The organism is Pantoea sp. DY-17 (genome assembly GCF_019795975.1).
Classification (GTDB): domain Bacteria; phylum Pseudomonadota; class Gammaproteobacteria; order Enterobacterales; family Enterobacteriaceae; genus Pantoea; species Pantoea leporis.
In genome coordinates this window covers 345377-402431 of the sequence record NZ_JAIMIG010000004.1, presented here as the reverse complement: position 1 = coordinate 402431, position 57055 = coordinate 345377, and the positions used below count along the sequence as shown (strand labels likewise).

At 56.0% G+C, this 57055-nt stretch carries 56 protein-coding genes (2 of these 56 cut by a window edge); 29 read left to right on the top strand and 27 right to left on the bottom strand.

The window, feature by feature from the left end; translation table 11 throughout:
- Positions 1 to 2249: the 3' portion of an Ig-like domain-containing protein gene (locus tag K5Y33_RS18700; protein ID WP_222234877.1), read on the top strand. 883 nt of this gene lie to the left of the window's left edge; the window shows 2249 of its 3132 coding nt (coding positions 884-3132); the start codon falls outside the window, past its left edge; the stop codon is at positions 2247 to 2249.
- 85 nt (positions 2250 to 2334) lie between these two features.
- Here K5Y33_RS18700 and K5Y33_RS18695 read toward each other — a convergent pair whose 3' ends face one another.
- Positions 2335 to 2643 carry a putative quinol monooxygenase gene (locus tag K5Y33_RS18695; RefSeq protein ID WP_008103384.1) on the bottom strand — a complete coding sequence of 103 codons (309 nt, stop codon included), beginning with the start codon at positions 2641 to 2643 and terminating at the stop codon, positions 2335 to 2337.
- 31 nt (positions 2644 to 2674) lie between these two features.
- A complete protein-coding gene (locus tag K5Y33_RS18690; RefSeq protein ID WP_008103382.1) occupies positions 2675 to 3253 on the bottom strand; it encodes an NAD(P)H-dependent oxidoreductase in 579 nt (192 codons plus the stop codon).
- Between the two features lie 163 nt (positions 3254 to 3416).
- Here K5Y33_RS18690 and K5Y33_RS18685 point away from each other — a divergent pair, with 163 nt between their 5' ends.
- Entirely contained in the window at positions 3417 to 4181 is a 765-nt protein-coding gene (locus tag K5Y33_RS18685; RefSeq protein WP_222234875.1) for a transporter substrate-binding domain-containing protein, read from the top strand.
- Between the two features lie 138 nt (positions 4182 to 4319).
- Here K5Y33_RS18685 and K5Y33_RS18680 read toward each other — a convergent pair whose 3' ends face one another.
- The 6 genes from K5Y33_RS18680 to K5Y33_RS18655 form a co-directional block, all read right to left on the bottom strand.
- Positions 4320 to 5183 (bottom strand): ketose-bisphosphate aldolase, encoded by an 864-nt coding sequence (locus K5Y33_RS18680; RefSeq protein ID WP_101763006.1) that lies wholly within the window; start codon positions 5181 to 5183, stop codon positions 4320 to 4322.
- A gap of 128 nt (positions 5184 to 5311) precedes the next feature.
- A complete protein-coding gene (locus K5Y33_RS18675; protein ID WP_101763007.1) occupies positions 5312 to 6163 on the bottom strand; it encodes a class II fructose-bisphosphate aldolase in 852 nt (283 codons plus the stop codon).
- 9 nt (positions 6164 to 6172) lie between these two features.
- A complete protein-coding gene (locus K5Y33_RS18670; protein WP_222234873.1) occupies positions 6173 to 7264 on the bottom strand; it encodes a PTS fructose transporter subunit IIC in 1092 nt (363 codons plus the stop codon).
- 11 nt (positions 7265 to 7275) lie between these two features.
- Positions 7276 to 7590 carry a PTS fructose transporter subunit IIB gene (locus tag K5Y33_RS18665; RefSeq protein ID WP_101763009.1) on the bottom strand — a complete coding sequence of 105 codons (315 nt, stop codon included), beginning with the start codon at positions 7588 to 7590 and terminating at the stop codon, positions 7276 to 7278.
- Positions 7591 to 7614: 24 nt separating this feature from the next.
- Positions 7615 to 8085, bottom strand: coding sequence for a PTS sugar transporter subunit IIA (locus K5Y33_RS18660; protein WP_061720482.1), 471 nt, complete (start codon positions 8083 to 8085; stop codon positions 7615 to 7617).
- A 17-nt stretch (positions 8086 to 8102) separates the two neighbouring features.
- Entirely contained in the window at positions 8103 to 9665 is a 1563-nt protein-coding gene (locus K5Y33_RS18655) for a transcription antiterminator (RefSeq protein ID WP_222234871.1), read from the bottom strand.
- Between the two features lie 407 nt (positions 9666 to 10072).
- Between K5Y33_RS18655 and parC the strand changes: the two genes are divergently transcribed.
- The 3 genes from parC (at position 10073) to ftsP (ending at position 14669) form a co-directional block, all read left to right on the top strand.
- The gene (gene parC, locus K5Y33_RS18650) at positions 10073 to 12343 is read left to right on the top strand and encodes a DNA topoisomerase IV subunit A (RefSeq protein ID WP_192236289.1); all 2271 of its coding nucleotides are present in this window, start codon (positions 10073 to 10075) and stop codon (positions 12341 to 12343) included.
- A 41-nt stretch (positions 12344 to 12384) separates the two neighbouring features.
- Positions 12385 to 13122, top strand: coding sequence for a 1-acylglycerol-3-phosphate O-acyltransferase (locus tag K5Y33_RS18645; protein ID WP_101763012.1), 738 nt, complete (start codon positions 12385 to 12387; stop codon positions 13120 to 13122).
- A 119-nt stretch (positions 13123 to 13241) separates the two neighbouring features.
- Complete coding sequence (gene ftsP / locus K5Y33_RS18640) at positions 13242 to 14669, top strand: cell division protein FtsP (RefSeq protein ID WP_101763013.1); 1428 nt, start codon at positions 13242 to 13244, stop codon at positions 14667 to 14669.
- A gap of 227 nt (positions 14670 to 14896) precedes the next feature.
- On the opposite strand, the gene dkgA is transcribed toward ftsP, so the two are convergent.
- The gene (gene dkgA, locus K5Y33_RS18635) at positions 14897 to 15724 is read right to left on the bottom strand and encodes a 2,5-didehydrogluconate reductase DkgA (RefSeq protein WP_222234869.1); all 828 of its coding nucleotides are present in this window, start codon (positions 15722 to 15724) and stop codon (positions 14897 to 14899) included.
- A gap of 205 nt (positions 15725 to 15929) precedes the next feature.
- Here dkgA and K5Y33_RS18630 point away from each other — a divergent pair, with 205 nt between their 5' ends.
- Positions 15930 to 16841 (top strand): AraC family transcriptional regulator, encoded by a 912-nt coding sequence (locus tag K5Y33_RS18630; RefSeq protein ID WP_101761795.1) that lies wholly within the window; start codon positions 15930 to 15932, stop codon positions 16839 to 16841.
- Here the strand turns inward: K5Y33_RS18630 and K5Y33_RS18625 are convergent, their stop codons facing one another.
- The gene (locus tag K5Y33_RS18625) at positions 16842 to 17504 is read right to left on the bottom strand and encodes a DedA family protein (protein ID WP_101761796.1); all 663 of its coding nucleotides are present in this window, start codon (positions 17502 to 17504) and stop codon (positions 16842 to 16844) included.
- Between the two features lie 98 nt (positions 17505 to 17602).
- On the bottom strand, positions 17603 to 18793 hold the full coding sequence (gene metC, locus K5Y33_RS18620) for a cystathionine beta-lyase (RefSeq protein WP_110867294.1): 1191 nt from the start codon (positions 18791 to 18793) through the stop codon (positions 17603 to 17605).
- A 260-nt stretch (positions 18794 to 19053) separates the two neighbouring features.
- Between metC and exbB the strand changes: the two genes are divergently transcribed.
- The 3 genes from exbB (at position 19054) to K5Y33_RS18605 (ending at position 21738) form a co-directional block, all read left to right on the top strand.
- A complete protein-coding gene (exbB, locus tag K5Y33_RS18615) occupies positions 19054 to 19782 on the top strand; it encodes a tol-pal system-associated acyl-CoA thioesterase (RefSeq protein WP_192236537.1) in 729 nt (242 codons plus the stop codon).
- A gap of 5 nt (positions 19783 to 19787) precedes the next feature.
- Positions 19788 to 20210: a TonB system transport protein ExbD gene (gene exbD / locus K5Y33_RS18610; RefSeq protein ID WP_008103349.1), complete on the top strand. Its 423-nt coding sequence runs from the start codon at positions 19788 to 19790 to the stop codon at positions 20208 to 20210.
- 181 nt (positions 20211 to 20391) lie between these two features.
- Positions 20392 to 21738, top strand: a complete 1347-nt coding sequence (locus tag K5Y33_RS18605; protein ID WP_110867293.1) for an MFS transporter — start codon at positions 20392 to 20394, stop codon at positions 21736 to 21738.
- Between the two features lie 65 nt (positions 21739 to 21803).
- Here K5Y33_RS18605 and K5Y33_RS18600 read toward each other — a convergent pair whose 3' ends face one another.
- The 5 genes from K5Y33_RS18600 to K5Y33_RS18580 are packed head-to-tail and all read right to left on the bottom strand — an operon-like array spanning position 21804 to position 27026.
- Positions 21804 to 22769, bottom strand: coding sequence for a spore coat U domain-containing protein (locus K5Y33_RS18600; protein WP_222234867.1), 966 nt, complete (start codon positions 22767 to 22769; stop codon positions 21804 to 21806).
- Positions 22766 to 25201: a fimbria/pilus outer membrane usher protein gene (locus K5Y33_RS18595; RefSeq protein ID WP_255610367.1), complete on the bottom strand. Its 2436-nt coding sequence runs from the start codon at positions 25199 to 25201 to the stop codon at positions 22766 to 22768. The genes K5Y33_RS18600 and K5Y33_RS18595 overlap by 4 nt, the downstream gene beginning before the upstream one ends.
- A complete protein-coding gene (locus K5Y33_RS18590; RefSeq protein ID WP_222234944.1) occupies positions 25201 to 25899 on the bottom strand; it encodes a molecular chaperone in 699 nt (232 codons plus the stop codon). The genes K5Y33_RS18595 and K5Y33_RS18590 overlap by 1 nt, the downstream gene beginning before the upstream one ends.
- A 24-nt stretch (positions 25900 to 25923) precedes the next feature.
- The gene (locus K5Y33_RS18585) at positions 25924 to 26433 is read right to left on the bottom strand and encodes a spore coat U domain-containing protein (protein WP_222234862.1); all 510 of its coding nucleotides are present in this window, start codon (positions 26431 to 26433) and stop codon (positions 25924 to 25926) included.
- Between the two features lie 23 nt (positions 26434 to 26456).
- Positions 26457 to 27026: a spore coat protein U domain-containing protein gene (locus K5Y33_RS18580; protein WP_101761803.1), complete on the bottom strand. Its 570-nt coding sequence runs from the start codon at positions 27024 to 27026 to the stop codon at positions 26457 to 26459.
- A 548-nt stretch (positions 27027 to 27574) separates the two neighbouring features.
- Here K5Y33_RS18580 and K5Y33_RS18575 point away from each other — a divergent pair.
- The 3 genes from K5Y33_RS18575 (at position 27575) to K5Y33_RS18565 (ending at position 33420) form a co-directional block, all read left to right on the top strand.
- Complete coding sequence (locus tag K5Y33_RS18575) at positions 27575 to 29677, top strand: bifunctional diguanylate cyclase/phosphodiesterase (protein ID WP_137386532.1); 2103 nt, start codon at positions 27575 to 27577, stop codon at positions 29675 to 29677.
- Positions 29678 to 29835: 158 nt separating this feature from the next.
- The gene (locus K5Y33_RS18570) at positions 29836 to 31926 is read left to right on the top strand and encodes a bifunctional diguanylate cyclase/phosphodiesterase (protein WP_222234860.1); all 2091 of its coding nucleotides are present in this window, start codon (positions 29836 to 29838) and stop codon (positions 31924 to 31926) included.
- An 81-nt stretch (positions 31927 to 32007) separates the two neighbouring features.
- Positions 32008 to 33420: a PLP-dependent aminotransferase family protein gene (locus K5Y33_RS18565; RefSeq protein ID WP_222234943.1), complete on the top strand. Its 1413-nt coding sequence runs from the start codon at positions 32008 to 32010 to the stop codon at positions 33418 to 33420.
- Here K5Y33_RS18565 and K5Y33_RS18560 read toward each other — a convergent pair.
- From K5Y33_RS18560 to K5Y33_RS18525, 8 genes are all read right to left on the bottom strand, one after another.
- Positions 33417 to 33899 (bottom strand): YlaC family protein, encoded by a 483-nt coding sequence (locus K5Y33_RS18560; protein WP_101761807.1) that lies wholly within the window; start codon positions 33897 to 33899, stop codon positions 33417 to 33419. The two genes, K5Y33_RS18565 and K5Y33_RS18560, sit on opposite strands and share 4 nt — an antisense overlap.
- A gap of 224 nt (positions 33900 to 34123) precedes the next feature.
- Positions 34124 to 36226, bottom strand: coding sequence for a flagellar biosynthesis protein FlhA (locus K5Y33_RS18555; RefSeq protein ID WP_222234858.1), 2103 nt, complete (start codon positions 36224 to 36226; stop codon positions 34124 to 34126).
- Positions 36213 to 37349, bottom strand: a complete 1137-nt coding sequence (gene flhB, locus K5Y33_RS18550; protein WP_222234856.1) for a flagellar biosynthesis protein FlhB — start codon at positions 37347 to 37349, stop codon at positions 36213 to 36215. The genes K5Y33_RS18555 and flhB overlap by 14 nt, the downstream gene beginning before the upstream one ends.
- Entirely contained in the window at positions 37349 to 38122 is a 774-nt protein-coding gene (fliR, locus tag K5Y33_RS18545) for a flagellar biosynthetic protein FliR (RefSeq protein WP_222234854.1), read from the bottom strand. The genes flhB and fliR overlap by 1 nt, the downstream gene beginning before the upstream one ends.
- Before the next feature lie 2 nt (positions 38123 to 38124).
- A complete protein-coding gene (fliQ, locus tag K5Y33_RS18540) occupies positions 38125 to 38397 on the bottom strand; it encodes a flagellar biosynthesis protein FliQ (RefSeq protein ID WP_168197468.1) in 273 nt (90 codons plus the stop codon).
- Entirely contained in the window at positions 38394 to 39161 is a 768-nt protein-coding gene (gene fliP / locus K5Y33_RS18535) for a flagellar type III secretion system pore protein FliP (protein ID WP_222234852.1), read from the bottom strand. Before fliP ends, fliQ begins: the two co-directional genes overlap by 4 nt.
- Positions 39161 to 39526 (bottom strand): flagellar motor switch protein FliN, encoded by a 366-nt coding sequence (gene fliN / locus K5Y33_RS18530; protein ID WP_137386526.1) that lies wholly within the window; start codon positions 39524 to 39526, stop codon positions 39161 to 39163. The genes fliP and fliN overlap by 1 nt, the downstream gene beginning before the upstream one ends.
- Position 39527: 1 nt before the next feature.
- Positions 39528 to 40361: a FliM/FliN family flagellar motor C-terminal domain-containing protein gene (locus K5Y33_RS18525; RefSeq protein WP_255610366.1), complete on the bottom strand. Its 834-nt coding sequence runs from the start codon at positions 40359 to 40361 to the stop codon at positions 39528 to 39530.
- Positions 40362 to 40901: 540 nt separating this feature from the next.
- Here K5Y33_RS18525 and K5Y33_RS18520 point away from each other — a divergent pair.
- From K5Y33_RS18520 to K5Y33_RS18480, 9 genes are all read left to right on the top strand, one after another.
- Positions 40902 to 41897: a sigma-54-dependent Fis family transcriptional regulator gene (locus tag K5Y33_RS18520; protein ID WP_246862537.1), complete on the top strand. Its 996-nt coding sequence runs from the start codon at positions 40902 to 40904 to the stop codon at positions 41895 to 41897.
- A gap of 17 nt (positions 41898 to 41914) precedes the next feature.
- Positions 41915 to 42256, top strand: a complete 342-nt coding sequence (locus tag K5Y33_RS18515) for a flagellar hook-basal body complex protein FliE (RefSeq protein ID WP_137386523.1) — start codon at positions 41915 to 41917, stop codon at positions 42254 to 42256.
- A gap of 13 nt (positions 42257 to 42269) precedes the next feature.
- On the top strand, positions 42270 to 43874 hold the full coding sequence (gene fliF, locus K5Y33_RS18510) for a flagellar basal-body MS-ring/collar protein FliF (RefSeq protein ID WP_222234848.1): 1605 nt from the start codon (positions 42270 to 42272) through the stop codon (positions 43872 to 43874).
- Complete coding sequence (locus tag K5Y33_RS18505) at positions 43852 to 44892, top strand: flagellar motor switch protein FliG (RefSeq protein ID WP_137386521.1); 1041 nt, start codon at positions 43852 to 43854, stop codon at positions 44890 to 44892. Before fliF ends, K5Y33_RS18505 begins: the two co-directional genes overlap by 23 nt.
- 3 nt (positions 44893 to 44895) lie before the next feature.
- Positions 44896 to 45564: a flagellar assembly protein FliH gene (fliH, locus tag K5Y33_RS18500; RefSeq protein ID WP_222234846.1), complete on the top strand. Its 669-nt coding sequence runs from the start codon at positions 44896 to 44898 to the stop codon at positions 45562 to 45564.
- A gap of 128 nt (positions 45565 to 45692) precedes the next feature.
- Positions 45693 to 47006, top strand: a complete 1314-nt coding sequence (gene fliI, locus K5Y33_RS18495; RefSeq protein ID WP_222234844.1) for a flagellar protein export ATPase FliI — start codon at positions 45693 to 45695, stop codon at positions 47004 to 47006.
- An 8-nt stretch (positions 47007 to 47014) separates the two neighbouring features.
- Entirely contained in the window at positions 47015 to 47458 is a 444-nt protein-coding gene (fliJ, locus tag K5Y33_RS18490) for a flagellar export protein FliJ (RefSeq protein ID WP_222234842.1), read from the top strand.
- Positions 47455 to 48840, top strand: a complete 1386-nt coding sequence (locus tag K5Y33_RS18485; protein WP_222234840.1) for a glycosyltransferase family 2 protein — start codon at positions 47455 to 47457, stop codon at positions 48838 to 48840. Before fliJ ends, K5Y33_RS18485 begins: the two co-directional genes overlap by 4 nt.
- The gene (locus tag K5Y33_RS18480; RefSeq protein ID WP_222234839.1) at positions 48837 to 49739 is read left to right on the top strand and encodes a hypothetical protein; all 903 of its coding nucleotides are present in this window, start codon (positions 48837 to 48839) and stop codon (positions 49737 to 49739) included. The genes K5Y33_RS18485 and K5Y33_RS18480 overlap by 4 nt, the downstream gene beginning before the upstream one ends.
- 245 nt (positions 49740 to 49984) lie before the next feature.
- Here K5Y33_RS18480 and flgN read toward each other — a convergent pair whose 3' ends face one another.
- The 3 genes from flgN to flgA all read right to left on the bottom strand — a co-directional run bounded on the left by flgN (position 49985) and on the right by flgA (position 51530).
- A complete protein-coding gene (flgN, locus tag K5Y33_RS18475; protein ID WP_137386516.1) occupies positions 49985 to 50416 on the bottom strand; it encodes a flagellar protein FlgN in 432 nt (143 codons plus the stop codon).
- Positions 50413 to 50691, bottom strand: a complete 279-nt coding sequence (flgM, locus tag K5Y33_RS18470) for a flagellar biosynthesis anti-sigma factor FlgM (protein ID WP_137386515.1) — start codon at positions 50689 to 50691, stop codon at positions 50413 to 50415. Before flgM ends, flgN begins: the two co-directional genes overlap by 4 nt.
- Before the next feature lie 74 nt (positions 50692 to 50765).
- Positions 50766 to 51530, bottom strand: a complete 765-nt coding sequence (gene flgA, locus K5Y33_RS18465; RefSeq protein ID WP_137386514.1) for a flagellar basal body P-ring formation chaperone FlgA — start codon at positions 51528 to 51530, stop codon at positions 50766 to 50768.
- Positions 51531 to 51614: 84 nt separating this feature from the next.
- Here flgA and K5Y33_RS18460 point away from each other — a divergent pair, with 84 nt between their 5' ends.
- The 8 genes from K5Y33_RS18460 to K5Y33_RS18425 all read left to right on the top strand — a co-directional run.
- Entirely contained in the window at positions 51615 to 51965 is a 351-nt protein-coding gene (locus tag K5Y33_RS18460) for a flagellar basal body protein (RefSeq protein ID WP_222234837.1), read from the top strand.
- Positions 51966 to 51967: 2 nt separating this feature from the next.
- Positions 51968 to 52393 carry a flagellar basal body rod protein FlgC gene (flgC, locus tag K5Y33_RS18455; protein ID WP_137386512.1) on the top strand — a complete coding sequence of 142 codons (426 nt, stop codon included), beginning with the start codon at positions 51968 to 51970 and terminating at the stop codon, positions 52391 to 52393.
- A gap of 2 nt (positions 52394 to 52395) precedes the next feature.
- Entirely contained in the window at positions 52396 to 53106 is a 711-nt protein-coding gene (locus tag K5Y33_RS18450; RefSeq protein WP_222234835.1) for a flagellar hook capping FlgD N-terminal domain-containing protein, read from the top strand.
- Between the two features lie 11 nt (positions 53107 to 53117).
- On the top strand, positions 53118 to 54308 hold the full coding sequence (gene flgE, locus K5Y33_RS18445) for a flagellar hook protein FlgE (RefSeq protein ID WP_222234833.1): 1191 nt from the start codon (positions 53118 to 53120) through the stop codon (positions 54306 to 54308).
- A gap of 2 nt (positions 54309 to 54310) precedes the next feature.
- Positions 54311 to 55042, top strand: coding sequence for a flagellar basal body rod protein FlgF (locus K5Y33_RS18440; protein ID WP_137386509.1), 732 nt, complete (start codon positions 54311 to 54313; stop codon positions 55040 to 55042).
- 14 nt (positions 55043 to 55056) lie between these two features.
- Positions 55057 to 55842, top strand: coding sequence for a flagellar basal-body rod protein FlgG (gene flgG, locus K5Y33_RS18435; RefSeq protein WP_222234831.1), 786 nt, complete (start codon positions 55057 to 55059; stop codon positions 55840 to 55842).
- Between the two features lie 53 nt (positions 55843 to 55895).
- Positions 55896 to 56576: a flagellar basal body L-ring protein FlgH gene (gene flgH, locus K5Y33_RS18430; RefSeq protein ID WP_222234830.1), complete on the top strand. Its 681-nt coding sequence runs from the start codon at positions 55896 to 55898 to the stop codon at positions 56574 to 56576.
- Between the two features lie 61 nt (positions 56577 to 56637).
- Positions 56638 to 57055: the 5' end (the start) of a flagellar basal body P-ring protein FlgI gene (locus K5Y33_RS18425; RefSeq protein WP_246862565.1), read on the top strand. The gene runs 647 nt beyond the window's last position; the window shows 418 of its 1065 coding nt (coding positions 1-418); it begins with the start codon at positions 56638 to 56640; its stop codon lies off the right edge, out of view.

The window sequence follows — 57055 nt, the reverse complement described above, 5'->3', positions numbered from 1 at the left end:
CTAATAACTGGGGACCAGCTACCACATTTATTATACATATTGAAGCTGAAACACCCGAAGCGCCGCAAATCCTGCGCGTGATTGACGATGTAGGGAATGTTGACCACTTAACTTCGGGTCAATACACCGACGATAAAAACCCAACGCTGTCTGGCGTGGCTAAACCAGGCTCGCTGGTCTTCATTTACGGTGCGGATTCAGCACCGATCGGCAGCGTGACAGCAGGTGGCGATGGTCGTTGGACCTTCACACCGGAACTGACCACGGATGACACCTATATCTTCAACGTGGCGTATCAGGATCGCTACGGTCGTATGAGTCCGAAATCAGACAACTTCATCCTGAAACTGGATGCTACTGCACCTGAAGCGCCTTCACTGGAAGGTGTTTACGATGACGTAGGCCGCGTAACCGGTGAGCTGAAATCAGGCGACACCACTGACGACACCACCCTGTCGCTGTCGGGTAAAGCGGATGCCGGTTCCATTGTACGTATCTGGGATGGTGAAAAAGTAGTTGCAACCGTTATTGCCAACTCACGTGGTGAATGGTCTTACGAACTGGATGTCGCCGAGGGCAAACATGCACTGCGCGTAGATTCCGTCTCCAAAGGTGGTGCTGCTTCTGCTCCATCAGAAGAGTTCATTGTGATTGTTGATACCCAAACGCTGCCTCCGGCACAGATCGAAGAGATCGTTGCCAACAACGGTGCAGAAGAGCGTCCGCTGGTGAGCGGTGATGCTACCAACGATGATACCCCAGTGCTGCGCGGTTCAGGTGAAGAGGGTGAAATTGTTTATGTTTACGATAAAGATAAAGTCATTGGTTCTGCTACCGTAGGCAAAGATGGCAAATGGGAAATCGAGCTTGATCCTCTGGAAGAAGGTTCGCATGAGCTGAAGATCAAAATCGAAGATCCAAAAACCGGCAAAAGTTCAGACTTCTCAGATCCGGTCACCATCGTGGTGGATTTGACTGCACCTGAAAAACCGGTTGCTCCGGGCATTGTCGATAACACCGGTGATGAGCAGGGCGTTATCCAGCCAGGCACGCCAACCGACGAAACCCAGCCGGAGTTCACCGGTGGCGGTGCTACGCCGGGCGACGTTGTGGAAATCATCATCATTGATGAAGACGGAAAAGAGCAGGTCATTGGTAGCGGCGTAGTCGACGAGAAAGGTGATTGGACCGTCACCCCAACCGATCCAATCGGTGATGGTGAGTACGACGTGGTGGTTGAAATTACCGATCCGGCGGGCAACACCTCCGATCGTTCCGATCCAATTGAACTGATTATCGATACCAAAATGCCGGGCGAAATCAAGGACTTCGAATTGTGGGATGACGTAGGTGCAATTACCGGTCAGATCCTCGATGGCGGCGTAACTGATGATAAATCGCCAACCGTGCGCGGTACCGGTGAAAACGGGTCTAAAGTCATTATCTATGATGGCGATAAGCAGATCGGTTCAGCAACCGTGGTTGATGGGAAATGGAGTTTTGATCTGCCTGCTCTGACGGAAGGTGCGCACAATATCCGCGTTCAACCTGTCAGCGCTTCAGGTGTGAAAGGCCCGATCAATGACGGCATCAACTTTGATGTGGATCTGACCGCGCCTCAGGCTGGTACATACACCGGTGGTACGTTCATTGACGTTGATGGCTATCCTCGTCCAATTGTTCCTGATATCAACGGTCAGGTCATGAAGCTGAACGGTACCGGTAAAGAAGATGGCACCGTGGTAGTGGTCTATGGCGATGCGGCGCGTACCGAAATCATCGGCAGCGCGGTGGTGACCAACGGCAAATGGACACTGGATACCAAAGAACTGGCTGAAGGTAGCTACCATATCTCCTTCGGTTACCGTGACGCGGCGGGTAATGAAGTGGCCGGTGAAGAATCGTTCGATGTGAACGTCGACGTTACACCACCAGAGCCTATCGATCCAGGCGACCTGTTCCCAGACTCATTCAACGAAGCGCTGATGAGCATGTCACTGTCGGATATTCTGTCCATGAGCGATGACTCGTTGTTCATTGACAATGGTAAAACGCAGTTGATGATTTCGGATTCTGCGCAGGAAGTGACCTTGCAAGACATCCTGCCGGAAGGTGAAGACGTGAATAACTGGAGCCAGGCAAATGGCACCGTAACCGTGGCAGGCGTTGAATATAACGTTTACCAGAACAACGGTGGCGATGCTGAAGTGATGGTTCCACAGCACCTGCTGCAGGAACAACAGCACTAATTTCTGATTAGCTGCGAAACAAAAGCCCCGATCAAAAGACCGGGGCTTTTTTTATGCACGATATGTAACAACACAGTAAATTGACTTACTTAGCCGCTTCCAGCACCAGGATCTTCACATCGACCACTTCATCTTTAATCAACGCGCGATGCGCATCCATGTGTGGCATCTGCTGATGCTGCTCCAGATGACGCAGTGATTCCCACAGCTCCAGCATGAAAATGGAATCGGGTGAATTCTGTTTCCACGGCACTTGCGCCTGATGATCAACTAATGCGTCATATTGATGGCAGCCATCTTCTTCCAGCACGGTAGGAATCAGCTGATTAATCGCATCCAAAACCACCTGGCGACGGCCCGGTTTGACACAAATCTCTGCAACGACGGTTAACATAGTGCTTCCTCTTTTCCCTGGGTGCTTACAGTTAAGCAAAGATCTGGCTGAGATGAGTCCGATAACGTTCGATATCGCGCGGTACGTCCGGCATTTTAATCACGTCGTTACAGATAAAGGTCGGCAAACCTTCCATACCGAGGAACTGGTTGGCCTTGTGGAAGTGCAGATACAAACCGTCCACGCCCACGCCTTCAAAAAACTGCTCGGGATCGTTAAAGGCTTCCAGCGGAGCGTTCCAGGTCAATGACAGCATGTATTTCTTACCCTGAATCAGGCCGCCGGAGCCGTATTTTTTACCGGCATCGCTGCGTGTGCGGCCATCGCTGGCATACAGTGAACCGTGACCTTCGGTGAAGACATCATCGATATACTTTTTTACTGTCCACGGCTCGCCCATCCACCAGCCGGGCATTTGATAAATCACCACATCGCTGTCGAGGTACTTCTGCACTTCTTCTGCCACGTTGTAATCGCTGTCGGCAATCGTTACCTGTACCTGATGACCAAGATCGCGCAACTGGCTGGCTGCGACGTCAGTTAAGGTATGGTTCAGTTCGCCTTTCGAATGGGCGAAGGTTTTGCCACCATCGATAATTAAAAAGTTCATGTAATCCGCTCCGTTTCTCGTTGATGCCGCACACTCTACGCGCGCGCAGCAGCGAGAAAAATGCGTGATCGATCACAACACTTTTGCTAATAAAGCAATAATACGCAGGGTTATGAAACAATCCGTGAGCAAACCAACATCAACTCCCATAAAAGAAGAAAACATGAAAACCGCGATACTGAGTGTATTATTTCTGGTGACGGGCGCTGCTCAGGCGCAATCCCACCTCGATGACATCCGCGCAAGCAAAACCTTAAAAGTCTGTACCACCGGTGATTACAAGCCATATAGCTATTTGCGCAGCGATGGCCAATATGAAGGATTGGATATCAGCATGGCGCAATCGCTGGCGGCAAGCCTGGGCGCAAAAGTGCAGTGGGTGCCAACCACATGGAAAACCCTGAGCGATGATTTTGTGGCCAGGCAGTGTGATATCGCATTGGGCGGCGTATCGGTCACCCTCAAGCGTCAGCAGATCGCCTGGTTTGCCCAGCCGCTTGGCATCGATGGAAAAATTCCACTAGTGCGCTGTGCTGATAAAGCGAAATATCAGACGGTTGAACAGATTAACAAGGCGAGCGTGCGCGTGATCGAACCGGCGGGCGGCACCAACGAAGCCTTCGTGCACAGCCATCTGCCGCAGGCAACGCTGCAACTGGCTGACAATGTGGGGATTTTCCAGCAGTTAGTGGATAACAAAGCGGACGTAATGATCACCGATGCGTCTGAAGCGCTGTTCCAGCAGCAGCATTATCCCGCGCTGTGCGCCATTAATCCGGACAAACCGATGCAGTACGGCGAGAAGGCCTACATGATCCCGCGCGATGATATGAGCTGGAAGTTGTATGTCGATCAATGGCTGCATCTCAGCACCGCCACCGGCGAATACGCGCAGATTGCTAAACAATGGTTGGGTGCGACTAAATAACAAAAGAGCGCGACAAATCGCGCCGCTACAAATATGTGCGCGTGGCTGATTACCATACTTAATATCTGCACATATCGTAGCGGCGCAATTTATTGCGCATTGCCGAGCACGTTGAAGATGCCAGGCTTACTACTTAACTCAGCGATACAAACTCGCCTTACCCAACCCGCCAAACAGATTCATTTTGTAGCGAATGACTTCCTTCGCCGCCGCAATGGCATCGGGATAAATCACATTCGGATCCCACCAGGTTTCGCGTGCCAGAATCTCGCGCAGCTTAGCGAAATAGGCGAACTTCATGTCGCTGGAAATATTGATTTTGCCCACGCCCAGCGTCACCGCTTCCGCGATCTCGGCATCCGGATTTGCTGAACCGCCGTGCAGCACCAGCGGAATAGTGGTGCGCTGCGCAATGTCTCTGAGGATATGCATCTGCAACTCAGGCTTCATATCTTTCGGGTAGATGCCGTGCGCGGTGCCAATCGCTACCGCCAGCGTATCTACACCGGTGCGCTGCACGAAATCCTCTGCCTGCGCCGGTTCGGTGTAGATCACTTTACTCACGCCGCCTTCCACTGAAGTGCCGGTATCGCCGATGGTGCCGAGTTCACCTTCCACCGAAACGCCCACCGCATGCGCCAGTTTCACCACTTCTTTGGTCAGCGCCACGTTCTCTTCATAAGGCAGCAATGAACCATCGATCATCACTGAGGTAAAGCCGCATTGAATAGCGCGCAGCACCTGAGCAATGGACGCACCGTGATCGAGGTGGATGGTGAACGGCACTTTGCTTTTCAGCGTGCGCTCGCGCACATAGCCAAAGAACTCATCAGTGACAAACTCCAGCTCGCTTGGATGGATGGAAATGATCGCCGGCGTATGGGTAGCTTCAGCTTCTTCAACTACCGCGCGGATAAAGCAGCTGTCGGCCACGTTAAAAGCGCCAATCGCGTAGCGGTGCTCACGAGTCGGTGCCAACATCTCTTTCATTGAAATCAACATGTTAATATTTCCTCAGCGTGATGTTTACCGGAGCCGACGCATGCGCCGACCCGATAGTGGATATGAATGTGAAATTGATAATGCGACCTTGTGTCGCCATTCATGGCGAACACTAACCAACCTGATGGCTAAACCTTGCCCGCCGATCCCGACCAGCTTAGGTACTCCGCCACCACTTCGCGGCAGGCGGACTCCATCAGCCCAAGCACATCGGCTAACTCAGCGTGAGGATGCTGCTTCAAGGCCTGTTCCACCGCCATTTTTCCGGCATCAAACACCGCCGCGCCGACGTTGATCTTGGCAACGCCAAACTCACTAACGCGGCGAATATCCTCAGCGGGCGTGCCCGATCCGCCGTGCAGCGCCAGCGGTCGCGAAGAAACCGCCTGCAACTCCTGCAAGCGCTGAAAGTCGATCTTTGGCTTCACACCCGCCGGATAAAGCCCGTGCGCGGTGCCAACCGAGATCGCCAGCAGGTCGATATCGGTCTGTTCGATAAACGGCAGCACATCGGCCACCTGCGTCATCTTCACTGAGGCATCAGCCAGTTCGTAGGTTGGCGCATCGGCGATATGTCCTAGCTCGCCCTCGACGCACACGCCGGCGGTATGCGCCATCTTCACCACGGCGGCGGTCTGGCGAATGTTCTCGGCGAGCGGTTCAGAAGAGGCATCGATCATCAAGCCGGTAAAACCAGCGCGAAACGCCTGACCAATCAGCGGGAACGCTTTGCCGTGATCGAGTGCCAGCGCCACCGGCACGCTGGCGGTCTCGGCCAGCGCACGCACTAACGGCACCGCGACAGCAGGCGGGAAGTGCGCGCTGTGTCCCTGATAAACGTTGAGGATCAGCGGAGCGCGCTGCTGCTCGGCGGCCTGAATGGCGGCGCGCGCGGTTTCAAGGTTGAAGCAGTTGATCGCTAACACCGCATAGCGCTGTTGGGCGGCGGCCTGAATCAGGTCGTTCATCATGGCAAACATGGTGGCTCCTTATTCCAGAGTGAATTTGATCTCTTCATCGCGGACGCCGGGGGCTTCCACGTCATCGAACTCTTCATCCGCCTGCGTCACCGGCTTTTTCAGTACCGACAGCATCACGCCGCACACCGTGGTGCCGATACCGAGTGCCAAACAGAACATCCAGGGTTTGGTGAACAGCGGCACCACAAACATGCCGCCGTGCGGCACCGGTGCGCCGACGCCCCACACCATAATCAGCCCACCGGCGATGGCGGAGGCCACCACGCAGCTGCCGACCACGCGGAACAGGTCGCGCGCTGCAATCGGAATCACGCCTTCGGTAATCATGCAGATGCCCATCGGGAAGGCGGCTTTTAGCGCCTCTTTTTCCGCTTTGGTATATTTGTTGCGGCTCAGCAGATAAGAGAGCGTGATGCCGAACGGCGGAATCATTGAGCCGACAAACTTCACCGCTTCCGGTCCGTAAATGCCATCAACCAGCATACCGTCGGCGAACAGCGACATGGTTTTATTCACCGGACCGCCGAAGTCGAAGGTGGCCATCGCGCCGAGGATCGCGCCCATCACAAATTTCGAACCGCCTTGCATCGACTCCAGTAGGGCAATCAGCGCCTTCTGCAGCCAGACAATCGGCTGGCCGATGAAGGTCATCATCAGCAGCCCGGCGATGATGGTGCTCAGCACCGGCAGCACCATAATCGGCATCAAGCCCTGCATCGATTTCGGCAACTTAATAGTGCGGCGCAGCAGCAGCACGGTGTAACCGACCAGGAAGCCACCGAAGATGCCGCCGATAAAGCCTGTGCCGATCTGCCCGCAGATAAAACCGACGATCAGGCCAGGCGCGAAGCCGGGACGATCGGCAATCGAGTAAGCAATCGCCGCGCTGATCAGCGGCACAATCAGCCCCATGCCCCAACCGCCGATCTGATTCAGCATCCACGCGAGGGTGCCGGTCTGTTTGCCGACATCTGGCCCGCCGATCACCTGGCCGAGCGCGATGCAGATCCCGGCGGCGACGATCAGCGGGATCATCCACGAGATCCCGGTAAGCAAATGCCCTTTGATCTCCTGGCCGTACTGACGTTTGTTGTCACTCATGATGGATCTCCTCAGGCGCGCGCCAGTGAATCCGCCACTTTTTCGAGGAATTTCACCGGTGATTTGATCACTACTTCGGTTTTCACTCGCACAATGGGTTTGCCCTGAAAGCGCTCCTCGCCTTTGATCTTCACGTCAACGGCGAGGATCACCACGTCCGCAGCGGCGATATCTTGCTGCGTCAGCGCCGTTTCGGTGCCGATGGTGCCCTGAGTTTCAACGTGGATGGTGTGGCCCAGCGCGTGGGCCCCTTTAATCAGTTTTTCGCGCGCAATATAGGTATGCGCGATGCCTGCCGTGCAGGCCGCTACACAGACGATATTCATGTGTCACCTCAGAGAGTTAGGGTGTTAACAGAGGTCGGTTTCGGCGTACTGACTAAACAGCCGGATGATATTGCTGGCATCGTTTTCCACCAGCAGTTGGGCTATCACCTCATCATCGGCCAGCGCACTGGCCACCTGCGACAACAGGCGAATATGGGTGGTGTTCTGATCTTCCAGTCGCACCGCGAACAGGATGATGCAGCGCACCTGGCTGCCATCGAGCGTTTCCCACGGAATGTCGTGTTGGGTGCGGCCGATGGCGAGCGTGGTTTGTTTCACCGCGGCGGATTTACCGTGCGGGATGGCGATATGATTTTCGAAGCCGGTGGAACCTTCAGCTTCCCGCAGCCAGACGTCTTCAATAAAGGCAGCGCGGTCGCTGATGGCGCCGTCGTGGTAGAGCAAATCGGTGAGCTCATGAATCGCTTGCTCTTTGGTGGTGGCGGTCAGCGCCAGGTTAACGCGGCGTGGCGTCAGAATGCGCGAAATATCCATGATCAATCCTCATTCAATTAATGTTCAGCCAAAGCGCAGGAGGCGCCGTCGGGCAGCTGGCTGCCAATCATGGCGTCAGTCACCCGCCGAATATCGTCATCGTTAAAAAAGGCGCTGACATACACCGCCGGAACCGCTCCGGCGTTGAGGTGAATAGTAGTAATCACCAAATCCACCGTTTCTCGCTGGCAAAACTCCGCGTGATTACTGGCGGAAACCACGCCGACAATCTCCCAATCCGGGAAGGCGCGCAGAATGCGACTCTTCAAAAGGTGCGAGGTTCCCACGCCGCTGGAGCACACCACCAGAATGCGTTTGTGGGCGATTTGTCGCTCCAGCGCTGCCTGGAAATGCACGCACAGATAACCTATTTCGTCATCCGCCACCGATGAAAGTCCCTGGCTGCGCGCGGTTAATTGCATCGCCTGTTGCGTTAATGAAAATATTTCCTTCATCTCCTGCTGAATATCCTCCAGCAGCGGATTACGAATATGAATATGATATTTGAGTCGATTTAATAACGGCTTTATATGAACTAATAACCCTTCAAATAATAATCGGTCCTGCGCTAAGTCCTGCTGAATAAATGACGCGAATCGATCGATTAATTCACAGGTTATTTTTACTGATTCAGCGGTGGAAAATTGATTATGCAGCGGCGCGTTATCGCCACGCTCTTCTACCACAATGCCGGACGAGACAATATATTGATAAATAAAACCCACTTCATCGGCTGGCAATGCGCAGCACATGCGCTGTTCAATCTGCACCACCATGTTTTGGGCAATCTTCAGAATGCGCTGATCGAGATCCTGCGCGCTGGTCAGGGTTTCCAGCGCCAGCGAGTTACCTTGCGCCATGCGATGCATCATGATCAGAATATGGGTGCAGAGATTGAGGTACCACGCGTCGCCCAACGGATAACTCAGTTGCTGCTCCATCTGCTGCAGCAGCGCCTGCACAAAAGCCACATCCTCGTCGCCAAAATAGTGCACCAGCGCTTGCTGGCTGCCGGGATCGAGGCGTGGTAGCAGCGGCGTGCCGGCGACGTTCTGCTGCATCACATCATTGATCAGCGAGACCATCGCCTGGCGCAGCGTCTGCTCATTGCCTTCTATGTGGGTGCCGCCGGGGCCGCGCTGCAGCACCAAACCCAGCGGCTGCAGCCACTCCTCGATCACCTTCAGGTCATTCACGATTGACGCATGACTGATAAAGTAGCGTTCCGACAATTTACTGATTGAAGTCGCGCGTGGCGCATCACTCAGCAGCTGCGAGGCAATCTTCACCCGTCGGCTGTTGTGGCTCAGCGCATCCGAACTGCTTTCGTCGCCGTTAAGCTGCTGCTCCAGTTGCAGACGCTGCTGCAGATCGTCTACCCGCAGACGTATGCCGCGTCCCGGCATTTTTTCCAGCTGCAGCGACCAGTCGCGAAGCCAACTCTCCAGCCACTGCAAATCGCGCTGGATGGTTTTCTCCGACACGCCAAGCTGTAAAGCTAATTCTTTTGTCGGCTGCGGTGCGGCATGATGCAGCAGCAATTTTACTAATCGGTGTTGTCGCGAAGTCAGTATTTGCATTCGTTCACCCTTATTTTGGCAAAACGTTTATGGCTAATTGGTGATTATATTTATTCCATGCCAGAAATCAGACGCGCAAAAATGTGGGGCTTGTGGAGTATGAATTTAGGAGAGTAATCACTAAGCAACAATACTAAATGTTGTCCCGGCTTGCGGACACCATTAATACGCTAAATGCCTCGCGATATTAATTGCGAAGTTGCTCACAGATTATTGCCGATATTCACTGTGACATGGCTCCCATTCCGTTTTAATTTTCCAACCAATATCACGCTATTTAATGCAAGACGATTCTGTTTGCTGAACGGGCTTCTCTGTGACTAAACCGCACGAATAAGGTAATATCCTCGCCAAATGACCGCCGGATGTCCCGCCGTTGCGGGCCACGAAGTGAGGATGCGAGCTGAATGAGCGAATTGACGCAGGATGGTGCAGAGCGTCTTGCCCTGCACACGTTTACCGAAAACGCGTACCTGAACTACTCCATGTACGTGATCATGGACCGCGCGCTGCCGTACATCGGCGATGGCCTTAAGCCAGTGCAGCGCCGTATTGTGTATGCCATGTCGGAATTGGGTCTCAATTCCAATGCTAAATTCAAAAAATCGGCGCGTACCGTTGGTGACGTGCTGGGTAAATACCATCCGCACGGCGACAGCGCCTGTTATGAAGCGATGGTGTTGATGGCGCAGCCGTTCTCCTACCGTTATCCGCTGGTGGATGGCCAGGGAAACTGGGGGGCGCCGGATGATCCAAAATCCTTCGCCGCGATGCGTTACACCGAATCGCGCCTGTCTAAATACGCTGAAATCCTGCTGGGTGAACTCGGTCAGGGCACGTCCGATTACATCCCGAACTTCGACGGCACCCTGCAGGAGCCGAAGATGTTGCCGGCGCGTCTGCCCAACATTCTGCTCAACGGCACCACCGGCATCGCCGTGGGGATGGCGACCGACATTCCGCCGCATAACCTGCGCGAAGTAGCGGAAGCAGCGGTCAAGCTGATCGACAACCCGAAAACCACGCTGAATGAGCTGCTGGATATTGTGCAAGGTCCGGATTACCCGACCGAAGCGGAGATCATCACGCCACGCAGCGAAATCCGTAAGATTTATCAGAGCGGTCGCGGTTCGATTCGCCAGCGTGCGGTGTGGAAAAAAGAAGATGGCGATGTGGTGATCACCGCGTTGCCGCATCAGGTGTCGGGCGCACGCGTGCTGGAGCAGATCGCTAACCAGATGCGCAATAAAAAGCTGCCGATGGTGGAAGATCTGCGTGATGAGTCCAACCACGAAAACCCGACGCGTTTAGTGATTGTGCCGCGCTCCAATCGCGTGGATCTCGAGCAGGTGATGAATCACCTGTTTGCCACCACCGATCTGGAAAAAAGCTACCGCGTTAACCTGAATATGATCGGACTGGATAACCGTCCGGCGGTGAAAAACCTGCTGGAAATCCTCTCTGAATGGCTGGTGTATCGCCGTGATACCGTGACGCGACGCCTCAACTATCGTTTAGATCGCGTGCTGCGTCGCCTGCATATCCTTGAAGGTATGCTGGTGGCGTTCCTCAATATTGATGAAGTGATCCACATCATCCGTACCGAGGATGAGCCGAAGCCGGTGCTGATGTCGCGTTTTGACATCAGTGAAACCCAGGCCGAAGCGATTCTCGAACTGAAACTGCGCCATCTCGCCAAACTGGAAGAGATGAAGATTCGCGGCGAGCAGGCGGAGCTGGAAAAAGAGCGCGATCAGCTGCAGGCGATTCTGGCGTCCGAGCGCAAGATGAGCAATTTGCTGAAGAAAGAGCTGCTGGCCGATAGCCAAACCTACGGCGACGATCGCCGTTCGCCGCTGCACGAGCGCGAAGAAGCCAAAGCGCTGAGCGAAACCGAGCTGGTGAGCGCTGAGCCGGTAACCATCGTGCTGTCGCAGATGGGCTGGGTGCGCAGCGCCAAAGGCCACGATATCGATCCGGCGGGCTTAAGCTACAAAGCGGGCGACAGCTATCTGGCCGCCGCACGCGGCAAGAGCAATCAGCCGGTGGCCTTTATCGACTCCACCGGACGCAGCTACACGCTGGATCCGACCTCATTGCCGTCCGCGCGCGGACAGGGCGAGCCGCTCACCGGCAAACTGACGCCACCGCCGGGCGCGGTGATTGAGCAGGTGCTGATGGAGCCCGACGATCAGAAGCTGTTGATGGCCTCTGACGCCGGTTACGGTTTCATCTGTACCTTTGCCGATCTGGTGTCGCGCAACCGTGCCGGTAAAGCGCTGCTGACGCTGCCGGAAAACGCCAAAGTGATGACGCCAATGGCGGTACATTCGGGCGATGATATGCTGCTGGCAATTACCCAGGCCGGACGCATGTTGATGTTCCCGGTTGGCGATCTGCCGCAGATGTCGAAAGGCAAAGGCAACAAGATCATTTCGATTCCTGCAGCGGAAGCCGCGGCGGGCACCGACAAACTACAATGGTTGCTGATTCTGCCGCCGGGCGCGTCAATCACCGTATATGTCGGTAAACGTAAGCTGATCATGCGTGATGAAGATCTGCAGAAAGTGCGTGCCGAGCGCGGTCGTCGCGGCAGCGTGGCGCGTGGCCTGCAACGCATCGATAGCGTAGAAGTGAATGCACCAGCGCGTCCGAAAGCCGACGCGAGTGAAGAGTAACGCTGTAATTCAGGCGATGGAATGCCCCATTTGAGGAATCTATGTTACTAATTTTACGAGCAATTATTGTTATTGTTTATTCGATTCTGGTCAGTATTGTTGGCTGTATCTGGTGTCTGTTTTCACCGCGTAATCCGCGTCACGTCGCAACCTTCGGCCATCTGCTCGGTCGTCTGTCGACGGTGTTTGGTCTCAAAGTGGAACTGCGTAAACCGGCGGAAGCCGCGCATTACGGTAACGCGATCTATATCGCTAACCACCAGAACAACTACGACATGATCACGGCGGCCAAAATCGTGCAGCCGACCACCGTGACCGTGGGCAAGAAAAGCCTGCTGTGGATTCCGTTCTTTGGCCAGCTCTACTGGCTGACCGGTAACCTGCTGATTGACCGTGATAACCGCTCCAAAGCGCACGGCACCATCGGTGAGTTGGTGGAACAGTTCAACAAAAAGCGCATTTCGTTCTGGATGTTCCCGGAAGGGACGCGCAGCCGCGGTCGTGGTTTGCTGCCGTTCAAAACCGGTGCGTTTCATGCAGCGGTAGCCGCCGGTGTGCCGATCATCCCGATTGTGGTTTCCAACACCCACGACAAGATCAAGCTGAACCGCTGGAACAACGGTTTGGTGATTGTGGAGATGTTGCCGCCGGTCGATACCTCGCAGTTTGCCACCACCTCGGTGCGTAAGCTCGCCACGCACTGCCGTGAATTAATGTCGACTAAACTGGAAGAATTGAACGCCGAAGTCGCCGAACGCGAAAAAAACGGTAAACTCTGAGCAGCCAAAATGGGGCAGGTGATCATCTGCCCCGTTCTCAAGCCACACAGCAACTCATCATTAATTAGAACAACATGGACACGGCGTCCTCACGCCACGCTCAAAAGGTCTGAAGTTTTATGTCTTGCAGCAGACGTCAGTTTATTCAGCTTTCTGCCGGTGTCGCACTGGCTTCCGGTGCTATGCCTTTCGCCGCCCGCGCCGCCGCGCCATTGGGCGATACGCCACTTCCTATTCCACCGCTGATTGAATCCCGTCGCGGTCAGCCGCTGTTTCTCACCTTGCAGCGCAGCCATTGGTCGTTCAGCGGCAACAGCAACAAAGTGCCGGTGTGGGGCTTTAACGGCATGTATCTCGGCCCAACGGTGCGTGTGTATAGCGGCGACGATGTGAAGCTGATTTACAGCAACCGCCTCAACGAACCGGTATCGATGACCGTCAGCGGTTTGCAGGTGCCGGGCGCGTTAATGGGCGGTGCGCCGCGCATGATGTCGGCCGGAGCCGACTGGGCGCCGGTGCTGCCGATTCGTCAGGGCGCGGGCACATTGTGGTATCACGCCAATACGCCAAACCGCATGGCGCCGCACGTCTACAACGGACTCGCCGGCATGTGGCTGGTGGAAGATGACGTCAGTAAATCGCTGCCGCTACCGAAGCATTATGGCGTCGATGATTTCCCGCTGATTATTCAGGACAAGCGCCTCGATAACTTCGCCACGCCGGTTTATAACCCGCCCTCCAGCGGCGGTTTTATGGGCGACGTGCTGCTGGTGAACGGCGTGCAAAATCCCTATGTCGAAGTCTCACGCGGCTGGGTGCGTTTGCGTTTGCTGAACGGCTCGAACGCGCGCCGCTTCGATCTCACCTTCTCCGATAATCGTCCCTTTACGGTGATCGCCAGCGATCAGGGCTTCCTGCCTGCGCCGGTGGCGGTGCAGCTGCTGACGTTGGCTCCCGGCGAACGTCGCGAAGTGCTGGTGGATATGTCGCAGGGCGATGAAGTCTCGATCATGGCCGGAACGGCGGCGGGTTTGATGGATCGCCTGCGCGGATTGTTTGAGCCGTCATCGATTCTGACCAATACGCTGGTGCTGAGCTTACGCCCAACCGGTTTATTGCCGCTGGTAACCGACAATCTGCCGATGCGTTTGCTGGCGGATCAGATTCTTGATGGTGTGGCGGTGCGCACGCGCGAATTCCGCATTGGCGATAGCGAGCCGGGCATTAACGGCGTGTTGTGGGACATGAACCGCATTGATACCACCGTGCAGCAGGGCACCTTTGAGCGCTGGATTATCCACGCCGATCGTCCGCAATCGCTGCATATTCAGGGCGTGATGTTCCTGATTAAGAACGTCAATGGCGCGCAGCCGATGGGCGAAGATCGCGGCTGGAAAGATACCGTTTGGGTGGATGGCAGCGTGGAACTGCTGGTGAGCTTCCCGCAGAGTTCGTCGGATCACTTCCCGTTTGTCTATTACAGCCAGACGTTAGAGATGGCGGATCGCGGGACGGCGGGGCAGTTATTGGTGAATTCAGCGTCTTAATGCCCTCACCCCAGCCCTCTCCCGCAAGCGGGCGAGGGAGCAGATCGAGCAAAACGCACCTTATGGTTCCCTCTCCCGCAAGCGCGCGAGGGAGCAGATCGAGCAAAACGCACCTTACGATTCCCTCTGCCGCCTGCGGGAGAGGGAGCAGATCGAGCAAAACGCACCTTACGGTTCCCTCTCCCGCTAGCGGGAGAGGGTTAGGGTGAGGGGAAACGCGCGCCATTCTACCCGTTAAACGCCTCCGGATCCGGTCCCAAACGGTTACCGCTATCCAGCCTACTGATCTCACTCACTTCAGTTTTATCCAACCTAAAATCAAACACCTGGAAATTCTCACGAATGCGTTCCGGGGTAATCGACTTCGGAATCACCACCAGGCCGCTATCCAGATGCCAGCGAATCACGATTTGTGCCGGCGTCTTGCTATATTTTTTCGCCAACTCGCGGATAATCTCCTGATCAAACACGCCTTTACCGCCTTGCGCCAGCGGGCTCCAGGATTCGGTTTGAATCTGGTGCAGCGCATTCCACGCATGCAGCGTGCGCTGTTGCAGCATCGGGTGCAGCTCGATCTGGTTCACCACCGGCGATACGCCGGTTTCATCGATCAAACGCTTCAGATGCGCCTCGTGGAAGTTACATACGCCGATGCTTTTGGTTAAGCCCTGTTGCTGCAGCTCAATCAAGCCTTTCCAGGCTTCAACGTAGTTATCTTTTTCCGGGCACGGCCAGTGCATGAGATACAAATCCACCTGCTCTAACTGCAACTTCTTCAGGCTGGTTTCCATTGCCTGTTGCCAGTTGGTCTGGTCATCGTTCCACAGCTTGGTGGTGATAAAAATGTCATCGCGCGCCACGTCGGTCTCTTGCAGCGCTTGCCCAACCGCTTCCTCATTTTTGTAGATAGCGGCGGTATCGATGGAGCGATAGCCGACTTTCAGGGCTTCCAGGATGGCGTTGCGCGCATCCTCAATGCTCGCTTGCCACACGCCGAGGCCAAGCTGCGGCATCATGTTGCCGTCGCGCAATTTAATAATGGGTTGATCTGCCATAATTGCTCCTTATCTGTTGCAGGGACTTACCGTAGAAAAGATGTGCTTAAGTCTAGTCAACAAACCTCACCTCAGGATCATTGTGGCAAGCGTGCGGCACTTTTGCCTGATAGATTTCTGCAAGAATCTTGCCTGATTCTCCAGAATAGTGGAGCTTTGCACAGCCTTACGGCAAACTGACTTTTTAGCTGCCCAAGAGAGATGCATGCCAAACGACGCCCTTTGCCGCCAGCTAGCGCAGCGCGTAGTTGCGCTGATGAGTGACCTGCATAAGCCGCTGTGCGCGGTAGAAAATGTCAAATTGATCTATGCCTGCGAAACCTTGCCGCGTACGCCGATGATGTATCAACCCGGCATCGTGATTCTGTTTCAGGGGCGTAAAACCGGCTATCTCGGCAGCACCGTTTTCCACTACGACGCCACCAAATATCTGATGCTCACCGTACCGCTGCCGGTGGAGTGCGAAACCGAAGCCACTCTGGCGGAGCCGCTGGCCGGCATGTGTTTGAGCGTGGATGTCGCCAGCCTGCAGGATTTGCTAATGGATATCGGCGATGACGAGCAGTTCCAGCCGCAGGCACAAACTTCCGGCATCCATTCGGCGTTCATGAGCGAAGAGATGCTGTGTGCGGCCGAACGCTTGCTGGATGTGATGAATAACCCGCGCGACGCCCGCGTGCTGGGGCCGCAGCTGGTGCGCGAGATCATCTATTACGTGTTAACCGGACCGATTGGCGGCGCGCTGCTGTCGCTGGTCAATCGTCAGACGCAGTTCAGCCAGATTGCGCGTGCGCTGCGTCGCATCGAAAATCATTTCGCGGAGAGTTTGAGCGTCGACATGCTGGCCGCTGAAGTGAACATGAGCGTTTCGGCGTTTCATCATAACTTCAAAGCGGTGACGCAAACCTCGCCGCTGCAATACCTTAAGCGCTATCGCCTGCATCAGGCGCGCCTGATGATGCTGCAGGATGGCATGAAAGCCAGCGCGGCGGCGGTGCGCGTCGGTTATGAAAGTCCATCGCAGTTTTCGCGTGAGTTTAAGCGCTATTTCGGCGTGACGCCGGGAGAAGAGGCGAGCCGCGTGCGTCAAACTTTACCGTTTGACGCCGCGTCGTAATCAGGAGAGTTTCTGGCGGCGTTTTTTCCAGATCACCACAATGCTGCCGGCCAGGCCGATAAACAGCAGCGCGATCGGCAGAATCATCAGGATCGCCATCACCTGATCTTCATGGCGCTTGATAAAGGGCACATGGCTGATGCCGTAGCCCAGCGTCACCACAATCCCAACCCACAACAAGCCGCTCAGCCAGTTAAACAGCTGGAAGCGGCCATTGTTTAAGCCGGAAATCCCGGCCATGGTCGGCAGTAAGGTGCGCACAAAGGCCAGGAAGCGGCCAACCAGCAGCGCCATCAAACCGTGGCGGTTAAACATATTCCACGCGCGCTGATGATATTGCGCGGGCAGATGCAGCAACCAGCTTTTCACCAGTTTGGTGTTGCCGAGCCAGCGTCCTTGCAGATAGCTGAGCCAGCAGCCGAGACTGGCCGCCGTGGTCAGAATCACAATGGTCGGCACGAAGTCCATCACACCTTTGGCGACCATCGCGCCCGCCAGTAACAGCAGGCTATCGCCCGGCAGGAATGACGCGGGCAGCAAACCGTTTTCCAGAAACAGCGTTAAAAACATCACGCCGTAGACAATCCAAACCACATCCGGATTGCCGAGCGCGGCAAAATCCTGATGCCAAAGCGCCTGGACAATCTCATGTAAAACACCCATCAGCTATTCCATCGAGTCACAAGGAGTCTAATTTTAACCTTCTGTGGCATTGCATACGTTGATCTCTCATCGCCGCCACAGCGTGGTTTATCTTCTGTTTAACTTCTTAAACGTGCAAAACCGGCTTTAAGATCATCCAGCAAGTCATCGACATGTTCGAGGCCGATATGCAGACGCACCAGCGTGCCGTCAAAATCCACGCCGCCCGCCGGACGAATCGCCGCCAGCTCTTCAGGCTGGTTCGCCAGAATCAGGGATTCATAGCCGCCCCACGAATACGCCATGCTGAAATGGTGGAAGTGATCGAGGTAATTTGCCAGCTGCTCACGGCTCAGTTTTTCATGCAGGATGAACGAGAACAAACCGCTGCTGCCGCTGAAATCGCGCTGCCAGAATGCGTGGCCTTTACACTGCGCCAGCGCCGGATGATTAACGCGCGCCACTTCCGGCTGCGTGGCCAGCCATTCCGCCACCTGCAATCCGCTCTCTTCGTGCTGACGCAGACGTGTGCCCAGCGTACGAATGCCGCGGCTCGCCATATAAGCGGTATCGGCATCGACCATTTGGCCCATCAGATAGGAGTTCTCGCGCAGCTGCGGCCAGCAACGCTCATTTGCTACCGCCGTGCCAATCATCGCGTCGCTGTGACCAATGATGTATTTGGTGCCGGCCTGAATCGAAATATCGATGCCATGCTCCAGCGCGTTAAACAACACGCCCGCCGCCCAGGTGTTATCGATCATGATGATCGCCTCCGGCGCTTTGGCGCGCACGGCGGCAACAATCGCGGGAATATCCTGCACTTCCATGGTGATCGACGCCGGTGATTCCAGGAACACCACGCGCGTATTCGGCTGCACCAGTTCGCCAATTTCGCTGCCGATGCAGTGATCGAAATAGGTGGTGGTGACGTTCAGCTTACTGAGAATTTTCGAGCAGAAATCCTGCGTCGGTTCGTAGACCGCGCCGCTCACCAGAATATGGTCGCCGGCTGCGACAAAGGACAAAATCGCATTAGAGACCGCCGCCGCGCCGCACGGATAGAGCGCGCAACCTGCGCCGCCTTCCAGCTCGGTCATGGCGTCTTGCAGCGAGAAATGGGTGAGGGTGCCGCGACGACCATAAAACAGCTCGCCTGACGCGCGGCCAGCGGTAGCACGTTTCTTGTCGGCGACCGTGTCAAAAACCAGGGATGAAGCGCGTTGAATTACGCTGTTAACTGAGCCTTGCGTGTAACGTTTACTGCGTCCCGCGCTGACAAGCGTGGTGTCTATTTTTTTCGTTGCCATCACTGCCTTTCCTGACATTTCCCACAAAACATTCACGTTACCACGAATCAGTGTAGCGGGTTGAGCCTGATTGCGGATTATCAGAGTGAGGCCAGTATTGCGCATAACATCCGCTAACTTGTGGAAATCGCGGGCATCTTTGCTTTGTAAATAGTAATGAGAACCACTATCACTTCGGTGGTATTTTTTGCTATGATCCGCGCTTCAATCGTGAACTGTGCAACAGAAGTTGGAGATGCAGCGTGGTAGCCAGTGATTTGATGCAAACGGATCTTTCCGTTTGGGGCATGTATCAGCATGCCGATATCGTGGTAAAGATTGTGATGATTGGCCTGTTACTGGCTTCGGTTGTCACCTGGGCAATTTTCTTCGGTAAGTTTGCTGAGCTGAGCGGGGCGAAACGTCGCCTGAAACGCGAGCAGCAAGCGCTGGGCGAAGCCCGCTCGTTAAACGATGCTTACCGTGCTGCTGAAAACTTCAAAAGCAACAGCCACAGCGCTGTGCTGCTAAACGACGCGCAGAATGAGCTGGAGCTCTCCGCCGGTACTGAAGATCTGGATGGTATCAAAGAGCGCACCAGCTTCCGTCTCGAACGCCGCGTGGCTGCATTTAGCCGTCATGCCGGTCGCGGTAATGGATTCCTCGCCACCATCGGTTCCGTTGCGCCGTTTATCGGTCTGTTCGGTACCGTTTGGGGCATCATGAACAGCTTCATCGGCATCGCGAAAACGCAAACCACTAACCTCGCAGTCGTCGCGCCGGGCATCGCCGAAGCGCTGCTGGCTACCGCGATTGGTCTGGTGGCGGCAATCCCCGCCGTGGTTATCTACAACGTCTTCGCGCGTATGATTGCCAGCTACAAAGCGTCGCTGGGCGATGTCGCCGCGCAGGTGATGTTGCTGCAGAGCCGCGATCTGGATCTCGGCAACGTGGATACCGCGAAAGAAGCCAACCGTCCAGCGGCGGCACAGAAACTGCGCGTAGGATAAGTATTATGGCGATGCGTTTAAACGATGACTCGGTCGGCGATGGCGAAATGCACGAAATCAACGTGACGCCGTTTATCGACGTCATGTTAGTTCTGCTGATCATCTTTATGGTCGCCGCGCCATTAGCTACCGTCGATGTGCGCGTTAACCTGCCAGCATCGACCAGCGCGCCGCAGCCGCGTCCGGAAAAACCGGTTTATCTCTCCATCAAGGAAGATAAGCAGATCTTCATCGGAAACGATGCAGTCACCAAAGAGACGCTGGTGAATGCGCTGACGGCACAAACCGAAGGCAAGAAAGACACCACCATCTTCTTCCAGGCGGATAAATCGGTGGATTACGCCACCCTAATGGAAGTGATGGATCAGCTGCGTGAAGCCGGTTATCTGAAGATTGGTTTGATGGGCATGGAAACGGTGAAGAAGTAACGTCACTCCACTTAGCCTTGCCGTAAAGGTCGCTCCCGCAGCGGCCTTTTTTAATGCCTGCACGCGATTTGTTAATTTATTGTTACTATTGGTCGTATTTTTGTAAACTGCAATGGTGAAGAAGATCACGTTTATTCCTGTCCCGGCACGCTACAACGGAAGAAAAACCAGGAAGGACAATATGAGCGCGAGTCACTCTTTACAAAAGTCGCCGCAAAGCGGTGCCAAAACCATCTTTAGCGTTACCAGCGGTAACTTCCTTGAGATGTACGATTTCATGGTGTTTGGCTATTACGCCACGGCAATCGCCAAAACCTTTTTCCCCGGCGATGATCCCTTTGCCTCTCTCATGCTGACGCTGATGACCTTCGGCGCAGGCTTCCTGATGCGCCCGCTCGGCGCGATTATTCTTGGTGCTTACATCGACCATCATGGCCGTCGTAAAGGCTTGCTGTTAACGCTCGGCTTGATGGCGATTGGTACCTTAACCATCGCGCTGGTGCCCGGATACGCCACGCTCGGTGCCGCCGCACCGATCCTGATTCTGCTCGGTCGTTTATTGCAGGGCTTCTCGGCGGGCGTTGAGCTGGGCGGCGTCTCGGTGTATCTGGCGGAAGTGGCGCCGAAAGGGCGCAAAGGCTTCTATGTCAGTTGGCAATCGGGCAGCCAGCAGGTTGCGGTGATCTTCGCCGCGCTGCTCGGTTTGGGCCTGAACCATCTGCTGGCGAAAGACGCCGTCACCGAATGGGGCTGGCGTATTCCGTTCGTGGTGGGATGTATGATCGTGCCGTTCCTGTTCTACATCCGCCGCATGCTGGAAGAGACCGAAGCCTTCAGCCAGCGTAAACATCACCCCTCAATGCGTCAGATTATGCGTTCGGTCGGGCAGAACTGGGCGCTGGTGCTGGCAGGGATGTTGATGGTGGTGACCACCACCGTAATGTTCTACATGATCACCGCCTTTACCCCGACGTTCGGCAAAACCGTGCTGATGATGAGTGACAAGCAGAGCTTCCTGGTGACGCTGTTTGTCGGCATCTCCAACCTGTTTTGGCTGCCGGTGATGGGTTCGCTGTCGGATCGCATCGGTCGTCGTCCGCTGCTGATTGTCTGCACCCTCTTGATGATTTTAACTACCTGGCCGGTGCTGCATTGGCTGGTGGGAGCGCCGACCTTCTCCCATCTGGTTGAGGCCGAGCTGTGGCTGTCGTTCCTGTATGCCAGTTATAACGGCGCGATGGTGGTGTATCTGGCTGAGATCATGCCGGCAGAAGTGCGCGCTTCGGGTTTCTCACTGGCCTACAGCCTGGCAACCGCGCTGTTTGGCGGCTTTACGCCAGCGGTGTCGAGCTATCTGATTCATGCCACCGGCGATAAAGCGATGCCGGGCGTGTGGCTCTCTTTTGCTGCGGTGTGCGGATTGGTCGGCACGCTGCTGATTGGCCGCATGGTGAAGCAATATCAAGCGCAACATCGTTCCCCTCACCCTAACCCTCTCCCGCAAGCGGGAGAGGGAATGTTTAGGTAACGGCGCGATCAGCGCCTTCTCCCGCCTGCGGGAGAAGGCTGGGATGAGGGACTGCGCGCACCCCGCTAAAACGACACATCCACCACCACGCTATCGGTATAATTCCCCGCCGCGGGCGTATTCTGCGTGGTCAAAATCTGCGCCGTATAGGTAAAGTTGCGCGTCACGGTATCCGCATTCAACGATGTCGAGGTGGTGCTGCTCCAGCGATCGGTGCCGGTCGGTCCCCAGCGCGATGTGGTGGTGGTGCCTTTGTAGATGTCATACGCCAGCCGGTTAGTTCCGCTCGCCATCTGCCGCGTGGTGCCGCTGTAGTAACTGCCGTTGCTCAAGCCCACGGTATAAGTGCTGCCCTTCGAACACACCACGTTAATCGTCTGCTGCACCGTTGAGAAACTGCCCACCAAAGGCGCGCTGCCAAAACTGACGTTGGGCGCAGTGATGGTGGTGCAATCGTTGGTGACCACCAGATTCACGGTAATCGGCATCGCCGTGCCGGTGCTGGTTTGCACCGTTCCTACACACAATCCTGCCACGTTCAACCCGGCGCACACCGTATAACTCACGGTAATGGTAATGGTGGTGGTATAGGTGCCGGCGGCGATCACCTGGCCGGGTACGGTGCGGAAGTAGAGCGGAATATTGAAGTTAAGGGTGTTTCCCAACGCCAGCAGCGAGGCTGAACTCCAGCGATAGCTGCCGCCCTGCTGTAATTCGGTGGCGCAGGCGCTGTCGATACACAGCTGAATCGGAATGTTATCGGTGCCGCCGCTGGCGGTTTTCAACACGGCACGCGTGCCGCTGAGGTTTGAGGCGGTGGTAAAGGCATAGGTGATGTTATCGGAGCCCAGCAGCGAAAGCGTACCCGAACCGCAGTTGACGTTAGTGGTGCTTGAGGTGTTATTCACCGTTGAAGCGACGGAAAACGTGGTAACCGATCCGAACGTGGCGGCGGGGGCCGATAAGCTACACAACGCATAGCTGGTGCCCGGCAGTAAAAACAGCGCCAGCAGGAGCAGAAGCTTTCTCATGGTGAAATCCCTGACGGTGAATTATCCGCGCTGCTCACCGCAGAGCCTTGCGGTGGCGGTGGCAGCGGGCAGGTAAGCGGTCCGTAAGTTTCCAGCGCTTTTGGCTGCCCGTCGGCGATAGCCAGTTGCGTATCGCAGCTGCGTCCATCCGGCGTCACCACATGAATCGGGTTATTAGCACCGAGATCTTCCATCCACACAATGCCGTCCCAGCCGACATATTCGGTGGCCTGATTCGGACGTAACACCTGGCTGGAAATCGGCAGCGGCTGATGATTGCTGTCATGCAGTACCACGCTGGCGGCGCGCAGACGCTCCACCGGGAAGTTGAGCAGATAGCCGCTCTTACGCTTCACCGCAAAGCGTTGTTCAACCTTCGGCGCGGTGCGATCGGCGGGCAGGTCCAGCGTATCGATGTCGTATTTGGCGCCGTAATAGCTGCTGATCGATGGCACCAGCAGATAGCCTTGTTTATCGGTGCGGCCCATCGTCTGGTTCTCATAACGCACCGTGACATCCGGATAATCGGTTTTCACCACCACAAAGGCATCGTTAATGTCGTTGGCAGCGAACACGCGGTTATCCATCAATACCACCGAGCCGGTAAAATCGGCCCATTGCGTGGTGTTGTCGTTATCGCCGTAGAAACCGGCTGAGGTATCAATTTTGTTATTGCGATAACGCAGGCTGCCCTGGCGATAATCGCCGCTGTCGCTGGCCTGATTAGCCCAAGCCGCATCCCAGGAGAAGCCACCGTCGGTGGGCATCGCGCGCGACACATACAGACGCTGGCTGTTATTGCCCTCCTGATCGCGTTCCGTACTTACCGAGGCGCTGCTCTGTTCGCCGAACGGGATGATCAGCGAAATGGCGCCGCTCCAGTTGCCCTGATCCTGATCGCGGCTGGCGGAGATATACAGGCTGCTGTTGCCCCACAGATTTTTACTCCACGACAGATTTAATAAACGGGTGCGGTCACCGTTGCCGCCGGAGATATCAAAATAAGCCAGGCCAAGGCTGCCGTAGTCACTTAGCGACACGCTGGCGGTGTATTGCGCGCTGCGTCGCGCCAGCGAGTAACTGGTGTTGGCGCTGTCGCCACGGCTGCCGACCAGCGCGAGATTCCCGAAATCGACGCTGCGAATGATGTGCTGGGTTCCCAGGCTGAACCAACTATTGTTGTACTGATAGCCCCAGCTGTATTGCGTGCCGGGATTACCGTCCATCTGGCTCTGCGCCAGCGCGCCATTCACCACGCCAAAACTGCCGAGCTTCACCAATCCACCCGCGCCGCCCATCGCCACGCTGTCGCTGCCTTCCGCATGGCTCTCCAGCGTCAGCCAGTCGTTCAGCCCGTAGCGATAGGAGCCGCTGGCCGCCGCCGCACCGTAATCAAAATTGTTGATGCCGTAGTTTTCGCGAATGGCACCGGCGGAGAATGAATAATCGGATAACCCGGTTTTCAGCAAGCTGCTGGAGACGTAAAACGGCAGCGTGGTGGTGACTTGTCGGCCCACCGCATCGGTGGTGGTGATCACTGCATCGCCGGCGCCGTTAACGAAAGGGACATTGGTGAGCGACCACGGGCCCGGTTGCACGTCGGCCTGTGTGCTGCGATAGCCGTTGATAAACAGATCGACCGAAGAGGGCACCGCCGCCTGGCCGGAAAAGGCGGGCAGCGGATAGGTCACCAGATCCGGCCGTACGCTGAAGTCGCGGCCAATCTGCACGCCACCCAGCCGCACGCTGTTGCTCCAGCTCAGCGCATCAGTAACCAAATCCCCGGCGCGCCAACTGATCGCTGCGTTCTCGTTTTCATTACTGAACCAGCTATCGTAGCGGATATAGCCTTCCTGCTGACCGGCAACGCCACCTTCCAGTTGCTGCACGTAAACGCCGTTGGTAGAAAACTGACCAGCCGGGCCAAACAAGCGCAGTTCGTTCCAGCTGGAGAGGCGCGAACCGGCGTTATCGGTACGGGTGGCGTAAAAGTCATAGTTGAGCAGCGCGCCATTGCTGGCGCGACCGGGAAAGCGCGGTGCATGCTGTAACTGGCCAATGGTTTGACCCGGCAGCCAGGCGGGTGGCACCGTCAATAACAGGCGCTGGCGTCGTTCGTCATACTCCACTTTCGCTCCGCTGAGTTGATTGACATCGATCTGCTGACCTTGCAGTTTCTCGGCCGGAATACCGGCGCGTTGCAGATCGCCGCGTCGCAGCCAGAAATCGCCATTCTTACGTTCAACCGGCACGATGTCGCCACGTTCGCCCTGATTCACCACCAGTTCCAGCATGTATTGCTGACCGCTGGCGTTATTCTCCAGCGCAGGCGGCGGTGGCAGTTCGGAGAAGGTCTCCGCGCTGCTACTCATCGGACTGACACAAAGCACGCTGGCGACGGCCAGCGTGCAGGGATGCGGCGTAAACTTCATCAACGCGCGGCCGCGCTGCTCCAGTGACCTTTATTCATTTCGGCCGACAGCTCACCGCTCACGCTGCGGGTTAACGGCCAGCGATGGCTGCTGTTGGCCAGCACATAGCCAAACAAGCCATTGCCCATTTTGCGTCCGCCAATTGTGACGTTACTTAAACGCGCGTGGCCGTTACCGCGATTGGTCAGCTCCAGCCAGCGTTTGCCGCCGCTGTTCACTTCCTGCCAGCTCAGCTGCGGTTTTGCCGTGTCGCGCGTCACGCCGTTGCCGTAGATGAACAGCGGCACCGAATAGCGCATCTGGAAAGTGAGTCCGGCCTGATTCTCGCCCGGCGTACGCGGCGTAGGGATCTCATCCAGCACCACGCGAAAGGCCACTTCACGTCCGGCTTCAGGTGGCGTTTGCTTAATTAAACGCACCAGCTGCTTCTGCCCTGGCTCGAGGCGCACCATCGGCGGGCTCGCCACCACTTGCTGCTGGGTTTGATACTGCTCCTGGCCGTTAACCTGCTGCCAGCTGAAGATGCGCACCTGCATCATGGTGGTGGCATTGCCGCGATTCTCCAGCCACAGCTCGCTGGCTTTATCTTCCGGATCAATCGCCGGATCGATCGGCCACACCATCAGCGAATTAGCGGCATGCACCGCAGGCGTTAGGGCCACAAATAACAACAGGATCAGGGCGCGCAGGTTCATCATCATTCCTCCTTTTAAGTGACGCCATCACCAACTCAGCGTGACGGTTAAAGTGTCGGTATAGGTCCCGGCGCGCGTGGGGCCGGGCAGCGTTAATAAGCCGTAAATCGGCAACGTGATGTTGTTGGCATTGCTGTAGCTCAGCGCCATCGGGCTATTCACCGGAATTGCCGTGGTGTGTGCCGCATTGGTATACAGGCTGTACGCCACGGTATTGGTGTTACTGGTGTGTTTGAGATTGCGCGTGGAGGTGTAATTACTGCCGCCGTTGATGCTCATACTCACGGCGGTGCCTGGCGTGCAGGCGAGCGTGATAGTGGTGCTTTGCACATAGCTGGCGCTGACGCTGCTCGCGGTCACGCCAGATTGGGTACCAAAATTAAGCGTGCCAAATACCCCGGTATTGGTTCCGGAGACAACACAGCCTGCCACTACTGATGCTGAAACCTGAAACGTTGCGGTCGGCAACCCCCAGGCGGAGACGCTCCCTATCAGCAGGGCAAGGCCGCCTGCACTGTGCACCCACCGCTGCACCACGGCCTCCCTGATTATCCTTTCCCTCAGTAATTCACCGCCACGTTGATGGTGTCGGTGTAGGTCCCTGCCGGAATCAAGGGGTTAAAGCCGCCACCCACAACCTGACCATAAATGGCGTAGTTGGTCCCGAGTGTGGGATCGGTGGTACCACTGGCAGCGATATTGGTGTTGTTGGCGATGGCGGTAGTGAATGCGGCGTCGCTATACAGCGTATAGGCAATGCCTTGCGTATTGTTGGAGCCGAGGATCAGGTAGCGTGGCTGGCCACTCACCGTGCCGTAAACGGTCGCCGGTGCAGCGTTGCTGCTGGTGACCTGCACGTTGAAAGTTTGTCCGGTGGTGCAGCGAACAAAGATGCCGTTACCTGCTGCGCCAACCAGGGTGGCATTGAGCGTATCAAAAGTGGCTGCGCTGCTACCAAAGTTCAGGGTACCGAAGTTCACTCCCGCCGTTGCCGATTGACCGTTCACCAAACAACCGGTGGTCAGCGTCAACGTCGCATTGATGGTTCCCGTTGTGGTGGCGGCAAAAACAGCATGAGGTGCCAGTGCGGCGCTTAGGCTAGACGCCACAAGAAAAAGCTTGAGTTTCATAATCATTCCTTACTGATTATCCAAGGTCAGTGCTTTTTCACCTGGTCATACATTTATGGAAATACATCCGAAATCAAACAAGAGCCGCAATGGACTCGACAGCGTAAGCGCCTGCCGCCTAAGAAAATTCCTGGATGGCGGATTAATGATTTATATCAGTTTTATTTACTATAGATCAGCAAATTGGCCCCTGTATGCAGATGGTTCAATTTTTCCCTAATCAATTCACACTTTTCGCCGATAACTTAGTAATCACAAGGGGTAGCGAGCGGTTAAAAAAACTAAATAGACGATGATTTCACCCTCTACCGCGCGCTTCGGTTCAATGTTATGTTCGTGCATTAATCAGATATTATTAATTTTTTGCTTAACGACTGACGATGAAAATAAAAAAAATCCGCACGACAACTCCAGATTTTTCTGGACCAGTTCTGTATTGAACTGCGCCGCAGGGGGACATTAATCGCCCTTGATCGGCGCTTTATCATTCTTGTTTTGTTTTGACGACACCGCACCCGCTCCGCAGCGGGTGGAGTTTAGGAGCGCACATGCTGCTGGTTACCTGGGATAGCGTTCTGGTTACCGTTTCACTGATCGTGGCCTTCATTGCCGCGTTCACCGCCTTAGATACCGCCGGGCGCGTGGCCGTTTCACGCGGTTATCTGGCAACACTGTGGTTGATCGGCGGGGGCACCGCGATGGGCATCGGCGTGTGGGCAATGCACTTTATTGGCATGCTGGCGATGATGATGCCGATGACCATGCGCTACAACGTCGAGCTGACCGCCATCTCATTGCTGGTGGCGATTATCAGCGCCATCTTCGCCTTTGCGCAGGGCGTGCAGGGCAGTCATCTCACCCGACGCCGCTTAATTCGCGGCACCCTTATCATGGGAAGCGGCATCATTGTCATGCACTACCTCGGCATGAACGCGCTGATGATTGCCACCCCGATTTACTGGAATCTGCCGCTGGTGGCGCTCTCGGTGCTGATTGCCTACGCAGCATCAGGTGCGGCGTTGTGGCTGGCGTTTCATCTGCGCCAGGGCGAAAGCCTGCTGCTGCTGCGTGCCTGCGCGGCACTGGTGATGGGCATTGCGATTGCCGGCATGCATTACACCGGCATGGCGGCAGCAGAATTCGTTATGCCGGTGAGCATGCAACATCACGGCGCCAGCGAAGAGGGAATGGCGGTGTGGGTCACGATTATCACGCTGAGCATTCTGGGGCTGATGTTGCTGATCTCGATGCTGGATGCGCAACTGCGTGCCGCGCGTCTCGCCGCCAAACTCAAGCGCGCCAACAGCGAGCTACGTCAGCTGGCGATGCATGATAACCTCACCGCGCTGCCAAATCGCGTGATGCTGGAGCAGCAACTCACCACGGCGATCAAGCAGGCGACGCTGCAGGATGAAAACTTCGCGCTGATGTTCATGGATCTGGATGGTTTCAAAGCCATTAACGACACATGGGGCCATCACGTTGGCGACCGCTTGCTGATCGCGGTAGCCGATCGTTTGCGCGATGAACTGAGTGAGGAGATTCTTTTGGCGCGTCTGGGCGGCGATGAATTCGTCATACTGTGCCCGCAATTTCATCTGCATCAGGCCACCAAACTGGCGCAGCGTTTGGTTCAAATCATTGATGCGCCTTTCGAACTTGATCGCTATTCGCTGCGCGTCTCGCTCAGCGTCGGTATCGTTATCTTCCCGCTGCATGGTCGCAGCCAGCAGGAGCTGATGTTCAACGCCGACTCCGCCATGTATCACACCAAACACAGCGGGCGTAACGGCTGGTGCCTGTTTGAACCGGCGATGAGCGCGGTGGCGCAGCATCAGTTGGCGCTGGCTAACGATCTGTGGAACGCGCTGGAGTATCAGGAGATGCGCCTGTTCTATCAGCCAAAATTCCGCGCGGGTGGCACCGTATTAATGGGCTTCGAGGCGCTGCTGCGCTGGCAGCATCCGCGTCGTGGCCTGCTGATGCCCGATATGTTTCTGGCGCGCGCCGAGAAAACCGGGCAAATTGTCGCGCTGGGTAACTGGGTGATCAATGAAGCCTGCCGCCAGCTGAAGCAGTGGCACGATGAAGGTAACGGCGACTGGACGGTATCGGTCAATCTCTCGGCTCTGCAGTTTCAGCAGCGTGATTTGATTGAGAGCGTGCGCCAGGCATTGCAGCGCCATCAAATCCCTGACGGGGCGTTGATGCTGGAAATTACCGAGAACATTGCGATGCGCGATCCGCAGTTCAGCCAGCAGCGCATTGCCGAACTGCATCGTCTTGGGGTGAAAGTGGCGATTGATAACTTCGGCATCGGCTACGCCAACTTGCTGCACTTGAAACACCTCGAAGCCAGCGAGTTGAAAATCGACCGCGCCTTTATCAACAGTTTGCGCGCCGGCAGCGAAGACGCCACGGTGGTCACTGCGATGTTGACGCTGGCACAAACGCTTAACCTGCGCATGGTGGCGGAAGGGGTCGAAACCGAGGAGCAGCAGCGTTTGCTCACCGGGTTAGGCTTCGACACGCTGCAAGGTTATCTGCTCGGCAAGCCCACGCCAGCCGATCGCATCGGTGAATTTACCGCTGCGCTTGCGGTGCCGCTGGCCTTTAGCGATAACGTGGTGCCGCTGGCGGGCGCGCAATAAACAATTTTTAGTTTCTTCCCCATCGGAAGGTTTCATCGTTCAAAAACTCATATCGGCAGTTACGCTGCCGATAATTCCTACAATAAAACCAATAGACCGCACTTTTTTAACAACAACACCACAGCTGACTTACACCGGCTTTTACTTGGGAAATCACTATGTTAGTGACTTCGTACGATTCGTTTACCGTCATCGTCTCGATTCTGGTAGCGATGCTGGCCTCGTTTACTGCGCTTGATATGGCAGGGCGCGTGGCTTCCTCAACTGGCAAGGTGGCGCTGGTTTGGTTATTCGGCGGTGGATTCGCTATGGGCGTGGGCATCTGGGCGATGCACTTCATTGGCATGCTGTCGATGAGCCTCGATATGGTCATGAGCTATGATCCCACGCTCACCGTCACCTCCATGGTGGTGGCGATATTAGCCTCGGTTTTTGCGCTGTGGCTGGTGTGCTCAACGCCGACCTTGCCGTGGCTGCGACTGTGTGGAGGCGCTGTGGTGCTGGGTTCCGGCGTGGTCGCCATGCACTACACCGGCATGGCGGCGCTGATGTTTACGCCCGGCATCACCTGGAATTGGGGTTGGGTGGCGGCATCGGTGGCGATTGCGCTGGTGGCCTCAGGCGCCGCGCTCTGGCTGGCGTTTAACCTGCGCGAAGGTCACGGTCGCGTCACCGCGCTGCGTTTAGGCGCATCGGTGGTGATGGGCTGTGCGATTGCCGGCATGCACTACACCGGCATGGCGGCGGCCAATTTCCCGATGCACAGCCATGCAACGCACATGGGCGTAAACAGCAACTGGCTGGCGGTGGTGGTGACGGTGGTGACGCTAGCGATCCTCGGCATTACTTTGCTGGTCTCAATGCTCGATGCACGTCTGCAAGCGCGCACCTCGATCCTCGCCCACTCGCTGGCGGAAGCCAACCGTGAGCTGGCACAGCTGGCGCTACACGATAACCTGACGCGTCTGCCCAACCGTATTTTGTTAGAAGATCGTCTGGAGCAAGCCCTCAATAAAGCCAACCGTGAGAAAACGCAGTTTGCGCTGATGTTTATGGATCTGGATGGCTTCAAAGCGGTAAATGACGCTTTTGGCCATCACGTGGGCGACAACCTGCTGATTGGCGTGACCGAGCGCATGACCGAACAGATGAAAGGGCACTACACGCTGGCGCGCATGGGCGGCGACGAGTTTGTGCTGCTGCTGGAAATTGATGAACCCAATGATGCCGCAGCGGTTGCTGATACGCTGGTGAAAGCGGTGGATCGCCCATTCGATATCTCGCGCTATGAGCTGGTGGTGTCGCTGAGTATTGGAATTGCGGTTTACCCCGGTGACGGCAAAGATGATCGCGAGCTGATGTTCAACGCCGATGCCGCCATGTATCACACCAAGAACAACGGCCGCAACGGTTACACCTTCTTCCAGCCGTCAATGAACACGCTGGCGCAGTCGCAATTGCAGCTGAACAACGATCTGTGGCAAGCGCTGGATAACGAAGAGTTACGCCTGTTCTATCAGCCCAAATACTGCGCGCCGAGCGGCCCGATCCTTGGCTTTGAAGCGCTGCTGCGCTGGCAGCATCCTTCACGCGGTCTGCTGGCGCCGGACGCCTTTCTGCCGATGGCGGAAAAGACCGGCATGATCATTAACATCGGCAATTGGGTGATCAACGAAGCCTGTCGCCAGTTGCGTGCCTGGCATCTGCAGGGTCATCCGCACTGGTCGGTGGCGGTCAATTTGTCGGCTGTACAATTTGAGCAAAGCAATCTGGTGGAAACCGTTACCGAGGCGCTGACGCAGCACCAGATTCCGGCTGAACTTTTGACGCTGGAAGTGACCGAAACCACGGCGATGCGCGATCCGGAAGAGAGCGTGCGTATCCTCACCGAACTCACCAACATGGGCGTAAAAGCCTCGATTGATGATTTCGGCACCGGTTACTCCAGCTTGTTGTATCTCAAGCGGTTACCGGCCAGCGAGCTGAAAATCGATCGCGCTTTTGTTAATGAACTGCAGGCGCATTCGGAAGATGCCACCATCGTCTCCGCCATTGTCGCGCTGGCGCAGTCGTTGCATCTGAAAGTGGTCGCCGAAGGGGTAGAAACCCAGGGTCAACAGGCGTTCCTCACCGGTTTAGGCTGCGATACGTTGCAGGGCTATTTGCTGGGCAAACCGGTGCCGCCGGAACGCATTGGCGAGTTGCCGAATTTTTATCAAGAAGAGTTAGCGCTGGAGCAGGTGCCTTAACGCCTTCATTCCCTCTCCCGCTTGCGGGAGAGGGTTAGGGTGAGGGAAACTAGCCGCCAAATCCTCTACATCGGAGTTCGGGTGGCGAAATATCAGCAGTTGGTCGAGCAGCTTCGCACGCAAATCGAGGCGCGCATCTGGCCGCCGGGCGAAAAACTGCCGTCGCTACGTCAGCAGGCGGAGCAGAGCGGGTTGAGCCTGATGACGGTGATGCACGCCTATGAGGTGCTGGAGAGTCAGGGCTGGATCGTCTCAAAGCCGCAATCCGGCTATTACGTGGCGCCGCGCGCCGCCGAAAGCCGTCCGCGACTGCCCACGCAAGAGATCGGCAAAACCGATCAGGCGGATACCAACAGCTTCGTGTTCGACGTGCTGCAAGCCACGCGCAATCCCGCCATCATGCCGTTTGGCTCAGCCTTTCCCGATCCCGAACTCTTCCCGCAGCGCCAGCTGATGCGCTCGCTGGTAAAAGTCTCACACAACTTAAAGCCCACCGATGCGCTCAACAACCTGCCGCCAGGCAATGAAGCGCTGCGCAAAATTCTCGCCCAGCGCTATGCACAGCAGGGCATCACGCTGTCGCCGGATGACATCGTCATTACCAATGGCGCAATGGAAGCGCTCAACCTCAGCCTGCAAGCCGTCACCGAACCCGGTGATTGGGTGATCCTCGAAAACCCGTCGTTTTATGGTGCGCTACAGGCGATAGAACGCCTCAAGCTGAACGCGATTGCCATCGCCAGCGATGTCGAACACGGCATGGATCTGGATGAGCTGGAGCAGGCCTTGCAGCGCTGGCCGGTGAAAGCCTGCTGGCTGATGACCAACCGGCAAAATCCGCTCGGCTTCACCCTGAGCGCCGAGCGCAAGCAGCAGTTGGTGGAACTGCTGGCGCGCTACAACGTGGCGATGATTGAAGACGATGTGTACGGCGATCTGTATGAAGGCCATGACAAACCGCTGCCGGCTAAAGCTTTTGATCTTGATGGCAACGTGCTGCACTGCGGAAGTTTCTCGAAGAATCTGGTGGCGGGATTTCGTGTCGGTTGGGTGGCTGCCGGACGTCATGCGCAGCGCGTGCAGCGTATTCAGTTGATGAGCACGCTCTCGACCAGCGCGCCGATGCAGCTGGCCCTGGCCGATTTCCTCAGCACGCGCAGCTACGATACGCATTTAAAGAAGCTAAGGCAGACGCTGGCTAAACGTAAGCAGCTGGCGCAACAGGCGCTGCGCCGGGTATTACCTGCTGAGGCCAGCATCAGCGATACGCCGGGCGGTTATTTTCTCTGGGTTGCGCTGCCGGCGCAGATCAATACTACTGAGCTGTATCATTTGGCCTTGCAGCAGGGCATCAGTATCGCGCCCGGCCAGCTGTTTTCCAGCCGCGAGGGCTTTAGCCACTGTTTCCGCTTCAACACCGCCTGGCCGTGGGATGCACGCGCCGAGGCGGCGGTAGAGACGTTGGGAAAACTGATTAGCAAGCTAAACGGTTAAACCTGGGCCGCCTGCTGGTGGCCCCAGGTGAGATAGTAAACGTCGTAGAAATCCACTTCACCTTTCTGCTTCATCAGGCGATCAATGCCGCTGCGTACGCGCTCCGGCGTGTGGGGGTTATCGAGGATCTTATCCAGCGCTTGTTGAGAAACCGGCTGCACGTAATACCATTCGCCGTTGTAACAAACGCGCAAATCCAGCGTGTCGATATCTTCGAAGCGATATTTCGGGTTGATATCCATCAGCATCAGCACGCTCATCACCACCACAAACACCGTGGCAAACCAGAACGCTGGCCAGCCGAGCATGTCGGTTGAAAAGATCAGCGCCACGCACAGCGCGTAGCACAGATACATGATGGCCCAGAGCCCCGGATGGGTTTTGAGGAAGGAAAAGCTAAAGCGCGGCAAATTATCACGCTGTCCTTCGCGGTTCAGCGTGGCGATTTCGTCGAGCAGGATTTGTTTGATCGCGTCCATTGTTCACCTCTAATTATCACTGCCTGCCAGTAAAGCACATAACAGTGAAGCGAATTAGAGACAGATTCGCTGTGTTTTTTTATAACAGTTGCGAGGGGTCGGTGTTTCCCTCACCCTAACCCTCTCCCGCAAGCGGGCGAGGGAACCGATTGAGCCCGTTCTAACTACCCTTTCTACTTGTGGGAAAGGGCCGGGGTGAGGGCATCAAGCCGCAGAGGAATAAATCAAGAAACCTGACCCACAATCTGCAAATTCGCATCATCTGGAACTTCGTTGTACGACAACACATTCAACCCATTGGCAAACAGACGGGCGTAGCGCGCAATCAGCGGGCGCAGTTGCGGCGTTACCAGCAGCACCTGCGTCAGGTTCTGCGCTTTCAACTGCTCCACCATCACCGGCAGCGTGCTTTGCAGCTGCGTCAGAATATTCGGATCAACCGGGAAGCTATCCAGCGCCACTTTGCCGGCTTGCTGTGCCTGATTCAGCGCCGCCAGCAGCAGATTCTCCAGGCTGTTTTCCAGCGTATAAGCCGACAGCGGTTTGTTGTCCGGCGCAATCGCCGCCACCATGGCGCGACGCAGGGCATAGCGCACATCGGAAGTCAGCAGGATCGGATCTTTGGTGATCGCCGCGCTCTCCAGCAACGTCGTCGCGATGGTGGTGATGTCTTTCAGCGACACCTGATCGTTCAGCAGCAGACGATACACTTTCAGCTGCAAGCTGAAGTTCACCGCCGCATTCACATCCTCCGACAGCTTAGGCGCCACATTCGCCAGACGCTGATGCAGCTGAGTGATGTCATCGTAGTTAAACAGCTCCGGCAGATTCTCGCGCACCACTTTATTCACATGGGTGGCCACCACGCTGGCGCAATCCACCACCTGATAACCCAGGTTCAGTGCTTTGGCTTTCTGCTCGGGCAGAATCCACGTCACCGCCATGCCGTAGGCCGGATCGGTATCCAATACGCCATCGATTTCGCCGTACTGTTCCGGCGTCGGGATCGCCATCAGACGATCGGCATGCACTTCGCCGACGGCGGTGCGCACACCATTGATCTTGATCGCGTACTGCGCCGGCTTGAGGTGGAAATCTTCGCGCAACGCAATTTCCGGCAGCAGCACGCCGCTGGTTTCCGACACCACTTGCCGCACGCCACGCATACGCAGCGTCAGCGGCGCACCTTTGCCTTTATCCACCAGCGTCACCAGCTTGTAGCCGAGATTCAGCCCGATTGGCTCAACCATCGGGATAGTGTCCCACCCGATGGCGGGCTGATCGTCCGGCTGCGTCAGCGCCTGGTTGATCGCTTCCATAGCGTGATGATCTTGCGTCGGCGCTTTGATTTTCTGGCTTTGACGCCACGCAGCGAACAGCAGCAGGCCGGTAAATACCAGGAACACCAGATGCGGCATGCCCGGCACCACCGCCAGCACAAACATCACGGCCGCAGCGGTATACAGCGTACCTGGCTTAGCCAGCAGCTGAGACTTGATGTCATCGCCCATGTCCGCACCATCGCTGATGCGCGTCACGATAATCGCCGCCGCCGTTGAGAGCAGCAGTGAAGGAATTTGTCCGACTAAGCCATCACCGATGGTCAGCAGGACATATTGTTCAAACGCTTGTCCTGCCGGTAAACCGTATTTGAATACGCCAATCAAAATACCGCCAACCACGTTAATCAGCAGGATCATGATGCCGGCGATGGCGTCGCCGCGTACGAATTTGGACGCGCCATCCATTGCACCGTAGAAGTCGGCTTCGTTTGCCACATCCTGGCGACGCGTGCGCGCCTGTTCCTGATTGATCAACCCGGCATTGAGATCGGCATCGATCGCCATCTGTTTGCCTGGCAACGCATCAAGCGTAAAGCGCGCCGAGACTTCAGATATACGTTCGGCACCTTTGGTGACCACCACAAAGTTGATGATCATCAGAATGACGAACACCACAAAACCAACGACAAAATTACCGCCAATCACCACATTACCGAAGGCTTCAATCACCTTACCGGCGGCGCCGACGCCTTCGTGGCCGTTAAGCAGCACCACGCGCGTTGAGGCGACGTTGAGCGTCAAACGCATCAACGTGGTAACCAGCAACACGGTGGGGAAGATGGAGAAATCCAGCGGACGTTTACTGTTCACGCTCGCCAGCAGCACCATGATCGCCAGCACGATGTTAAAGGTGAATAACACATCCAGCACAATCGGCGGCAGGGGCAAAATCACCATTGCCAGCACGCTGAGCAGCAGCACCGGTACGCCGATGTGTGCCTGGCGCAGCATCTGGCTTAACTGGCGCGGATTAAATTGGCTCATGAGCTTTCATTACCTCATCTAAGTTCGGCAGTTGGGTATCCAGCCGCGGTTTTTCGCCCTGGCCACTACGCCAGGTTTGCAGTTGCATCACGTAAGTCAGCACCTGTGCAATCGGACGGAACAGGGCTGCGGGAATTTGTTGGTTGATACGCGTGCTGCGATAGACAGCGCGCGCCAGCGGCGGAAACTCCACCACATCAATCTTGTGTTTACCGGCCACGCTTCGGATGTAGAGCGCGACGTCATCCACACCTTTGGCCACCACGTAGGGTGCAGCGGCCTTTTTCGGGTCGTATTTCAGCGCCACCGCGAAGTGCGTGGGGTTGGTGATCACCACATCCGCCAGCGGCACTTGCTGGTTAATCTGGCCCATCGCCATCTGGCGTTGCAGGTTACGAATGCGGCCTTTTACCTGCGGATTTCCTTCGTTGTTCTTGTGCTCATCGCGCACCTCTTTCTTCGACATCTTCATTTTTTTGGTGAAGAAGAATTTGGTCAGCGGCACATCAATCACCGCGAACAGCACGATGGTGAGGATAAACAGCCGCATCATCGACTCGAACAGGTGCAGGCCCTGATTGATGGCGTCGCGTAAAAACAGGCCTTGCAGATCCATCATCGCAGTCAGATTGCCGGTAATGGTGCTCCACAGCAGCGCCAGCATCAGCAAACATTTGGCGATCATCTTCAACACCTCAACGTAGTGCTGCATCGAGAACATGCGCTTTACTCCGCTGATCGGATTGAGCTTTTTAAAGTCTGGCTTAATGCGTGTCAGCACAAAGATCCAGCCACCCGGCACCAGCGTTGAAAGGGCGGCGGCGAAAGGGATCGGGATCAGCGTGACGATAAATTTCATGATGATCAGCACCTGCGTCAGCATAAACTGGTGCAGCGCGCCGTCATCCTGGATGCGATCGGCCATCTGGCGTACGGCCTGAAAGGACGCCTGGATTAACCCCCGATAGTAGGGAAAAAACAGGCCCATCATCACCAGCGCCATCACCAGGCTAACGGCCAGGTTCACCTCTTTGGAGCGGGGAATGTCGCCTTTTTCACGCGCTTTACGCAGTTTTCCCGGGCTGGGTTTTTCGCTCTTATCACCACTTCCTGCATCGGCCATCAGTAGCTCCTCATTTTTTCCAACATACCGAGCACCTGATTGGTGAGCTCAAGGTAGTGGCTGCCGACATTGCCCATCAGCAAGGTGAAGCAGAACAGGCCGAACAGCATGCTGATCGGGAAGCCCAGCGCGAACAGGTTCAGCGTCGGTGAAATGCGGTTCAGCAGGCCAAATACGCCCTGTACCAGCATCATGATGATCACCGTCGGCATCGCCAGCAGCAGCGCGCCGCTGAAGATCCAGCCCACGCCGCCCGATAGCGTACGCAGGGAAATCTCATTAATTGCCTGGCCAATCGGCCAGTAGGTAAAACCGCTAAACAGAATCGACATCAGCAGCAAATGCCCATCCATGCTGAAAAACAGCAGCGCGGCCCACACCTGAATAATCTGTGAGATCACCATGGTGGAACTGCCGCTGGTGGGATCGTTCATCACCGCCATGCCGAGGCCCATGTTCATCGACAAAATATTGCCCGCCGTCTGCAGCGCCCAGAAGGTCCACCACAGCATCTGGCCAAACAGGAAGCCCCAGAAAATTTGCTCGCCGGTCAAAATCAAACTCTGTACCGACATCAGGTCACGCAGCACCACGTTGTGCGCCAGCATCGGCGTCATAATGATGCTGAGCAGCAGCGCCAGACCCAGTTTGGCCTTGCGCGAAAAAGCCCGGTTATCCAGCAGCGGGCAAACGTGCATAAAGGCATAGATGCGCACGAAGGGCAGCCACAGCGCGAAGATCGGTTGGATCAGATCGTTGATGGCGATATCCATCGTTAGCCTACTAGCTGCGCGGCTTGCTGAAAGATCAGCTGGGTGAAATCGATCAGCTGCGTCAGCATCCATTTACCGGCAAACACCAGCACCAGCAGCGTCATGATCAGACGCGGCAGAAAGCTCAGCGTCTGTTCGTTGATCTGCGTGGTGGCCTGGAAAATACTCACCAGCAGGCCAGTGATCAGACTGGGCACAATGGCAACCGCAGAGATCATCAGCACCAGCTTCAGGCCCTGCGCCAGAATGTCGCCGGCAATGTCGATATTCATCATAATCCCAGCCCCTGCACGCTCTGCGTCAGCGTGCCTACAATCAGCGACCAGCCGTCACACAGCACAAACAGAATCAGTTTGAACGGCAGCGAGACAATCAGCGGTGACAGCATCATCATCCCCATCGCCATCAAAATACTGGCGACGATCAGGTCGATCACCAGGAACGGGATGTAGATCATGAAGCCAATTTTAAAGGCGGTTTTCAGCTCGCTCAGCACAAAGGCCGGCGCGATGATAGTGAGATCCTGCGCTTCCGGCTCGCCGGTCGCGTTCGCAATGGTCATGATCTGCGCCAGCGAGGTGCTGTGAGTTTGCGACAGCATGAACTTTTTCAGCGGCACCTGACCGGTGCTCAGCGCCTGTTGCAGGCTGATTTCATTGTTCTGATATGGGACAACCGCGTTGTCATAGACGTTGGTCCACACCGGACGCATCACCAGCAGCGTCAGCACCAGCGCGATGCCGGTCAGCACTTTGTTCGGCGGGCTTTGCTGCAGGCCAATTGCCTGACGCAGCAGAGCCAGCACAATGATAAAGCGGGTAAAACAGGTCATCATCAGCATCATGATCGGCAGCAAGCCGAGCAGCGTCATCAGAATCAGAATTTCAACTTTTACGCTGTACTCCTGGCCGCCATTGGCGGAGGGCACAGCCGAGAACAACGGCAGTCCGTTCTGTTCTGCCAGTGCCAGTGTTGGCGCCAGCAGCAGGCCAGCCAGCGCCAGCCCTCCTTTCATCCAGCCGGAATTGCGCATCATCATTAGCCCGCCAGTTCGCTAAGATCGCTGTTGTTGAACTCAATCAGGCGCAGACCATATTTGTCGTTCAGCACCACCACTTCGGCTTTACCAAACAGAATGCCGTTCACTTTCACGTCCAGCGGTTCACCGGCCAGCTTATCCAGTTCAATGACCGAATCGTTGCCCACGCCAATCAGGTCGGCGAGAGAGATCTCTACTGACGCCACTTCCAGCGTCAGCGTGACCGGAATGCGGCTGAACAGCGCGAGGTTGCGCGGTGCGTCACGCGTGACCGCAGTAACCGGCTCGGCTACTTCCGTTTCAGGCTGGTTTTCCAGGTTAAAATCGAGGTCCAGCGCAGTGGCTAAATCATTTAAATCGCTCATGTTATTCACTCGTACGGTCACTGAATTCGGAGAAAAAGAGTTTGCCGCGCTCTTCGCAGATTACGGCGCTAAACAACGGTTGATCGCCCACCAGCAGTGGAATGCGGTCATTCATGGCAAAGGGCAGGACATCGTCCGGCTTCAGACGTGCCAGGTCCGCTACCGTCATTGGCAGCGTGGCTAAGCGTCCGCGCAGGCGCACCGGCAACTGCTTAAAGCTGTGTGGACGGGTCGGCACCGGCGTGTTGCGATTCGCCTCGGCAGGTTGGCGCAGCGTGCTGAGTAAACGGTCAACGTGCGCAGCGTCCAGCAGCAGCGAGAACTTGCCATTGCTGTAACCGTCAAGGAAGAAATCCACACGATAAGACCATTGGGTTAATAACGATGCCGGGTCCGGTTTAATGGTCAGCGCTTCGGTAAATAACTCGTCACCGCAAATTAAATGCACCAGCTCGCTGGCCAGTTTCATTTGCAAACGCTCTTCCGTTTTGGTTACCGGAAAATTATCGGCCGTTAACTCATGCTGGTCGTCGCGTGATAATCCGTAATAGTCGTGTAAAATATTCAGTAATAAGGCGCGGTCGAGGCGAAATGCCAGGTTGCCCAATTCACTGCTGAAAATGGTGGCCTGCTTAACCGCACAATCCATCTGAAATTGCATATCGCGCAAACTGACATCAACACGAAACTTCTTCAGAAAATAGATACCCAGCTTGGCGTCTAAGCGATCGCTATTATCTTTAAATACTTTCGGCACCTTGTGATAAGGGCGACCGAGTTTATTGACTTCCAGTTTCATCAGCTCAGGCTGATTCTCTGCGGTATAGATTCTCATCCGATTGGATTTCGTGCGCATCTTCATGCTTCCGTTTGTCAGGGCGAGCCTGTCTTTAATAGAATGAATGCGATCCCGCTAGCGATTCAGCTTATCAGCCACATCTTAAATATTAAGGATTTGCTGATATAGGAATCTTCTAATCTTTTTAAGCGAGATGTTTTCTCTGATGCAAATTAAAACGTTTCTGTCTGATTAAAACAAGATGAGAAAACTTATTAATCCATTAATTGAAAACCGCGATTAAGATTAATTAAATTAGCTAAGCTGCTAATAAACATAGATTAATGTTTTAATATTGCGAAGATGCTAGCCAGGAATAGTCCGATACGTATACTCAGCGCACAACACAGGCGGAACCAGCAATTCGGCATCTTTACCTGGCTTGAGATAAGCCGATTCTTAATAACGAATAGTCTGGCTTTCACCTTAGGGCTACGTATGAAATGTCATGCGTAATAAAGGCCGATCTTCTCTTTATATAGATGAGCCTTTTATTTGGTGTTCAGGAATTTTTTCATTATGAATAGGGCTGACTCAATGCAAAAGAATAACGATGACCGTTTTATCGCTCAGGCATCATCGAGTGTGAATCTGTTTGCACTGGCGCAACGTGTAGCAAAATTCAATGTGCCGGTATTAATTACCGGTGAAACGGGCACCGGTAAAGAGTGTGTGGCGAAATATATCCATCAACACGCATTCCCCGCTTCGGCACCTTATGTGGGGGTTAACTGTGCGGCGATTCCAGAAAATATGCTGGAAGCGATTTTATTCGGTTATGAAAAAGGCGCGTTTACCGGTGCGGTGAGTAGCCAGCCCGGTAAGTTTGAATTAGCCAACGGTGGCACATTATTACTGGATGAAATCGGTGATATGCCATTAGCGCTGCAGGTTAAATTGCTGCGCGTATTACAAGAGCAGGAAGTTGAGCGCCTCGGCAGCCATAAAAAGATTCCGCTCGATATCCGTTTAATTGCCTCAACGAATAAAGATTTGGAAGTGGAGATCGCCGAAGGGCGTTTCCGTCAGGACCTGTTCTATCGCCTGTCGGTGGTGCCAATGCACATCACGCCGCTGCGTGAACGTACCGCAGACATCCTGCCGTTGGCCGAACGCTTTATCGAAAAGTATAAGGCTTTTGTTAAACATCAACCGCGCATCACCGAATGTGGTCGCCAGGCGCTGGAAAATTACAGCTGGCCGGGCAACGTGCGTGAGCTGGAAAACATCATGCAACGCGGCCTGATTATGTGCGCCGATGGCGATCTGCACGCAGGTTGCTTCAACCTGAAAGTCAGCACCACCTTGTTGCCCGAAGTGATGGTGCAGCCGCTGGGCGATGCCGCCAACGCCGACGAATGCCAGATCAAGAGTCACGGTCGTCGCGCCGAATCGCAATACATCCTTGATTTGCTGAAACGCCATCAGGGAAACAAATCCAAAACCGCCGAGTTTCTTGGCATTACTCCACGCGCACTGCGCTATCGACTGGCCTCCATGCGCGAGCAGGGCTTTGACCTCGGCTGCGCCTGATAAAAGAGAACGACACAATGTTAGACAAACTTCCCGCTATCGGCGTGCAGGGCAACATGATGGCCGAGATGCAACGTATGCAGCTGCAGGCGCAAACCAGCCCTATCGCGCCGGCCAGTCAAATGGCTTCGCTTAGCACCCCGAGTTTCACCGAGGTGCTGAAGGGGTCCATCGGCAGCGTTGATCGCCAGCAGCATGTCGCGTCTGAGAAGCAAACGGCCATTGATATGGGCCTGAGCGATGATTTGAGTGGCGCGATGATTGAAAGTCAGAAAGCCAGTGTGGCGTTCTCGGCGCTGATGCAGGTACGCAACAAGCTGCAACAGGGCTTCGATGAAGTCATCAATAGCCCAATGTAAATGGAGTTGAGACGTGCTGGATAAATTACAAGCGCTGCTGCCTGCGAACCTGCAAGCCACAGTGAAAAAATGGCTGCTGCCGGCGGCGATTGCGGCAGTCATCACCGCGGTGATCGTGGCACTGCTGTGGCAGAGCAATAACAAGTGGACCACGCTGTTCGGCACCCAGGAGAACCTGCCGATGTCCGACGTGGTGGCCACGCTGAGCGGTGAAGGGCTGAAATATCGCGTTGCGCCCGACAGCGGCATGGTGCTGGTGCGCGAAGGTGATTTGCCCAGGGCGCGCATGGCGCTGGCCGCTAAAGGCATCCGCGCAGCCACGCCTGACGGCTACGAGCTGATGGATAAAGAAGAGATGCTCGGCAGCAGCCAGTTCGTACAGAACGTGCGTCTGCGCCGCAGCATGGAAGGCGAACTGGCCCAGAGCATCATGGCGCTGGACAGCGTGGATTTTGCCCGCGTGCATCTCGGCATTTCGGAAACCAGCTCGTTTGTTCTTTCCAATAAACCAAACAGCACCGCTTCCGTGGTTCTGCGCCTGAAATATGGTCGTCAACTCAGCGACGAACAGGTTGGCGCGGTGGTGAGTCTGGTGGCGAACAGCGTGCCGGGCATGAAGGCCGAGTTGGTTAGTGTTGTCGATCAACAAGGCGCGCTGCTGTCGGCGAATATCGCTGACCAGCTGAAGGGGCGTACCGGCCTGCGTAACAGCGGCGAGATGGTGCAGCAGATGCGTGAGCAGGTAGAACGCAACATCGCCAACCTGCTGGTGCCGGTGCTGGGACATGAAAACTTCCGCGTGAGCGTGGTACCGCGCGTTGACTTCAGCCAGGTCGAAGAGACGCAGGAACGCTTCCTTAACGAACCGCGCGTGGCGAGTGAGCAACTGGCGCAGGACAACACCACCGAGCAGCTGGCGGTCGGTATTCCGGGGTCGCTCAGCAACCGTCCGGCCAATGCACCCGCGCAAAACAACGCACAACCGCAGATGTCCTCGCGTAATCAGGCACAGCGCCAGTTCAACTGGGATCGCGATGTTCGCCATATCAAACATCAGGGCTATCAGGTGCAGAAACTGACCGTGGCCGTGGTGCTGAATCAAAACGCGGCGGTGGTGCAGGGCTGGACGGCGGATAACCAAACGCAAATCAACGCCTTGTTGACCAAAGCGGCCGGTATCGATAGCGAGCGCGGCGATGAGTTATCGCTGGCACTGCTGGCCTTTAATCAGCCGGAAGTGCCGCCCGAAGCTGCGCTGCCGTGGTGGGAACGCGACAGCACGCTGCTGTGGGCAGAGCGCGGCGGCATTGGCCTGCTGGCACTGCTGGTGATTCTGTTTGGTCTGCTGCCGATGATGCGCCGTGTGGCGCGCCAGCCGGCCGTGAACGAGGCGCCTGACGCCAGCGCCGCGCTGCCAGCAACCGTGGCCGAGGCGGAAGAGGATACACCGGTATTGCCGGGCAACAGCTTTAACGGCGACGACAACTTACCGCCGCAGAGCTCTGGCCTGGAAACCAAAATCAATCATCTCCAAAACCTGGCGCAGAGCGAAACCGATCGCGTCGCCGAAGTGTTGAAACAATGGATCAGCAGCAATGAGCGAAGCAACAGAAAGTAAAAATAGCAAAAGCAGCGACCAGACCACCAAGGTGCGCTCGCGTCTGGAGCAGGCCGCCATCGTGCTGCTGAGCATCGGCGAAGAAGCCGCTGCGCAGGTGATGAGCAAGATGAGCCGCGAAGAAGTGCTGCGCCTGTCGGAAACCATGGCGCGCCTGCACGGCGTCAAGCTGACGCATGCCCGCCTGGCGATGAACAATTTTTTCCAGGAATACCGCGAACAGAGCGGCATTAACGGCGCGTCGCGCAGCTATCTGCGCAACATCCTTGAACGTGCGTTGGGCGGTGAAATCGCCCGCAGCGTCATTAACGGCATCTACGGCGATGAGATTCGTCATCGGATGGCGCGGTTGCAGTGGGTCGATACGCCGCAGCTGGCGGCGATGATCGCCCAGGAACATCTGCAGTTGCAGGCGGTTTTTCTCGCCTTCCTGCCGCCGGATGTCGCCGCTGGCGTGCTGGCGCAGCTCGACGAATCGCGTCAGGACGAAATTCTCTATCGCGTGGCGCGTCTTGATGACATCAACCGCGATGTGGTGGATGAGCTGGATCGCCTGATCGATCGCGGCGTGGCGGTGCTGTCCGAACACGGCTCGAAAGTGCAGGGCATGCGTCAGGCCGCCAACATCGTTAACCGCATCAGCGGTAATCAGCAGGCGCTACTGGCGCAGCTGGAGATGCGTGATGAAGCGGTGGTGGATGAGCTGAAAAGCGAAATGTACGAGTTCTTTATCCTCAGCCGCCAGAACAGCGCAGTACTTGGGCGTCTGCTGGAAGAGGTGCCAATGGATCAATGGGCGGTGGCGCTGAAAGGCACCGAGCCGATGTTGAGCCAGGCGATTTACGATGCCATGCCGCGCCGTCAGGTGCAGCTGCTGCAGAACACCACTTCGCGCCTCGGTCCTGTGCCGATCAGCCGTATTGAGCAGGTGCGCAAAGAGATCATGACGCGCGTGCGTGAACTGGCGGAAAGCGGCGAGATCCAAATTCAGCTGTTTAGCGAACAAACGGTGGAGTAAGCGATGACCAGCAAACAGATGCGTTTGCATCAGTTTCCCCCGCTGCGCAAAGCCTGGCAGCGCAGTGACGAATCCGGCGTGCCTGCTGACGCGGCGACGCTGCAACAGCAGCTGATGGATGGTTTTCAGCAGGGCATCAGCGATGGTTTTGCCCAGGGTTTAGAGCAGGGCAACAGCCAGGGGTATGAGGAAGGCGTGGCGCGCGGGCGTGCTGAAGGTAAGCAGCAGGGTTTTGACGCTGGCAAGCAGCAGGCGCTGGAGCACTTTCTCAGCGCCGGGCAGCCGCTGGATGCGTTGAGCAGGCAGTTACAGCAGCAGCTGGATGAACACGAAGAGCGCCGCAAAAGCGAACTGTTAGCGCTGGTGGAGAAAGTGACGCGTCAGGTGATCCGCGTTGAGCTGGCGCTGCAGCCTTCGCAGCTGCTGGCGCTGGTGGACGAAGCGCTGACCAGCTTGCCGGAGCGGCCGAAGCAGCTGCGGGTATTGATGAATGCGGAAGAGTTCAGCCGCATCAAAGAGCTGGAGCCGAAGAAAGTGAAAAGCTGGGGCTTAGTCGCCGACAGCGAAATGGAGCCCGGCGAGTGCCGCATTGTCACCGATGCCAGTGAAATGGATATTGGCTGCAATCAGCGGTTGAGCCAGTGCATGAGTGTGCTGCAGGAGAATTTGTAAATGCGTAGCGGCTGGATGCCCTCACCCTAACCCTCTCCCTGTGGGAGAGGGAACAAGCAGCTCCCTCTCCCGCTGGCGGGAGAGGGCTGGGGTGAGGGGCAGGCCGCACAGCACTAACAGGAACCATCATGACGCAATCCTTCAATAACCTACTGCAATCGCTGGAAAATATCCCGCTGGCGCGTGTCGCCGGACGGCTGGTGCGCGTTAACGGCATTCTGCTGGAAAGTGTCGGTTGCCGCTTAGCCGTCGGCCAGCGCTGCAACGTCGAGCAGGCCGATGGCACGCTGCTGGCCGCGCAGGTGGTGGGATTTGATCGTGATGTCACCTGGCTGATGCCGTTCAAAAGCCCGGAAGGGCTGATGGCGGGCGCCCGCGTTTTTCCCCAGGAAAAACAGAGCGACATCCTGATTGGCGAAGGCTGGCTCGGGCGCGTGGTTAACGGCCTCGGCGAAGCAATCGACGGCAAAGGCAAGCTGGGCGGCGATGATGTGCTGCCAACCCAGCCTACACAAATTCATCCGCTGACGCGTAAAGCGGTGGCGGAACCGCTGGATGTGGGCGTCAACGCCATCAACGGTCTGCTGACCATCGGTAAAGGCCAGCGCGTTGGCTTAATGGCCGGTTCGGGCGTGGGTAAAAGTGTGCTGCTCGGCATGATCACCCGCAGCACCAATGCGCAGGTGGTGATCGTGGGGCTAATTGGCGAGCGTGGCCGCGAAGTCAAAGAGTTTATCGACCACGCGCTCGGCCCGGCTGGCATGGCGAAATCAGTGGTGGTGGCCGCGCCGGCAGATGAATCGCCGCTGATGCGCATGAAAGCCACCGAGCTATGCCACACGCTGGCGGCGTGGTATCGCGATGCCGGTTATGACGTGCTGCTGCTGGTCGATTCACTGACGCGTTACGCCATGGCGCAGCGTGAAATTGCGCTGTCACTCGGCGAACCGCCGGCCACCAAAGGCTATCCGCCTTCGGCGTTTGGCATCATTCCCCGGCTGGTGGAGAGCGCGGGCAACAGCGCCTCGAACGGCAGCATGACCGCCATTTACACCGTGCTGGCGGAAGGGGATGACCAGCAGGATCCGATTGTTGACTGCGCACGTGCGGTGCTGGATGGCCACATTGTGTTGACGCGTGCGCTGGCCGAAGCGGGCCACTATCCGGCGATCGATATCGCGCAAAGCATCAGCCGTTGCATGAGCCAAATCACCGACAAAGATCATCAGCTGGCGGCGCGTACGCTCAAGCAGCTGTACGCCGATTACATGGCCATCAAACCGCTGCTGCCGCTGGGTGGCTATGTAGCAGGCGTCGATGCGCAAGCCGACCGCGCGGTGCGCTTGCAGCCGGCAATCACCAGTTTCCTGTGTCAGACGGTGGATCAACCCGCCGCGCTGGCGCAATCCATTAATGACCTGCTGGCCCTGAGCCAGGCATAAGGCAAGGCATGATCAGAAAACAAAAAATGATCGCCACCCTGACGCAACTGCGCGACATGCGCGAGCGCAAAGTGAACGATCTCAGCAGCCAGCTGGCGCAGCAAAAGCAGCTGGTGCAGCGCTATCAAAATAATATTTCGGCGCTCAATCGTTTGGGCGGCGGCACCGGCACAGAAGGGGCGAATGCCACGCAGCTCAGCAATCTGGCGCGTTATAAAACCAATATTCAGCGCGTGATTGATTGGCAGACGCAGGCGTCGGCACTGGCTGAAAAACAGCAGGATGAACTGCAAACCGAGCTAATCAGCCACGCGTGTCAGGAGAAAACCGTCTCGCTGGTGCTGGAGCAGCAACAGCAGGCGCTGGCACAGGCGCGTCAACAACAACAGCAGAAACTCACTGATGCGCAGGCCATGCAGTGCTGGCTGCGTAATCGAGGGAAATTCGCATGAGCAATCGGCTGTTTAACCAATTGATGAGCAAACGCCAGCCGCTGAAACAGGGCGAACTGCCGTTTATCAGCGTGGTGACGCCAACGTGGAATCGCCGCGAGTTTCTGCCTTATCTGCTGTACATGTTTCAGTATCAGGATTATCCGGCCGATCGCCGCGAACTGGTGATTCTCGACGATTCACCGCAGAGCAACGCCGAACTTATCGCCTCGCTGACGCGCTACTCGCCGAATCCGGAGCTGATTCGCTATTACCATCAAAGCGAACGCATGACGATTGGCGCCAAGCGCAACCGGGTGAATGAACTGGCGCGCGGCGAATACATTGTGTGCATGGACGATGATGACTTTTATCGCGCTGATAAGCTCAGTTACACCATTAACGAAATGCGTCGCCACAAGGCGTTATTTGCGGCATGTAATGTGATCCCAATTTGGTACAGCCATGTGAATCGCATCTTTATGAGCAGCGATAACGGGGCGCGTAACGTGCTGAATGGCACCTTTGCCTATCATCGTAACTTCCTGAAAAAACACCGTTACGACGATCGTGCCACCTTAGGCGAAGAGCTGGGTTTCACCAATCACTTCACCGCGCCGGTGCTGTTGCTCGATCCGTGGCGCTCGATTCTCTGCGTGTCGCACAGCAGCAATACCTTTGACAAAGACTTTGTCCTCGGCAGCTGTGAAGCCCAGCGCGTCACGCTGGATGAAGCGGTACCTGACACGTTTATGCGTAAGTTTTATCAGCGCCTGCATCAGGCACCGTTATCACAACAGCCGAACTGGGCCTTTTTCCATCGCGTGGTGCTGGTAGGCGACGACGCCAACCTGCTAACCGCATTTAGCCAAAGACTGCGGGATGCGGGTTTATCGCTGGCACAGCTGGAGCAGATTGCGCCAGTGAAAAACGATTCCCGCCTGACGCATTTGGCCGTGACGCAACGTGCCCAGCGCGAGCAGTGGCCAAACTATTTGCTGCTCGATAGCCGCCTCGATTGGGTACGTCAGCAGCGTTGCATCGATGCCCTTAATCGCCTGCTGCGCGCCCTTGAACATATTGCATGGGACGGCTTTCATCTGGCTGCCGAAATCGAGTCGGGCCATATCCTCAGCCAGCTGGAAGGCGTGGTCAGCGCCACCGTGCAATCGCTGCCGCATCTGGCCTGCTGTGTGAACCAGCAGGCGTATGCACCCTTAATCGAACGTTTACAGGATCAGCTGACAGCAGCTGGTTATCTCAATACTGCGGACCTGCGCTGGTTTGCCCTCTATCCCAGCATGTTTTTCCGCAGCGAAGATGACAATGGGCAGGCATGTACCGCGCGCTTTTTCCGTAAATTAGGTGTCGTGCCGCAGGTCGGTGCACAGGAGCAACCATGAATACCGCAAACAGTTATACCCCGGAATATGTGACTCGCCTGCAGGCGCAACCCTGGCAGTGCCGCTGCGCTGGCTGCAACGGCGAAAAACCGTTGCGGCATTTGCGCTGGCGTGAAGAGCAGCGTGCCAGCGCCGATCTGCGTTGTGATGCCGCCGCATCGGCGATTTTATTTGATGTCGATGCCTTCGCCTTACAGCATACCCTGGCTGCAGCGCAGGATGCGCCGGCACTCTGCTCGCGCTTGCAAATGCTCAATCAACAGGCGATTTTCCTGCTGGGCAACGAAGAAGCCCCGCTGGCAGAGAAGCTGTACGCGGCAGGTGTGCTGCTGAGCAAATGCCAGCAACTGCAGGAAGTGGATGAGATTCAGCAGGTGGGTGAGGAGTTGCTGGCGTTGATGAACAGCGGACTGCTGGCGGAAGCCTTTGCTTCGCTGCCGCAGATTGATGCGTATCCGTTAGCTGTGTTGCGCCAGCTGGCGCAGGTTGAGCTGGATGCGACTCTCGATCCGCTCACCGGCATGACGCTGGTAATGAAACTCAATGAATTAGCCATGCTGAGTGATGCGCAGCTGTTACCGCTGCTGGCGGAACTGCGTGAAGATGCGCAGGTGCAAACCGTCATGCAGCGGATGGCCAATGTGTGGCGTAACTATCTGCTATGGCATGCCTATCACGGCGTGTTCCCTGGCACCGCTGATGCACAGTGGGAAGCGGCGTTTCTGCAGTTGTGCCAGCGTGTATTCGGTATGCAGATGATCATCGCGCTGTTGCTCGCGGAACAGTGTGAGCTGGATGATGCCACGCTGGCCGCGCTGTTTGCCGCCTGGGAGCGTCAATCGCTGCCTGTGTTGCGCGAAGAGAATGCGCTGTTGATTGGGTTGTCGTTGTTGAAGTAAAGGACGTGGCCGACAGGGCTGGCTTAATGCCTGTCGGTTAAGCGCTGAAAAAACAAATCACTGAGCGCCGCACACAGGGTAGCGGCGCAATTCATTGTGCGATCAAGCGCGCCGCTACGAAATGGGCGGCGGTTTGATGCGGGGCTTAACCGATCGGCATTTTTGCCAATGATGGCCGCTTAATTTACCCCCATAAACAAAAAAGTCGCCAATGTGGCGACTTTTTTTATGCAACAAGCGGGAGTTTATCGTTGATAGAGGAAGTTTTGCTGGCCTTGTCCGGTCAATGATCCCAGCGTTTCCTGCTGCATAGATAACAACAAACCGTTGCGCTCATTCATCTGCTGACAAGATAACGCACTGAGCTCCAGCGTACGCCACCAGCTTTCTGCTTGCTGTGCCAGCGCGGCGGGCAGGTACGGCATAAGCTGGCTGATGCCACGGCTGTCGGAAGCCAGCTTCAGCGCCTGTAAGGTTTCGCTGCGACGCTGCGCCGAACCGTGTAACTGCTGATAAATGGCCAGCAACTGCTCATTCACAGACTGCAGGTTCATCGCATCGCAGGCGATCATCGCCTCACGCTGCTGCTGCAAAAGTGCCGTCAGCGCATCGTAGTGCTGCGTATCCTGTTTGATATCACGCAGCAGCGTTTTTACGCGTTCCGCGGTGCTGTTCATGAGCGATAAAAGTCCATCATGGCCTGCGCCAGCGTGTCGGTATCCACCTGTAAACGACCAGATTTCAACGCGTCCTGCATGGCGCTCACAAAGGTCGCGTCCACGTCTGGCATTTCACGCAGTTGTTGCTGTGCAGCCTGCATTGGGCCTTGCTCGGTTTTGTCGCTGCGTACTGCTGCGGCCTGACTTTTGGTTGCAACAGATGCGTCGTTCAGCGATGTAGTAACAGATTTAGCAACTGGCGCTATGCCAGTCTCATTACGGGTGATTTTCATTTTCTTATGTCTCGGGTCGATTACGGCATACCTGAGCACAACGACACTGCCCAGCGGAAACTTAAATTCCGCTTTTAGGGGGTGCCCGGCGCGACCAACATGCGCACCACGCCGCGATCGTCGACGCGCGCGCTCACCACGCGCTGGCTTTGCAGATTGCGCACTTTAATGATGTCGCCTTTGCGGCCTTTTTTCAGCGCTTCGCCCATCATCTTCGCCTGCACGCCATCCTGCTCGGCAATCATCACAATCTGTTGGCCGCGTTCGATCAATACCGGCTGGTCGAGATGGGCCGGCGCGATCGCCTGCAACTCACGCACACGTTTTTTCAGCGTAAAACCAACCGCCTCGTCGGGATGGGTGAGAAAGCCGTCACGCAGGCCCACAATATTGCGCTTCTTCATTTCCACATCGCTGGCCGCCAGCTGTTTGCCCCGTTCCAGCATGTTTTTCGCCACCAAAATCGGCAGATAAACATCCGGTTTTACCGTCACGGCAATTTCCCAGCCGTTGGCACCATCGCAACGAATGTCATAGCGCAGACGCGCCAGATCCCTGCGATCGCCCGCCGGCAATGCCGAGGTTAAGGGGCGCGCGCAGCGTTGGAACCGGCTGACTTCGGAAGGAATAAAGACGTTGAGCTTGCTGCTGAAATCTTTCCAGCCTTTCTGTTTAGCAATGCGCTGGATGTCAGACGTCGCGTTGGCGACGGCCTGATTATAGATCTGCTTACGTGCCGTTTGCGCCTCAGGCGCGGCAAAAATCGGTGTTGAAAAAATCAGCAGGCTGAGCGGAATCAGGCGGAAAAGCGACTTCCCGTTAAAACGCAATGTGTTCATAAAATTCTCACCAAATCAAAGATTTAAAAGTTGGCACGCTGTTTGCTTTATGGCGTGTGAATCGCAACTGATGAGGAACACCACATGGGGATAAGTTTTGACAAAGCGCTGGGGGCACATCCCGCCGCCTTACAGCTTCGACTTTCGCGAGCAGAGCTGTTAACGGCCAACCTGGCAAATGTGGATACCCCGAATTACCAGGCTAAAGATATTGATTTTGCCGCAGAGATGCAACGTTCAATGCTGAAAAGTTCGTTCACTTCTTCGCCATCAATTCAGTATCGCGTGCCGTATCAACCATCGTCCGATGGCAACACCGTGGCGCTGGACGTTGAGCAGGCCGAGTTCTCGAAAAACTCGCTGGATTACCAAACCAGCCTGCAATTTCTCAGCAGCAAATTTATCGGCCTGAAGCAGGCTATTGAAGGGAAATAATTTTGTCTTTCAACGATATCTATCGCGTATCGGGTTCAGCAATGACGGCACAAACCGTTCGTCTGAACACCATCGCCAGTAACCTGGCCAACGCGGAATCTCCGGCAGCAAGCGAAGCTGCCACCTATAAGGCGCGCCGTCCGGTGTTTGCCGCCATTTATCAGAACAGCAAGCTGATGGATTCACCGGCTTTGGCGGGTGCGCGCGTGCAGGTGTTGGATGTAGTGGAAACCGGTACGGCGGTACGCCGTTACGAGCCGGGCAACCCGCTGGCGAATGCGCAGGGCCACGTCTTCTATCCCGACATCAATACCGTCGAAGAGATGGCCGACATGATGTCGGCGTCGCGCAATTTCGAAACCAACGTGGAAGTGTTGAATAGCGTGAAAAGCATGCAGCAAAGCCTGCTGCGTCTGGGTGAGGCTTAAGTATGAGTGTGAATAACGTCAACAACAGCGGCGCGGGCGTAGAGACCTACGGCCAGACGCCGCAGAGCAACGGCGGCACCAGCAGCATGTTCCTGACCTTGCTGGTGGCGCAGATCCAGAACCAGGATCCCACCAATCCCACCGACAGCGCGGATTACATCAATCAACTGTCGATGATGTCGCAAATGGAGTCGATGCAGACGCTAACCGACACCATGACCGGCGTCTACTACATGGCCGAAAGCATGCAGGCGATGGGGATGGCGAATCTGGTGGGCCAGCAGGTGTATGCCAGCAGCAACAGCATCAAGCTGGAAGGTAACTGCATTGATGGACGCATCAATCTGCAGCATCCGGCGGAAAACGTCACGCTGCACATCAAAGACAGTGCAGGCAAAGAGGTCAAACTGGAACTCGGTAAGCAGCAGCAAGGCGATGTCGGATTCACCATCGATCCCGCCACGCTTGGCCTGGCTGATGGCGACTACACCTTGAGCGTGGTGACCGATGCCGGGGAAGAGAAGATTCCGATTGAGATCGCCGGCACCGTCAACAGCGTGCGTTTCGATCCGCAGACGGGCGCACCCATGATCAACATTCCTGGCCTGGGCGAAGTGGCTTACAACACCATTCGTCAGTTTGGCAGCAGTAAAAATCCGGCGCCCGCGCCATTTCTTTCTCCTGACGCGAATGCAGCGCGTCGTTTTTCCTAAGGGTTTTTTCCATGAGCTTTAATATTGCAACCTCTGGCCTGAACGCGGTCACTAAACAGCTTGGCGCGATCAGCAACAACATCGCCAACGGCGGCACCGCTGGCTACAAATCAATGCGGGCTGAATTCTCGTCGCTGTACGCGGGCGGCCAGGCGATGGGCGTTGGCGTGAGCAGCATCTCACAAAGCATCACCCAGAACGGTGGTATTACCGGTTCTTCACGTGGTCTGGATCTGGCGATCTCCGGCAACGGCTTCTTTATGACCAAAGATACCAGCGGCAACGTCAGCTATAGCCGTGCGGGATACATGGGCACCGACAGCCAGGGTTACATTACCAATAACCTTGGTAAACGTGTGCAGGGTTATCCCGTGGATGCTAACGGCCAGTTGCAGACCGGCGTCATTGGCGATCTGAAAATTTCTGCAGGCAGCATTCCAGCGAAAGCCACCGACAGCATGGGCTTTACCGGCAACCTGAACGCCAATGCCAAACAGCCAGAAGTCACGCCGTTCGATAAGAGTGACAGCAAAAGCTACAACAACACTTACACCAGCAAAGTCTACGATTCACTGGGTCGCGAACACACCATCGAACAGTTCTTCGTTAAAACCGCAGACAACGAATGGGAAGTGCATTATTTCGTTGATGGAAATACGGCTACGCCAGCTTCACAACCCCTGGAATTCAGCACCAATGGGGTCATCACCTCGCCAACCAGCGCCGTCAACATTACTGCCGCCATTCCGGGCGCAGATGGACTTAGCATCGCGCTGGATTATGCGGGCACCAGCCAGTACGGCTCTGAGTTCAACGTATCGAAAAACAGCCCGAACGGTTATTCCGCCGGTGAGAAAAACGGCGAGCAGATCGACGACGACGGCAAGATCTACGCGACTTATAGCAATGGCGAACGTCTGCTGCAAGGCCAACTGGTGCTTGCTAACTTCACCAACCCGAACGGCCTCAACTCTGAAGATGGCACCGCGTGGTCAGCAACCAACCTTTCCGGTCAGGCGATTATTGGTGTGCCGAAAAGCGGCCTGAACGGCGCTATCCAATCCTACGCACTGGAAGGTTCTAACGTCGATATGACGGAAGAGTTGGTCGGCTTGATGAGCGCGCAGCGTAACTATCAGGCAAACACCAAAGTCATCTCGACCAATGATTCGATGATGAACGCCCTGTTCCAGGCGCTGTAATTATGGATCGCATGATTTATACCGCCGTCAGCGGCGCCAATCGCAGCCTGACGCAGCAGATGATTCACTCAAACAACCTCGCGAATGCCAATACCGAAGGTTTTCGTGCCGATCTCGAACGCGCTACGACGCAAGCGGTCGCGGGTGGCGGTTACGACAGCCGTCATCAGGTGCGCAGTGAAAACGGTGGCATCAACATGGCGCACGGCTCACTGCAGGAAACCGGTCGCGAGCTGGATATCGGCATCAAAGGCGACGGCCTGATTGCGGTGCGTGAAGGGCGTCGTGAGCTCTACACCCGCAACGGTCACATTGATATCGATGACATGGGCAACCTGTCGATTGGCGGCAAACCGCTAATCGGTGAGAACGGCCCGATTCAGCTGCCACCGTTTTCGCAGGTAGCGATTGGCGATGACGGCACCATTACCATCATTCCGGAAGATGGCAACGTGGCGGCAGCAATGGATGTTGAGCGCATCAAGCTGGTGGATATTCCCGCCAATCAGCTGCGCAAAAACAACGACGGCTGGCTGATGGCCAATCGTCTGACGGCGCCACGCAGCGAGAACGTGCAGCTGGCGAGCCAGCATCTGGAAGGCAGTAATGTCTCGGCGGTGAATGAGATGGTGCAAACCCTTTCGCTCAGCCGCCAATTTGAAGCGCAAATCAAAATGATGAAAGCCGCAGAAACCCTCGTGCAGGCAGGCAATCGCCTGATCCGCGGCAGCTAACAGGAAGCAAAGCAATGAATCCAGCTCTTTGGGTCAGTAAAACCGGTCTGGCGGCGCAGGACGCCAAAATGGCCGCCATCTCTAACAACCTGGCGAACGTTGATACCACCGGCTTTAAACGCGATCGCGTGGTGTTTGAAGATCTGTTCTATCAAACGCAGCGTGCGCCTGGCACCCAGTTAAATCAGAACAACCAGACGCCAACCGGCATTCAGTTCGGTAGTGGTGTGAAGATCCTCGGTACGCAGAAGCAGTTCACTCAAGGCGCGATGAAAAACACCCAGCAGGAGCTGGATGTGGCGATAGCCGGACAGGGCTTTTTCCAGGTAGAAACCGCCGATGGCGACATTGCTTATACCCGCTCAGGCAACCTGAAAATCAGTGCCGATGGCGTGATGACCAACGCACAGGGCTTGTCGTTGATTCCACAGATTGAGCTGCCGGAAGGCACCAAAAATCTCACCATCGGCAAAGACGGCACCGTCAGCGCCACCGTGGCGGGCGAAACCGATCCGGTTGAACTCGGCCAAATCACCCTGGTGAATTTCGTGAATCCAGCCGGGCTGGAAGCGACCGGCAGCAACCTGTATCGCGAAACCGCCGCCAGCGGTGAAGCGGTAGAAGGCGTGCCGGGCGAAGAAGCCTTTGGCCAGCTGGAACAAGGCTCGCTGGAAGGTTCCAACGTGCAGGTGGTGGAAGAGATGGTTGACATGATCACCGTGCAACGCGCTTACGAGATGAACGCCAAAATGGTGTCGGCTGCCGATGACATGCTGAAGTTCGTCACGCAGCAGATGTAATTTTTTTTGGGCGGAAGGTGTTTTTCCGCCCATCGGGTAAGGCCATAAAAACAATGACACTGACAAAAAAACTCACCGGTGGTTTATTGCTGACCGCCGCACTGCTGCTGACCGGCTGTGAAAGCCCGGCGCTGCTGGTGCACAAAGATGACGCCGCCTTTGCGCCGCCGGAAGATCTGGCCCAGCCAGACGCCCGCGTCAGCGGAGGTGGACTTTATAACACCCAATATCAATGGTCGCTGATGCAGGATCGTCGTGCTTACCGCGTGGGCGACATTCTCACCGTGCGGCTTGATGAATCGACGCAGTCGAGCAAACAGGCGCGCACTAACTTCGGCAAAAAGAATGATGTCGAGCTCGGCGTGCCGTCGGCGATGGGCAAAACCTTTGATGATTTAAGCGGCTCGATTAAGGGCAGCCGTAACTTCAACGGTAACGCCACGTCGGCGCAGCAGAACATGTTGCGCGGGTCGATTTCCGTTGCAGTGCACAAAGTGCTGCCGAATGGCGTGCTGGCGATTCGCGGCGAAAAGTGGCTCACCCTGAATCAGGGCGATGAGTACATGCGCGTAACCGGCCTTGTGCGGGCCGATGACATTGAACGCGATAACAGTATTTCATCCCAGCGTATTGCCAATGCGCGTATCTCCTATGCCGGGCGCGGTGCGCTCAGTGATGCCAATTCAGCGGGTTGGCTCACACGCTTCTTCAACCATCCGCTGTTCCCGATTTAAGGTGAAGAACATGATCAGAATGACCGTTCGCTATCTGCTGCCGCTGTTCCTCGCGGCCGGAATGATGGCATCCAATCACGCGAAAGCGCAGGCGCTGAGTTCGCTGGTCGATATTCAGGGCGTGCGTGATAACCAGTTGGTGGGTTACAGCCTCGTCGTCGGCCTCGACGGCACCGGTGATCGCAGCCAGGTGAAGTTCACCGGCCAGTCGCTGGCCAACATGCTGCGCCAGTTTGGCGTGCAGATGCCGCCAAAAATCGACCCGAAAGTAAAAAACGTCGCAGCGGTAGCGCTGAGCGCCACGCTGCCTTCAATGTATGCACGCGGCCAGACCATCAACGTCACCGTTTCATCGATTGGCGATGCGAAAAGCCTGCGCGGCGGCACCTTGCTGTTAACGCAGCTGCGCGGTGCTGACGGTGAAGTCTACGCGCTGGCGCAGGGCAATGTGGTGGTCGGCGGGGTGAAAGCGGAAGGCG

Coding starts and splice junctions, on each gene's coding strand:
- K5Y33_RS18595 (WP_255610367.1), bottom strand. CDS start 25,201: ATGAAGTTTACGCCGCATCCCTGCACGCTGGCCGTCGCCAGCGTGCTT.
- flgH (WP_222234830.1), top strand. CDS start 55,896: ATGACACTGACAAAAAAACTCACCGGTGGTTTATTGCTGACCGCCGCA.
- K5Y33_RS18575 (WP_137386532.1), top strand. CDS start 27,575: ATGCTGCTGGTTACCTGGGATAGCGTTCTGGTTACCGTTTCACTGATC.
- K5Y33_RS18655 (WP_222234871.1), bottom strand. CDS start 9,665: ATGCAAATACTGACTTCGCGACAACACCGATTAGTAAAATTGCTGCTG.
- K5Y33_RS18525 (WP_255610366.1), bottom strand. CDS start 40,361: ATGAGAATCTATACCGCAGAGAATCAGCCTGAGCTGATGAAACTGGAA.
- K5Y33_RS18605 (WP_110867293.1), top strand. CDS start 20,392: ATGAGCGCGAGTCACTCTTTACAAAAGTCGCCGCAAAGCGGTGCCAAA.
- K5Y33_RS18440 (WP_137386509.1), top strand. CDS start 54,311: ATGGATCGCATGATTTATACCGCCGTCAGCGGCGCCAATCGCAGCCTG.
- fliH (WP_222234846.1), top strand. CDS start 44,896: ATGACCAGCAAACAGATGCGTTTGCATCAGTTTCCCCCGCTGCGCAAA.
- K5Y33_RS18560 (WP_101761807.1), bottom strand. CDS start 33,899: ATGGACGCGATCAAACAAATCCTGCTCGACGAAATCGCCACGCTGAAC.
- metC (WP_110867294.1), bottom strand. CDS start 18,793: ATGGCAACGAAAAAAATAGACACCACGCTTGTCAGCGCGGGACGCAGT.
- fliP (WP_222234852.1), bottom strand. CDS start 39,161: ATGATGATGCGCAATTCCGGCTGGATGAAAGGAGGGCTGGCGCTGGCT.
- flgA (WP_137386514.1), bottom strand. CDS start 51,530: ATGAACACATTGCGTTTTAACGGGAAGTCGCTTTTCCGCCTGATTCCG.
- K5Y33_RS18520 (WP_246862537.1), top strand. CDS start 40,902: ATGCAAAAGAATAACGATGACCGTTTTATCGCTCAGGCATCATCGAGT.
- K5Y33_RS18480 (WP_222234839.1), top strand. CDS start 48,837: ATGAATACCGCAAACAGTTATACCCCGGAATATGTGACTCGCCTGCAG.
- flgM (WP_137386515.1), bottom strand. CDS start 50,691: ATGAAAATCACCCGTAATGAGACTGGCATAGCGCCAGTTGCTAAATCT.
- K5Y33_RS18580 (WP_101761803.1), bottom strand. CDS start 27,026: ATGAAACTCAAGCTTTTTCTTGTGGCGTCTAGCCTAAGCGCCGCACTG.
- fliI (WP_222234844.1), top strand. CDS start 45,693: ATGACGCAATCCTTCAATAACCTACTGCAATCGCTGGAAAATATCCCG.
- fliR (WP_222234854.1), bottom strand. CDS start 38,122: ATGGATATCGCCATCAACGATCTGATCCAACCGATCTTCGCGCTGTGG.
- exbD (WP_008103349.1), top strand. CDS start 19,788: ATGGCGATGCGTTTAAACGATGACTCGGTCGGCGATGGCGAAATGCAC.
- dkgA (WP_222234869.1), bottom strand. CDS start 15,724: ATGGCAGATCAACCCATTATTAAATTGCGCGACGGCAACATGATGCCG.
- K5Y33_RS18570 (WP_222234860.1), top strand. CDS start 29,836: ATGTTAGTGACTTCGTACGATTCGTTTACCGTCATCGTCTCGATTCTG.
- K5Y33_RS18695 (WP_008103384.1), bottom strand. CDS start 2,643: ATGTTAACCGTCGTTGCAGAGATTTGTGTCAAACCGGGCCGTCGCCAG.
- K5Y33_RS18590 (WP_222234944.1), bottom strand. CDS start 25,899: ATGATGAACCTGCGCGCCCTGATCCTGTTGTTATTTGTGGCCCTAACG.
- K5Y33_RS18450 (WP_222234835.1), top strand. CDS start 52,396: ATGAGTGTGAATAACGTCAACAACAGCGGCGCGGGCGTAGAGACCTAC.
- ftsP (WP_101763013.1), top strand. CDS start 13,242: ATGTCTTGCAGCAGACGTCAGTTTATTCAGCTTTCTGCCGGTGTCGCA.
- fliQ (WP_168197468.1), bottom strand. CDS start 38,397: ATGATGAATATCGACATTGCCGGCGACATTCTGGCGCAGGGCCTGAAG.
- fliN (WP_137386526.1), bottom strand. CDS start 39,526: ATGAGCGATTTAAATGATTTAGCCACTGCGCTGGACCTCGATTTTAAC.
- K5Y33_RS18505 (WP_137386521.1), top strand. CDS start 43,852: ATGAGCGAAGCAACAGAAAGTAAAAATAGCAAAAGCAGCGACCAGACC.
- K5Y33_RS18460 (WP_222234837.1), top strand. CDS start 51,615: ATGGGGATAAGTTTTGACAAAGCGCTGGGGGCACATCCCGCCGCCTTA.
- flhB (WP_222234856.1), bottom strand. CDS start 37,349: ATGGCCGATGCAGGAAGTGGTGATAAGAGCGAAAAACCCAGCCCGGGA.
- flgG (WP_222234831.1), top strand. CDS start 55,057: ATGAATCCAGCTCTTTGGGTCAGTAAAACCGGTCTGGCGGCGCAGGAC.
- flgE (WP_222234833.1), top strand. CDS start 53,118: ATGAGCTTTAATATTGCAACCTCTGGCCTGAACGCGGTCACTAAACAG.
- K5Y33_RS18485 (WP_222234840.1), top strand. CDS start 47,455: ATGAGCAATCGGCTGTTTAACCAATTGATGAGCAAACGCCAGCCGCTG.
- flgN (WP_137386516.1), bottom strand. CDS start 50,416: ATGAACAGCACCGCGGAACGCGTAAAAACGCTGCTGCGTGATATCAAA.
- K5Y33_RS18685 (WP_222234875.1), top strand. CDS start 3,417: ATGAAAACCGCGATACTGAGTGTATTATTTCTGGTGACGGGCGCTGCT.
- K5Y33_RS18625 (WP_101761796.1), bottom strand. CDS start 17,504: ATGGGTGTTTTACATGAGATTGTCCAGGCGCTTTGGCATCAGGATTTT.
- K5Y33_RS18660 (WP_061720482.1), bottom strand. CDS start 8,085: ATGGATATTTCGCGCATTCTGACGCCACGCCGCGTTAACCTGGCGCTG.
- K5Y33_RS18670 (WP_222234873.1), bottom strand. CDS start 7,264: ATGAGTGACAACAAACGTCAGTACGGCCAGGAGATCAAAGGGCATTTG.
- K5Y33_RS18600 (WP_222234867.1), bottom strand. CDS start 22,769: ATGAGAAAGCTTCTGCTCCTGCTGGCGCTGTTTTTACTGCCGGGCACC.
- K5Y33_RS18645 (WP_101763012.1), top strand. CDS start 12,385: ATGTTACTAATTTTACGAGCAATTATTGTTATTGTTTATTCGATTCTG.
- K5Y33_RS18555 (WP_222234858.1), bottom strand. CDS start 36,226: ATGAGCCAATTTAATCCGCGCCAGTTAAGCCAGATGCTGCGCCAGGCA.
- exbB (WP_192236537.1), top strand. CDS start 19,054: ATGCAAACGGATCTTTCCGTTTGGGGCATGTATCAGCATGCCGATATC.
- K5Y33_RS18515 (WP_137386523.1), top strand. CDS start 41,915: ATGTTAGACAAACTTCCCGCTATCGGCGTGCAGGGCAACATGATGGCC.
- K5Y33_RS18630 (WP_101761795.1), top strand. CDS start 15,930: ATGCCAAACGACGCCCTTTGCCGCCAGCTAGCGCAGCGCGTAGTTGCG.
- K5Y33_RS18690 (WP_008103382.1), bottom strand. CDS start 3,253: ATGAACTTTTTAATTATCGATGGTGGCAAAACCTTCGCCCATTCGAAA.
- K5Y33_RS18680 (WP_101763006.1), bottom strand. CDS start 5,183: ATGTTGATTTCAATGAAAGAGATGTTGGCACCGACTCGTGAGCACCGC.
- parC (WP_192236289.1), top strand. CDS start 10,073: ATGAGCGAATTGACGCAGGATGGTGCAGAGCGTCTTGCCCTGCACACG.
- K5Y33_RS18665 (WP_101763009.1), bottom strand. CDS start 7,590: ATGAATATCGTCTGTGTAGCGGCCTGCACGGCAGGCATCGCGCATACC.
- K5Y33_RS18675 (WP_101763007.1), bottom strand. CDS start 6,163: ATGTTTGCCATGATGAACGACCTGATTCAGGCCGCCGCCCAACAGCGC.
- fliJ (WP_222234842.1), top strand. CDS start 47,015: ATGATCAGAAAACAAAAAATGATCGCCACCCTGACGCAACTGCGCGAC.